Annotated in this window: 49 protein-coding genes and 1 riboswitch; of the genes, 8 read left to right on the plus strand and 41 right to left on the minus strand. The window is 51.7% G+C overall.

Annotated elements, in window-relative coordinates; translation table 11 throughout:
- Positions 1 to 300: 300 nt before the first annotated feature.
- From LQ229_RS19305 to LQ229_RS19355, 11 genes are all read right to left on the minus strand, one after another.
- Positions 301 to 810: a methylated-DNA--[protein]-cysteine S-methyltransferase gene (locus LQ229_RS19305; RefSeq protein WP_216538996.1), complete on the minus strand. Its 510-nt coding sequence runs from the start codon at positions 808 to 810 to the stop codon at positions 301 to 303.
- Positions 791 to 1,375, minus strand: a complete 585-nt coding sequence (locus LQ229_RS19310; protein ID WP_216538954.1) for a bifunctional transcriptional activator/DNA repair enzyme AdaA — start codon at positions 1,373 to 1,375, stop codon at positions 791 to 793. Before LQ229_RS19310 ends, LQ229_RS19305 begins: the two co-directional genes overlap by 20 nt.
- A 462-nt stretch (positions 1,376 to 1,837) precedes the next feature.
- Positions 1,838 to 2,356, minus strand: a complete 519-nt coding sequence (locus LQ229_RS19315) for an 8-oxo-dGTP diphosphatase (protein WP_216538953.1) — start codon at positions 2,354 to 2,356, stop codon at positions 1,838 to 1,840.
- Between the two features lie 102 nt (positions 2,357 to 2,458).
- Positions 2,459 to 2,812 carry a cupin domain-containing protein gene (locus LQ229_RS19320; protein ID WP_216538952.1) on the minus strand — a complete coding sequence of 118 codons (354 nt, stop codon included), beginning with the start codon at positions 2,810 to 2,812 and terminating at the stop codon, positions 2,459 to 2,461.
- A gap of 33 nt (positions 2,813 to 2,845) precedes the next feature.
- Positions 2,846 to 3,946 carry an endospore germination permease gene (locus tag LQ229_RS19325; RefSeq protein ID WP_216538951.1) on the minus strand — a complete coding sequence of 367 codons (1,101 nt, stop codon included), beginning with the start codon at positions 3,944 to 3,946 and terminating at the stop codon, positions 2,846 to 2,848.
- An 18-nt stretch (positions 3,947 to 3,964) separates the two neighbouring features.
- A complete protein-coding gene (locus LQ229_RS19330) occupies positions 3,965 to 4,195 on the minus strand; it encodes a hypothetical protein (RefSeq protein ID WP_216538950.1) in 231 nt (76 codons plus the stop codon).
- A 7-nt stretch (positions 4,196 to 4,202) separates the two neighbouring features.
- On the minus strand, positions 4,203 to 5,456 hold the full coding sequence (locus LQ229_RS19335) for a Ger(x)C family spore germination protein (RefSeq protein ID WP_216538949.1): 1,254 nt from the start codon (positions 5,454 to 5,456) through the stop codon (positions 4,203 to 4,205).
- Between the two features lie 3 nt (positions 5,457 to 5,459).
- Positions 5,460 to 6,959 carry a spore germination protein gene (locus LQ229_RS19340; RefSeq protein WP_216538948.1) on the minus strand — a complete coding sequence of 500 codons (1,500 nt, stop codon included), beginning with the start codon at positions 6,957 to 6,959 and terminating at the stop codon, positions 5,460 to 5,462.
- A gap of 80 nt (positions 6,960 to 7,039) precedes the next feature.
- Positions 7,040 to 7,942 (minus strand): tyrosine-type recombinase/integrase, encoded by a 903-nt coding sequence (locus LQ229_RS19345; RefSeq protein WP_216538995.1) that lies wholly within the window; start codon positions 7,940 to 7,942, stop codon positions 7,040 to 7,042.
- 211 nt (positions 7,943 to 8,153) lie between these two features.
- Positions 8,154 to 8,591: a VOC family protein gene (locus tag LQ229_RS19350; RefSeq protein WP_216538947.1), complete on the minus strand. Its 438-nt coding sequence runs from the start codon at positions 8,589 to 8,591 to the stop codon at positions 8,154 to 8,156.
- Positions 8,592 to 8,650: 59 nt separating this feature from the next.
- Entirely contained in the window at positions 8,651 to 9,448 is a 798-nt protein-coding gene (locus LQ229_RS19355) for an AraC family transcriptional regulator (RefSeq protein ID WP_216538946.1), read from the minus strand.
- Between the two features lie 380 nt (positions 9,449 to 9,828).
- Between LQ229_RS19355 and xerS the strand changes: the two genes are divergently transcribed.
- Positions 9,829 to 10,908 carry a tyrosine recombinase XerS gene (xerS, locus tag LQ229_RS19360; protein WP_216538945.1) on the plus strand — a complete coding sequence of 360 codons (1,080 nt, stop codon included), beginning with the start codon at positions 9,829 to 9,831 and terminating at the stop codon, positions 10,906 to 10,908.
- Between the two features lie 7 nt (positions 10,909 to 10,915).
- Here xerS and LQ229_RS19365 read toward each other — a convergent pair whose 3' ends face one another.
- From LQ229_RS19365 to LQ229_RS19400, 8 genes are all read right to left on the minus strand, one after another.
- Complete coding sequence (locus LQ229_RS19365; protein WP_230192616.1) at positions 10,916 to 11,590, minus strand: spermine/spermidine synthase; 675 nt, start codon at positions 11,588 to 11,590, stop codon at positions 10,916 to 10,918.
- A 30-nt stretch (positions 11,591 to 11,620) separates the two neighbouring features.
- Positions 11,621 to 12,220, minus strand: coding sequence for a metalloregulator ArsR/SmtB family transcription factor (locus LQ229_RS19370; protein ID WP_216538994.1), 600 nt, complete (start codon positions 12,218 to 12,220; stop codon positions 11,621 to 11,623).
- 163 nt (positions 12,221 to 12,383) lie between these two features.
- Positions 12,384 to 13,133 (minus strand): DUF4247 domain-containing protein, encoded by a 750-nt coding sequence (locus LQ229_RS19375; RefSeq protein WP_230192617.1) that lies wholly within the window; start codon positions 13,131 to 13,133, stop codon positions 12,384 to 12,386.
- Positions 13,134 to 13,223: 90 nt separating this feature from the next.
- Positions 13,224 to 13,730 (minus strand): DUF4178 domain-containing protein, encoded by a 507-nt coding sequence (locus tag LQ229_RS19380; RefSeq protein ID WP_216538942.1) that lies wholly within the window; start codon positions 13,728 to 13,730, stop codon positions 13,224 to 13,226.
- Between the two features lie 54 nt (positions 13,731 to 13,784).
- On the minus strand, positions 13,785 to 14,195 hold the full coding sequence (locus tag LQ229_RS19385; RefSeq protein ID WP_216538993.1) for a DUF350 domain-containing protein: 411 nt from the start codon (positions 14,193 to 14,195) through the stop codon (positions 13,785 to 13,787).
- Between the two features lie 124 nt (positions 14,196 to 14,319).
- Complete coding sequence (locus LQ229_RS19390) at positions 14,320 to 14,994, minus strand: PspA/IM30 family protein (protein WP_216538941.1); 675 nt, start codon at positions 14,992 to 14,994, stop codon at positions 14,320 to 14,322.
- A gap of 115 nt (positions 14,995 to 15,109) precedes the next feature.
- Positions 15,110 to 15,439: a hypothetical protein gene (locus tag LQ229_RS19395; RefSeq protein ID WP_216538940.1), complete on the minus strand. Its 330-nt coding sequence runs from the start codon at positions 15,437 to 15,439 to the stop codon at positions 15,110 to 15,112.
- The gene (locus LQ229_RS19400; protein ID WP_216538939.1) at positions 15,436 to 16,371 is read right to left on the minus strand and encodes a dihydroorotate dehydrogenase; all 936 of its coding nucleotides are present in this window, start codon (positions 16,369 to 16,371) and stop codon (positions 15,436 to 15,438) included. Before LQ229_RS19400 ends, LQ229_RS19395 begins: the two co-directional genes overlap by 4 nt.
- Positions 16,372 to 16,541: 170 nt before the next feature.
- On the opposite strand from LQ229_RS19400, the gene LQ229_RS19405 reads away from it, so the two are divergent.
- The 3 genes from LQ229_RS19405 (at position 16,542) to speE (ending at position 19,860) form a co-directional block, all read left to right on the plus strand.
- Positions 16,542 to 17,537: a polysaccharide deacetylase family protein gene (locus LQ229_RS19405; protein WP_230192618.1), complete on the plus strand. Its 996-nt coding sequence runs from the start codon at positions 16,542 to 16,544 to the stop codon at positions 17,535 to 17,537.
- 175 nt (positions 17,538 to 17,712) lie between these two features.
- Positions 17,713 to 18,978 (plus strand): saccharopine dehydrogenase NADP-binding domain-containing protein, encoded by a 1,266-nt coding sequence (locus tag LQ229_RS19410; protein WP_216538938.1) that lies wholly within the window; start codon positions 17,713 to 17,715, stop codon positions 18,976 to 18,978.
- 3 nt (positions 18,979 to 18,981) lie between these two features.
- Positions 18,982 to 19,860 carry a polyamine aminopropyltransferase gene (gene speE / locus LQ229_RS19415; RefSeq protein WP_216538937.1) on the plus strand — a complete coding sequence of 293 codons (879 nt, stop codon included), beginning with the start codon at positions 18,982 to 18,984 and terminating at the stop codon, positions 19,858 to 19,860.
- A gap of 50 nt (positions 19,861 to 19,910) precedes the next feature.
- Here speE and LQ229_RS19420 read toward each other — a convergent pair whose 3' ends face one another.
- The 11 genes from LQ229_RS19420 to LQ229_RS19470 all read right to left on the minus strand — a co-directional run bounded on the left by LQ229_RS19420 (position 19,911) and on the right by LQ229_RS19470 (position 37,715).
- Positions 19,911 to 28,187, minus strand: coding sequence for a glucoamylase family protein (locus tag LQ229_RS19420; RefSeq protein ID WP_230192619.1), 8,277 nt, complete (start codon positions 28,185 to 28,187; stop codon positions 19,911 to 19,913).
- Between the two features lie 130 nt (positions 28,188 to 28,317).
- A complete protein-coding gene (locus LQ229_RS19425) occupies positions 28,318 to 29,019 on the minus strand; it encodes a 3D domain-containing protein (protein WP_216538935.1) in 702 nt (233 codons plus the stop codon).
- Positions 29,016 to 29,193, minus strand: a riboswitch (cyclic di-AMP (ydaO/yuaA leader). It overlaps the preceding gene by 4 nt.
- Before the next feature lie 164 nt (positions 29,194 to 29,357).
- Positions 29,358 to 30,080: an amino acid ABC transporter ATP-binding protein gene (locus tag LQ229_RS19430; RefSeq protein ID WP_216538934.1), complete on the minus strand. Its 723-nt coding sequence runs from the start codon at positions 30,078 to 30,080 to the stop codon at positions 29,358 to 29,360.
- Entirely contained in the window at positions 30,073 to 30,726 is a 654-nt protein-coding gene (locus LQ229_RS19435) for an amino acid ABC transporter permease (protein WP_230192620.1), read from the minus strand. Before LQ229_RS19435 ends, LQ229_RS19430 begins: the two co-directional genes overlap by 8 nt.
- A 23-nt stretch (positions 30,727 to 30,749) precedes the next feature.
- Complete coding sequence (locus tag LQ229_RS19440) at positions 30,750 to 31,544, minus strand: transporter substrate-binding domain-containing protein (RefSeq protein ID WP_216538932.1); 795 nt, start codon at positions 31,542 to 31,544, stop codon at positions 30,750 to 30,752.
- Positions 31,545 to 32,036: 492 nt separating this feature from the next.
- A complete protein-coding gene (locus LQ229_RS19445) occupies positions 32,037 to 32,231 on the minus strand; it encodes a hypothetical protein (protein WP_230192621.1) in 195 nt (64 codons plus the stop codon).
- A gap of 80 nt (positions 32,232 to 32,311) precedes the next feature.
- On the minus strand, positions 32,312 to 33,802 hold the full coding sequence (locus LQ229_RS19450; protein WP_356711372.1) for a HAMP domain-containing sensor histidine kinase: 1,491 nt from the start codon (positions 33,800 to 33,802) through the stop codon (positions 32,312 to 32,314).
- The gene (locus tag LQ229_RS19455; RefSeq protein WP_216538930.1) at positions 33,760 to 34,461 is read right to left on the minus strand and encodes a response regulator transcription factor; all 702 of its coding nucleotides are present in this window, start codon (positions 34,459 to 34,461) and stop codon (positions 33,760 to 33,762) included. Before LQ229_RS19455 ends, LQ229_RS19450 begins: the two co-directional genes overlap by 43 nt.
- Complete coding sequence (locus LQ229_RS19460) at positions 34,458 to 35,747, minus strand: hypothetical protein (RefSeq protein WP_216538929.1); 1,290 nt, start codon at positions 35,745 to 35,747, stop codon at positions 34,458 to 34,460. Before LQ229_RS19460 ends, LQ229_RS19455 begins: the two co-directional genes overlap by 4 nt.
- Before the next feature lie 69 nt (positions 35,748 to 35,816).
- Positions 35,817 to 36,839, minus strand: coding sequence for a polysaccharide deacetylase family protein (locus tag LQ229_RS19465; RefSeq protein ID WP_216538928.1), 1,023 nt, complete (start codon positions 36,837 to 36,839; stop codon positions 35,817 to 35,819).
- A 147-nt stretch (positions 36,840 to 36,986) separates the two neighbouring features.
- On the minus strand, positions 36,987 to 37,715 hold the full coding sequence (locus LQ229_RS19470; protein ID WP_216538927.1) for an ATP-binding cassette domain-containing protein: 729 nt from the start codon (positions 37,713 to 37,715) through the stop codon (positions 36,987 to 36,989).
- A 112-nt stretch (positions 37,716 to 37,827) separates the two neighbouring features.
- Between LQ229_RS19470 and LQ229_RS19475 the strand changes: the two genes are divergently transcribed.
- Positions 37,828 to 38,742 (plus strand): winged helix-turn-helix domain-containing protein, encoded by a 915-nt coding sequence (locus LQ229_RS19475; protein WP_216538926.1) that lies wholly within the window; start codon positions 37,828 to 37,830, stop codon positions 38,740 to 38,742.
- 20 nt (positions 38,743 to 38,762) lie between these two features.
- Positions 38,763 to 39,521 carry an HAD family hydrolase gene (locus LQ229_RS19480; protein WP_216538925.1) on the plus strand — a complete coding sequence of 253 codons (759 nt, stop codon included), beginning with the start codon at positions 38,763 to 38,765 and terminating at the stop codon, positions 39,519 to 39,521.
- A 100-nt stretch (positions 39,522 to 39,621) separates the two neighbouring features.
- Here LQ229_RS19480 and LQ229_RS19485 read toward each other — a convergent pair whose 3' ends face one another.
- From LQ229_RS19485 to pdhA, 8 genes are all read right to left on the minus strand, one after another.
- Complete coding sequence (locus tag LQ229_RS19485) at positions 39,622 to 41,898, minus strand: type IA DNA topoisomerase (RefSeq protein WP_216538924.1); 2,277 nt, start codon at positions 41,896 to 41,898, stop codon at positions 39,622 to 39,624.
- The gene (locus LQ229_RS19490; protein ID WP_216538923.1) at positions 41,895 to 42,407 is read right to left on the minus strand and encodes a dihydrofolate reductase; all 513 of its coding nucleotides are present in this window, start codon (positions 42,405 to 42,407) and stop codon (positions 41,895 to 41,897) included. Before LQ229_RS19490 ends, LQ229_RS19485 begins: the two co-directional genes overlap by 4 nt.
- Before the next feature lie 33 nt (positions 42,408 to 42,440).
- Entirely contained in the window at positions 42,441 to 43,397 is a 957-nt protein-coding gene (locus LQ229_RS19495) for a thymidylate synthase (RefSeq protein ID WP_216538922.1), read from the minus strand.
- 80 nt (positions 43,398 to 43,477) lie between these two features.
- Positions 43,478 to 43,957 (minus strand): acyl-CoA thioesterase, encoded by a 480-nt coding sequence (locus LQ229_RS19500; protein WP_216538921.1) that lies wholly within the window; start codon positions 43,955 to 43,957, stop codon positions 43,478 to 43,480.
- Positions 43,958 to 44,152: 195 nt separating this feature from the next.
- The gene (gene lpdA / locus LQ229_RS19505) at positions 44,153 to 45,568 is read right to left on the minus strand and encodes a dihydrolipoyl dehydrogenase (RefSeq protein WP_216538920.1); all 1,416 of its coding nucleotides are present in this window, start codon (positions 45,566 to 45,568) and stop codon (positions 44,153 to 44,155) included.
- Between the two features lie 2 nt (positions 45,569 to 45,570).
- The gene (locus LQ229_RS19510) at positions 45,571 to 46,845 is read right to left on the minus strand and encodes a dihydrolipoamide acetyltransferase family protein (protein WP_216538919.1); all 1,275 of its coding nucleotides are present in this window, start codon (positions 46,843 to 46,845) and stop codon (positions 45,571 to 45,573) included.
- Positions 46,846 to 46,913: 68 nt separating this feature from the next.
- On the minus strand, positions 46,914 to 47,894 hold the full coding sequence (locus LQ229_RS19515) for an alpha-ketoacid dehydrogenase subunit beta (protein ID WP_216538918.1): 981 nt from the start codon (positions 47,892 to 47,894) through the stop codon (positions 46,914 to 46,916).
- Between the two features lie 24 nt (positions 47,895 to 47,918).
- Positions 47,919 to 48,986 carry a pyruvate dehydrogenase (acetyl-transferring) E1 component subunit alpha gene (pdhA, locus tag LQ229_RS19520; protein WP_216538917.1) on the minus strand — a complete coding sequence of 356 codons (1,068 nt, stop codon included), beginning with the start codon at positions 48,984 to 48,986 and terminating at the stop codon, positions 47,919 to 47,921.
- Positions 48,987 to 49,230: 244 nt separating this feature from the next.
- On the opposite strand from pdhA, the gene LQ229_RS19525 reads away from it, so the two are divergent.
- Positions 49,231 to 49,959, plus strand: coding sequence for an alpha/beta hydrolase-fold protein (locus LQ229_RS19525; RefSeq protein ID WP_216538990.1), 729 nt, complete (start codon positions 49,231 to 49,233; stop codon positions 49,957 to 49,959).
- A gap of 85 nt (positions 49,960 to 50,044) precedes the next feature.
- Here the strand turns inward: LQ229_RS19525 and LQ229_RS19530 are convergent, their stop codons facing one another.
- Positions 50,045 to 50,773, minus strand: coding sequence for a sulfite exporter TauE/SafE family protein (locus LQ229_RS19530; RefSeq protein WP_216538916.1), 729 nt, complete (start codon positions 50,771 to 50,773; stop codon positions 50,045 to 50,047).
- Between the two features lie 42 nt (positions 50,774 to 50,815).
- Entirely contained in the window at positions 50,816 to 51,715 is a 900-nt protein-coding gene (locus LQ229_RS19535; RefSeq protein ID WP_216538989.1) for a LysR family transcriptional regulator, read from the minus strand.
- A 141-nt stretch (positions 51,716 to 51,856) separates the two neighbouring features.
- On the opposite strand from LQ229_RS19535, the gene LQ229_RS19540 reads away from it, so the two are divergent.
- Positions 51,857 to 52,876, plus strand: coding sequence for an alpha/beta fold hydrolase (locus tag LQ229_RS19540; protein ID WP_216538915.1), 1,020 nt, complete (start codon positions 51,857 to 51,859; stop codon positions 52,874 to 52,876).
- A 510-nt stretch (positions 52,877 to 53,386) separates the two neighbouring features.
- On the opposite strand, the gene LQ229_RS19545 is transcribed toward LQ229_RS19540, so the two are convergent.
- Positions 53,387 to 53,869 carry a low molecular weight protein-tyrosine-phosphatase gene (locus tag LQ229_RS19545; protein WP_230192622.1) on the minus strand — a complete coding sequence of 161 codons (483 nt, stop codon included), beginning with the start codon at positions 53,867 to 53,869 and terminating at the stop codon, positions 53,387 to 53,389.
- Between the last annotated feature and the right edge of the window lie 134 nt (positions 53,870 to 54,003).

The raw sequence follows: 54,003 nt of genomic DNA on the forward strand, positions 1-54,003 counted from the left end.
GCTTGCGCGAACAGGCTCACGCTATATGGAGGCATCCTTTTCCTTTTCTGTGATACGGACATTATATTCGTCAATCCCTGGACAGGCAATACCGTCAGCTTTCGGGCATTATGCTTCAGCGTAAACAAAATTGGTTTTATGAGCTATTAAAGGAGATTGAATCAGAAGTATAGTTGGAAAACAAAATTAGGATTTATTGCTCTTGTTCATTACGGAAAACCAGCTAATATCTTGACGAGGGATTAGCTGGTTTTATCACTTTTCAACTTATTCATCCGGTTGTTTCGACTTCAGGCTTTGTTATCCCCCTACTTCCAATTCAAGCAAATACCGTTTCATATCCAAGCCGCCGCGGTATCCTGTGATCGCTCCGTTCTTACCGACGACGCGATGACAGGGCACCGCGATCAGCACCGGATTGGCGGCGATGGCCGAGCCGACGGCACGAACCGCTTTCGGACTTTGAACGATCCGTGCGATATCGGAATACGAGCAAGTATGTCCATACGGAATCCGCTTCAGCGCTTCCCACACCTTCTCTTGAAAACTTGTGCCTCTCATATCGATCGGGATGGTGAAGCTTTGACGCTTCCCTTCAAAATATTCCAGCAGTTCATTCATATAAGGCCTCAGCGCCTCATCATTTCTCCTAAATGCCGCTGATGGAAACCGGTGTCGCAGTGCGATTCGCATTTCCTCATCGGTTTGCCCGGGCGATCCTACATAGCAAAGTCCCATCTCCGTTACGGCTGCGTGCAAATTCCAGCAATCGTATTCCAGTACCGCCCATTCAATCATTTGCGTTTCCATCATGATTCCTCCGATCCTCTCGATAACTAGACGGGGTTACGCCAAGCTTTTTTTTAAACAATGTAATAAAATACGGCGTGCTCGAAAAACCGACCTGCATTCCGATCTCGGCAACCGATTGATTGGTTGTTTGCAGCAAGTCGGCGGCTTTATTCAACCGAACTTGCCGGATATATTCGGCAGGCGAAAAGCCTTTCACCTTTTTGAACATTCGTTGCAAGTGAAACGGGCTGCCATGCGAAATATCCGCTAACATATTCAAAGTAAGAGGCTCGTCATAATGCAGGTCGATCCATTCGACAACTTGTTCGATCCACTCTTCTGTCGGCAATTGCAATCCGTCGGGCTTGCAACGCTTGCACGGTCTGAAATGTTCCTTCAAAGCGACATAAGCATTGGGAAAGATCCGAACATTATCCGGATTTGGAACTTTCGATTTGCAGGATGGGCGGCAAAAAATTCCGGTCGTTCGCACACCGTACAAAAATGCGTCGTCATAAGCCGGATCGCATTCCACAATGGCCTTCCAATACTCATCGGGTATGTTCGTTTTTTTCGAATCCACCGCATCACCTCCTCTGTTAGGATACACCCAAACCGTTGATATTCCAACATTTCAACAATATAATAGCAAGATATCGTAATTCATAACTCGAAGAATGCGCGTTGCTTGAATATCGAATCCGTCCGCCTTGCTTTATTTCTTTGCGTATTTCCCTTAAAAAAAGTGACGTAATAAATATTATGTTAATAATTTTATATTACAAACCGACAAATATGGACATCGATAACAAATAGCAGTAAAAACTGACGCTACATTGCTCACATCCAATTTTATGACTAATGTACCTCCGTTTTCTACCGATAATTCTGTACTCTTTCCCCATGGGCGCATTTTTCGAAGACATTTACTGTAGAAAATACCGATAATTCGAAACTTATCCAAATATCATTGAAATTAGAAGTAGATTTTGGCGTTAACCTCACGTTACTGTAATAGCATTAGAAACAGTATACATAATATTGATTATGTATACTGTTTCAACTCTACTGCATACGGACTCTCATCTTCCATCGGAACCGAAACGAATCCGGTCATCATCCCGTTGTCAAAGATGCAGCGATGATCGTAATAATGGCGATCCTGCAGCATCACCGGCAAGAACGCCGGCACATTGTCCGCGATCCCTTTATTGTCGGGATGCATAATCCAGGACAGCTCCTTCCAGTCGAGAATGCCTTCCTCCGTATTGAGCGGCGTCTCGACACGGACGGTAGACGGCAACTCTGCCGTATAAGCGTACATCCCCCCGCTAGGTTGTCCGTCGACGGTCCAACTGACAATCCCTTTATAGCTTACGTCTTGCCTCTGCAATCGGATGCCCGTTTCCTCGAGCACTTCGCGAATGACGCTTTCTGTCGGCGATTCTCCCGGCTCCAATTTGCCGCCAACGCCGTTCCATTTGCCCATCCATGCCGGCGCATTGCGGTTGAGGAGCAGAATGCGATCGTCTTGCTTAATGAAACAAATCGTGTATTTGAGCAATGTCTCCCTCTCCCTCTTCCTCTTGCTTGTTGACGTAAATTCAGCGATTAACCGACTTTTTCCTATGTAACGTCTATCTTCGCTCCCAAATATTGATCCATTCTATTCTACCATAATCTCCGCTTCGATACGGTCGCCATGGCTGCGCGGCTGCGAAACAACGAGAAATTCGATCGTCTCCTCTGAGCGGTTCATCATTTGATGCGGCACGTTCGGAGCGACTTCAATCCCTTCCCGCGCGCGGATTTCATAGATTTTCCCGTCTACCTCCATCGTCGCGACACCGTCCAGCACGAAAAAAAATTGCCGCGACTTCGTATGATAGTGCCGCACTTCCTCCGTTTGCGGCGGCATGTTTTCATAGATCACGCTTAAATTGGCGTCCTTCACCAAATGCCAACCGTCACACATGTTTCCCCACCGGTAATGTTCAGCGTTGTTTTTATGTACGATCATTCTACAACTCTCCTTTGAAAGATATAATATTCATCAATTTATTTGTTGCTTAAGCCATTTTCTACGAACGAACCCGATTACGATTAATAGAAGAGGCAATAAGATTAATATCGAAAGCGAATAAATGAAACCGTTAACCGAAAAAAAGCGAATCAAATGCTGCAGACTCGGGCTGACCCAGACGGCAACGGCGGTGAGCAACAATCCGAACGGCAACACGACGGGACGATAATCGGAAAGGCGCAAACATTGCGCTGTGCCGAGCGCGAGAGCGTAAAACCATAACGTGATTTGCAAAAAGCCTCCCAACATCCAAAGCACCATAACCATGGCCTCCACATGCTCGAAAAATTCCGCAAAGCTGATAAACCGGGAGGCGATGAAGACCGGGAAGGTCATATTGCCCGTCATATCGCCGAACAGCAATAAACAAGTAATATTCGTAATGATCATCGTAACGGTCATCGCAGCGACAGGGATGATCGCATAGCGTATTTTGCGTTCCTTCTTCTTGACATATGGAACGAAAAACGTAAGAATCAGAAATTCCATAAACCATGCATGCGGCGTAATCGAGCCTTTTATGGACGGCATGAGGCCGCGTTCGAATGCCGGAAGCATATTGTCGATATTCATACTCGGAATCAAGAAAATCGAAATCGCTAGCACAAAAAAAACGAAGACGGGAGCTACAATCGTTGCGAATCTTCCCAGCACTTCCACGCCGCCGCGCACGGCAATCGCGCTGACTAACACAATACAGCCCATCACGACGGAAATAGGCGTCAACACAAGCGATGTACCGACGATAAACTCACCATATTCCCTAAGAATTAAACTGCACGTGTGCAGTATAAACAAGAGCAACACGATATTGACCGCACTGCCAAGGAAACGGCCTAAAATGAGTTGGCTCTGTTCGACGATGGTACGGTTCGGATACAGTAGATTAAGCGTCCAGACAAGACAAACGGCGGCAAATCCGCTGATCGAGCCCCAAACCGGCGACAACCATACATCTTGATGGGCGTCGCGTGCGGACAGGGCCGGTACGATTAGGATCGCCGTCGCCCCGATCATAAGATACATAATCAAAATCAGTTGCAGGCCGGATATTTTCCCTTTTTCGATCATGATTGGAACAGGGCCCCTTTAGCTAATATTGAAAAAATTCAGGAACGGCTTGTAAATGAATTCGATGATGTCGTTGAGCGACAGAATGTCCGGGAAAAAAATGATTGAAATCGACAAACACCATCCCAGCGCCGACAAGGCAACAAAGACAATCTTCTCTTTTTTCATTTTCGGCGACATGTTCGGCCATTCGTACACCGTCGCGATGAACACGATGATGGAGACTCCTGCGGCTAATAGCCATTTCATGCGAATATCACTCCACTTGGTCCGTTTCCTTCATATTCTCCATATTTTTCCCCACCATTCCGATACGCAGCACTTTCACCTTCGGCTCCACGTTCACTCGGATTTGAGGGAAAATTTCTTTCCAACGCCGTTCGTTTTTTTCCCATTCCATCGGATATTTGCGGCGAAATTCCTTGGCAAAACCGAAAATATCCGCATCCAGCTCGTCTTGGGCGATTCGAAGGGCCAACTCAATCCGTTTGCGGACATCGTCGCCAATCGCTCGTTCGGCCAGCTTGACCTGTTCGACCTTCGTAATATCTTGTTCGGACGTATTTTGAACAATATCGCCTTCCATCTCAATTTTCGCCGTTATGCTCCACTCATTTCCTCGAACAAGCGGTACCAGATCGGTTTTGTTATGAGCTAAACGAAAGGAGATCAAGCCTTTCTCTTGTTCGGAATCTACCGTTATAATGGATGTTTTGATTTCGTCTCGCAGCCACATGACGCCTCGGGTCGCCGTTCGATCGATCCAGCCTGCGTACTTTCCTTCTTCCAGCACGTCCGTACCGCGAATCGTGGGCACTTTCCCTTTGCCGTCGCGATCGCGAAGTTCGATTCTCGGCAGAAACGCAGCTTCGGACTTTTCGTTCAATAGCTGCATGATTTCGTTTAACGTGACCGTTAAGCCCGTCCTGTTCTTGGTCATTTCTCGCAATACTTCGGAACTGTCCCGTTCCAAGACGGTATTCATATCCAATATTTTCATCGCGTCTCCTTTGCTTGCGAAAACGTACGAGTGTTCGCGCGTTCCCGGATGCCGAAGCAGGAAATCGATATGATCTTTTATTCCGGCTTTCACTGTTTTTTCGCCGAAAATGAATACTTTATTATGTCCCCAGAATACTTTGCGCGGGAGCTGTTCTTGCAAATTGGCGGCCGCATCGGCGAGCGAAATGCCTTTGGCGGCGATCACGACCGTATTCTGGGGGCCGCCGCTGCTGCTTTGCTGCTCCAATTGCGTCTGGCTGCCTCCCGACGCTTGACCTTGCTTGGACACATAGATTTGAACGGCTAATTTGACCTGGTTGTTATCCGTTATATCGATTGCCGTTGCCGTAATGATGGCCAGATCGTTGAGCTCCGTTCTGTCCCAGCAGCCGGTTAGGAACAATGAGGTGACGATGCATAATAGCGCGGCGCGAAATGGAGCCTTTCTCGGCATGTTGGAGAACGACGGCAAGACGTATTTTTGAGCGGTCCCCCTTTCGTACTGCATACGTCAATCGCCCCCTCTGCCCGGACCAGGCCGTTGTCCGGGACTTTGCCTGAATTTATTCCATTTGCCGGTAAAGTGCGGACGCGTATTTCGCATCCAAAACGGCGAGCGAACAAGTACGTCTTTGAGGCCGGCAAATTTGAGCGGCGCAACGGGCTCCAAATACGGGACTCCGAATGAACGAAGCGTCAATAAATGAGTGAGCATGAGTATGAAACCGAGCAATAAACCGAACAAGCCGAGACTGCCGGAAAGAAACATAATCGGGAACCGCAACAATCGCATCGCAGTTCCTAATGCGTATTGGGGAATCATAAAGGAAGCGATGCCTGTAATCGCCACCACCATGACCATGGGGGTCGACACAAGACCCGCAGATATCGCCGCTTGTCCGATAACCAAGGCGCCGACGATGCTGACCGCCGCTCCAACCTGCTTCGGAAGCCGGATGCCCGCTTCGCGCAGCGCCTCGAACGTAATTTCCATCAATAGCGCCTCGATCAAAGCCGGAAACGGAACCTGTTCCCTCGATTCGGCCATCGTAAGCAATAGCTTGGTCGGTATCATCTCTTGGTGGAACGAGACGACGGCAACGTAAAACGAGGGCCCGAACAACGCAATAGCGAGAAATAAATAACGAAGCCATCGAATGGCCGTGCTGATCAAATAACGTTGATAATACTCCTCGGCGGATTGGAGCAAAGAAAAAAACGTGATCGGCGCAATGATCGAGATCGGAGTTCCGTCCACGAGAATGACGATCCGTCCTTCCAATAAATTCGCGCATGCAACGTCTGGCCGTTCCGTCGTTAACACTTGCGGGAAAGGAGAACCAGGATGATCCTCAATCAATTCCTCAATATATCCGCTTTCCAGAATGCCGTCCACGTTGATCCGTTCGAGCCTGTTGACCACTTCGGTAACGAGCGCAGGATCGACAATATCCTCGATATACGCCACGACGACTTTCGTATTGGAATATAACCCGATATTCATCGACTTCAGCTTTAATTGCGACGTTTTTAATTTACGGCGCAGCATGGAAGTATTGACCCGCAGCGTTTCCACAAATCCTTCTCTCGGCCCGCGAACGACCGCTTCGGCGGTCGGTTCTTCAATGTTCCGCTTCTCCCACTTCGATATTCCGATCGACAAGGCTTGTTGTTCCCCGTCGACGATCAATAACGCATTGCCGCCGTTTACTTCTTCGCTCGCTTTGGCGACCGTGCCGACCGCAGCGATCGCAGAATGTGAAATGTGAAGGCGAATGTTCGCCAAGCTAAGATCGGATCCGTCTTCCCGTATTAATGGCAATATGACTTGTTTATCGATCGCATCGTTATCCGTAATTCCGTCAATATAGACGAGAATCGCCCGTTTTCTGCCGGCAATCAGAAATTGGTAATAAATGACGTCCGAACAATCTTGATAAATGCTTTGCAACAAGCGCAAGTTTTCATTGCAATCGGCCGAAAGCGGTACTTGCTGTTGAAGAAATCCCATATGAAATCACCTGTGCCTTGTTAATAAATCTCATTATTAACAAAATACGGGCTTCTATACGGCGGATCACGTTCATTCGATCATTCCGGCACCAGCACTTCGAGATTTCGAATCGCTTCTTCTTTTTGCCGATCCGAGACATGCGTATAAATCGTCGTCGTTTGAATGGAGGCATGACCAAGCAATTCCTGCACCGTGCGCAAGTCCGTCCCGTTTTTGAGCAATAAGGTGGCGAAGGAGTGCCTTAACTTATGGCTGGATAACGAGCGGCGGCCTGTCCGGTATTTTTGCTCAAACGCCGCGAACGTTTGCGATGCGATCAATTGAATATTGCGGACGGACAACCTCCTTCCCTTTTGGGAAATGAAAAAGGCATCCTCCCTTTTGCTTCCCGGTTGCCTGCGTTCTTCCATCGCAAGCCGCAGCATTTCATCGACCCGATCCGGCACAGGCAGCGTCCTCCACTTCCGCCCTTTGCCGAATACATTCAAAGTCTTCCGCTGCGGATGATAATCGGACAAGTTCAGGCGATGAACTTCGCCGACGCGCAACCCCATATAGGCCATGAGCAAGAAGACCGCCAGATTGCGGGTCCGGTACTTCCCTTCGATCGATTGCAAAAAAGCGAAAATTTCCCGTTCATCCAAATAGACGAGCGACCGGTTCTTTTCCGTTTTCGACTTTTTGACCGCGGCCGCGGGATTGGCATCCAACATCTCCAATTCCATCAACGCTTTGAAAAAACATTGGATCGAACTATGTTTACGGTTTCGCGTCGTATCGGAAACGCCGCTTTCCCGTACGGACGATAAATAGGACATGACATTGAGTTTGCTTACTTGCGAGAGCTGCTTCCCGTCGATAAAGCGCAAAAAATGTCGGATATCTCCTAAATAACAAGTTTGCGTAAATTTCGTATACCCGGCATCTTTCATCCAAATGACGAAAGCTTCCAATTCGCTCTCGTACCGTTCAAGCTGCATATTCATGTTGTATTCGCCTCTTCGTTCTTTTCGTTTCTCCGTTCATGAAGCGGGACATTCCCTTCGCCGATCGTAAAAATCGATTACAATCGAAACTGCATATAATTTATATTATACGCAGTTTTTTTGTCAAAGGGAAGGTTTACGACTTTGCCGGCAAGAAAAACGCAAAAACATCCTCTTGACGAGGATGTTTCACGTTCATTCCTGTTTATTGCTTGGCGGCGTCTGCCGAAACATGCCACGTTACGCCGAATCGATCCGTCACCTGTCCGTAGGACGGGCTCCAGAACGTTTCTTGCAGCTCCATGACGACCTTGCCGCCGTCTCGCAACGATTCATATACATTCCTTGCCGTTTCTGCGTCGCTCACCGCAATCGAGACGGTCACCTGAGATCCGATCTGGTACGATGTTTCATGCGGTCCCGGGAACGTATCGGATATCATGAGATCGGTATCCCCGACCTTTAACAGCGCATGCATAACGCGAGACTTCACCTCTTCCGGAATCTCGAAACCCGGGTTATCCGGCATGTCTCCGAATGACTGCATCGCTACGACTTGCGCGCCCAACGCTTTTTCGTAAAACGACACCGCTTCGCGTCCGTTCCCGTTGAAAACCAAATAAGGGTTTAATCCTTTAATCATTACATCCACCTCAATTCTTCTTTTTTATTATTATGACACGAAATAAACCGGATCATTTCTTATCGATTGCTATGTTCGAACATCCGATTGAGGAAGCGGTCCATCAGCAGCGGCAAAGAAATGAGAATCGGCGGATCGTCCAGCCTTGGACCGTATAGCGTCAATTGTTGGTGCGGAACGGCCGTGAACGGCTCCACGACAATCGGCTTCTTCAATCGGGCCCGCAATGTCGTCTGCGGCAGCAAAATGTCTTTGGCCTGCGTCCCCCATGAAACCGAGGTCGCCATCAAGTAATAGATGCCGGGCTTGACGTTCGCAAAAGAAAAATCGCCGACGGAAGCAAGAAGCGTTCCGTATAAGGGCAATCCTTCGGGGATCGGTTTGGCGAACAAACCGATCAGAATGACGCCCTCGAAGGGAATTTCCGCATCGATGGTGCCGTGTACCGTTGCATACGGATTGAATGCGGAATGCGGCGAAGTCCAATCGTTCCAATGCTGCAAAGTGCGAATATGCTGATCCGCTTGCAACGCTTGGTTCCGGAAGTCGGACGGCGTGACGCCAACCCGTTCGGTAAAACGGGTCGTAAAGGTGCCCAAACTTTGCTGTCCGATTTCGAGCCCGATATCGCGGATGCTCAATTTGGTATGCAGCAATAAATCTTTCGCTTTCTGCAACCGGAGAGCGGATACGAAATATAAAGGCGACAGCCCGATTTTTTCTTTGAAAATGCGCGTGAAATGATAAGGGCTATAGCCCGCGTAGCTGGCCAATTCGTTAAGCGAAAGCGGCTCGTAGATATGTCGATGTATATATGCGATCACTTCGTCGATTTCCGGATATCGCCCAGTCGTCATCCTGTCCCTTCCCTTCGCATATCTACTAATTTTCAACTTTTTCTATTAGTATTATTTTATTCAATTTGTGACAACTTTTCAAATTTATACGACCTGATGTTTGCATTCCCTTTCCTTTTGTCGATATCCCCTTTGTTCAGAAAACTGTTATTTATATGAATCTCCTCGTTCCAGTTCTTCTTAAGCCGCATTTCTCTATCCTGAGTAAAAGGGATTTCCACAAAAGGCGGAAAAAAAGAAATGCCGGAAAAGGAAAGGTAGCCAACTGCCCGCGAGGATATGTTATAATTTTACTCGCAACAACAAAGCCGCTCGGACAGTCGAATGCAGTAAGACGGCATTTTATATTTAATGAAGTTAATTATTAGGGGTGTTAATTCATGAATGTGCAGAAGGTAAAGGACCGGCATGAGCTAGAGAAGCGAACCCCGTTGTTTCCATGGTTCGTCCAAATGTTTATCGATTATAAATTGCCCGATCTATCTCCCTCCACCCTTTTGGAATATACGAGAGATTACGAAATCTTTTTCACGTGGCTCATGGCCGAAGGATTGACGAGCGCGGCGGAGATGAAAGACATTGCGCTGCAAGACTTGGAAGTGCTGACGATGGACAACATCGTCAATTTCCGGATCTTTCTCGGAACGTACAAGGAAAACGCCAATTCGAGAATTACGATTTCGCGCAAGCTGTCGTCGCTTCGTTCTTTATTTCATTATTTGAGCCAAATTGCCGAGGATGAAAACTTTTATCCGCTGCTGAAACGGAACATCATGGCCAAAGTTGAAATCAAACGAATCCATAAGCCGAAAGATACGGCGGCCCGCTTGAAAGGCAAGCTGTTGGAAGAAGAGGAAATCGGCGAATTCATCGCTTATATTCATAGCGGATATATGAACGATATCGCCAACAACAAGCAAGCGCTCTATGCATATGAACTGAACAAGCAGCGCGACGCAAGCATAGCGAATTTAATCTTGAATTCGGGGTTGCGGGTGTCGGAGGTCGTCAATCTGAACGTGGACGATGTGGATTTGGCCAACAAACTGGTGCATGTGTACCGGAAAGGGAATAACGACGAGACGTTCAAGACGCCCGTTTATTTCCGTGAGGATGCAAAGGCCGATCTGATCGCCTATATGCAGCTGCGCACGACGCGCTATTGCGCGCCGAAAAAGGAAAAAGCTCTCTTCCTGGCCGTCCCGAACGGACACAAAGAAGGCAAGCGCATGACGAAACGGGCGATTCAAGAAATGATCGTCAAATACGCAAAGCGATTCGGCAAGCCTTATTTGACGGTACATAAGCTTCGACATTCCTTTGCAACAGACTATTATTTGCAGAACGACATTTATAAAACGAAGGAACAGCTTGGACACGCCTCGACGGAGACGACCGAAGTGTACGCCCATTTGACCGACAAGACGATGTCCGAGGCGATCGAGCGCCGCTCCCGATAGCGGCGGATTAACGTTTCGCGATATAAACGACGTCGGGATGTACGTTGTCGCTTCGCTCGACGGTTTGCATATCGACGGTAATGAAATGCCGCTCGAGCCGTTCCGCAAATACCGGAGACGATGAAGCGCTCCAGAAGGAAACGGCTCCCTGCGGATTCAAGAGGCGGCCTAGGGAGGCCAATCCTTCGTCGCCGTACAAATGATCGTTCTCCTGAAATACCGTCCAATCCGGCCCGTTGTCGATATCCAGGCAGATCGCGTCGAACGTATCTTCCGTGCGCGACATCCAGCGGATCAAATCGGCGTGAACGATGCGCGCCTTGCGGTGCCCGGCGGCGTTGCCGGAGAATGGGGCCAGATGCGAACGGTTCCACTCGATGATTTTGTCTTCGATTTCGACGACGGTCGCGCGTCGTACCCGCGGATCGTTCACGGCCGCTTCCAGCGAATAACCGACGCCGAGCCCGCCGATCAATACCGAGCAATCCGTTTTGCCAACCGCATCGAGCGCCGATTTGACCAATCGTTTTTCGGATTCTCCGTTATACGTTGCCATCAGAAAGGTACCGTTGCTAACAATCTCGTATTCGCCCGTTCCTCTGCGCTGCAGTTGAAGTTCCCCGCGCGGCGTCGCGCAGCGTTCGATCGTTACAATGCGATCCCCATTCGTGTATGCGTACATCGACCGACACCCCCTTTTCGTATCTATCGTTTACAAGTCTTCCCACTTGGCCCACATTTCCCGCGGGTTCAATTCGTACATATCGTTTTCCCGGTACATATAATGATGCATAACAAATTCCCTGCGGATGGTGGCGAAATCCGGATGAACCTTTTTGATCCATTCGTTGATTTCCCGCTCTTTATACTTTTGTCCCATCTCCAAGCCGGAAACCAAATACTCCAGCACAATCAGCTTTTTCTTCAGTTGCGCCGGAATTTGCTTCAACGTGCCGTCGCTTGCAAGAAAACTGCGCAATACCGACTGGCGCAACTTCACGTTCTTTTCCGAACGTTCTTCGGGCGCAAACCCCGTTCGTTGCTGCTCGAGCAAATGCAATAAAGCGCGGTCCGTTTGTTTCAGCAAATAATGATTCACCCCGTAATAGGACGTGTTTTTTTCTCTGCGTTCCATGATTAGTCCCGCCTCCCTCAACTTCGCGATATGATGTGTGACCGTTGCCGGCGTAATGGCTAATTTCTCGGCCAAAGCGAGTCCGTTCAACTCGCCTTGAGCGAGTAAAATCAACATTCGAATCCGGTTGCGGTCGGCTAAAGCCTTGTAATATTTGACGAGTTTTTCAAGTTGAATAAGAATCACCCTTATAAATTAGATGTCTATCTAATTAGATATTCGTTAAATTAGATACTAATCTAATTAGATGCGATTGTCAAACGAAAACAACGTATAAATAACAAAAAGGCATCGCAGCGGGAATTCCTTCGCTCCCCCGCGCAATACCTTTCCTTGTTGGTCATCGCCTTCCCCGTTTGAATATTTTCCCGGTTCCGACCCTTGTTTTCGGTTTTTTCGATTTGGAAGGAGAGAATATGGAATCAAACCCCGATTTGCCATCCTTCTCCTTTACAATTTTCCCCGACGAAGATTTGCCGAATACGTTGCCGTTGTCCCCTACCTTCTTTGAAGAACCGGAATTGTCTTGGCCTCGCTTGAAAATCGAGCCGCTTCGCTCGACCGTTAGCGGCGGAATCGCTTTTTTATCCTTGGCCGTGGGCGCTTCGTATTGTTTCGCAGGCTGGTAAACGTCCCGACTCGAATATCCCCGATAATCTCCATGCCGTCCGAGCGAATCGAACATATTGCCGATCAGGCTGGCGACGAGATACCCTTCCAAAAAGCTTGGACTGTAGTTTTGCCTCACATATTCCTCGGAATCGACTTCAATCAGCGTATCGTCGGGATTTCGCTCGTCCTTCTGCACATGAATCCATTCATTGGAATAAACGAGAAACATATGCTCCGCATCTTCTTTGGAGATCTGCCGCGGTTTCTTCTGCTCCGCCAGTTCCCGCGCCACCTCGGGAACGGTCTTGTTCGCGGCGCGATAAATATAGGAAGTTTGCGAACCGTCTTTATTGACCGATTCGAGCGGGTACGTTTCTTTCATCGTCACTTCGCCGAATTCGCCGCAGCCGCTTAACAGCGATACGAGAAAACTGAGGACGAGCACGATTTTCAATAGAAATAGAGGCCGCCGTGGCATGACATACACCTCCTCAACGTTTAATAAGCATGCTTCCTGGGCATTTGACGTGCTAGGGTTGCGTCGGATGCGTTCGATCCGCTCGGCGGATTAGCTTCCCCGCGTTACTTGAACGTCGGCAGGCAAGACCGACTCGCCTTCATACAGCATAAATCGTCCGTCCTGCCATTCGATGCGCAGCAATTTGTAATCGTCCGATTGGTATTGCCATACGTATTGTTCTCCGCCATGCATGAACGGCGTCTTGCCCGCCGCGGTTACCATGCCCGAATACCGTTCCTCCATATAATACGTATGATCTTCCATCTCGATCGTCGTCGGCACCTCGTCCGGCGTATCCAATCGTCCGTCGATCGGCTCGTATAACGCGTATACCGTACGTTCCCTTTCCTCGATATGCAAATAGCGAATCGTGTTGCCGTCCGCAAGCGTAAGCACAACGGCGTTCCGCTGGCGGTTATGCGTCCGTCCGACCACTTGATACGTGACAAGAGAGACGTCGACAATATCGCCGGGGCCCAATTGCAAGACGGTTTTCTCCGGTTTCGGCGGCTCCGGTTTCGATATGATATTTTTGATCCGTTTCAATAGGCTCATCGCTTGCGCTCCTTTACGGAAAAATCTCGATTGGTCGTTATCCATCCATTGCCTTTACAAACATGCGGAAATGATCAGCGCGCCGACGATGTGAAGCGAACCTGCGAATAGCGCGTAAGCGACTTTGCCCTGTTTCGTTCCCTCGTCCAGCTTCAATCCGACACTCGCTTTCAAAACAAACCGTACGATCCATTCCAAAATAAATAAAATGACGAAAGAAATGGCGGAAATGGCCAGCGCATCCCATAGCCATAAATTATCCGAACTGGAGATCGAAGAAGCAAGAATATAGCCTTGCGCAAACAGTTTCATGACGAAGCGGGTCGTGACCGCCATATTCCCTTTTTTAATTTCTTCAAAGTCTTTGTAGTTCGTAAACAGCGAGTCCACATACATCAAAAGAAACAATAGAACCGCTCCTGCTCCGGTCCAGATCAGAATGCCCAATACGTTCGACAACGTCAACGCCATCGCGATCCTCCTTACCTATTTGGTGCGCTCCGTCGGCCTAGCTGGAACGACGCAGCGCGAAATGGCCCGATGAAGAAAGAAAAAACGTCGCGAGACGTTTTCTTTCTTGAGCGATTGTTTATTCCGCAGGTTTCTCGTACTTTTTCATCAATGCGGCCAGTTCGTCTTCCACCGCTTTATCTTTGCCGAGGCTTGCGAATTCATCGTCCAACGATTTTTCTTTCGTTGCCATCTCGTTGCTCGCTTCCGCCTGGGCTTCCATTTGCAGCATTTTTTCTTCCATGCGCTTCAGCCCTGCGGACGCCGTATCGGAACTGAAACCGGTAAGCGCCTTGTTGATTTCCGTTTGCGCTTTGGCGGCGTTGTAACGGGCGATCAACGTTTCCCGCTTATTTTTCATCTCGGTCAATTGTTTGCGCATTTCGTCAAGTTTCGCGCGCAAATTGTCGGCCGACGCTTTATTCTGGTCGTAGCTCGCCTTGTACTCGTTCATCTTCGCTTCGGCCGCCTTCTTCTCTTCCAAGGCGCGGCGGGCGAGATCGATGTTTTGCGCTTGCGCGGCGATATGCGCTTGTTCTTCGCGTTTGCGCACCAACGCCTCTTGTTCTTCATACAGCTGCTTGAACTTTTTCTCGATCGCGATTTGCGCCGCCACCGCTTTCTCCGCATCTTCCAAGTCTTCCTGCATGTCGCGGATGTACTGGTCGGTCATTTTTACCGGATCTTCCGCTTTGTCGATCAAAGCGTTAATGTTGGACATCGTTAAATCGCGCAATCTTTTGAAAATAGACATGTTCTGGCTCCTCCTTATGGAACGGTAAATTTTATCTTTATGTCTATGTTTACGAAGCATTTTACGTTTCGTTTCAAAATGAGCAAAAAAAAAGTGCCGGCCAAAACAATGCCGGCTAACGCAATAACCCGTCGATCTTCGCCGCCGTCTTGCTCCGAATGAGCGCGACGATCCGTTCGATTTCCGTCTTCGTCACCCCGTCGAAATGAACGCCCATGACAATCGTGCACGTTCGCTGCAATGTGCGGGCGGCATACAAAGCAAGCGGTCCGATAATATCTTGCTCGCGATGTCCGGGCACGGCGGCGGTTTGAACGATCCATTCTCCGTCCCGCAGGCAAGCTGTCGCGCTGGCCCCGATATGGGCCGTCCCGCCGGTAATCACGAACAAATAATCGGCGCCGATCCGTTCGGCTGCGATTTGAATCGCCGGCTCGAAATTCATGGTATAATCCCCCGTATTTCGTCCAGCGATCCGATATTTTCTTCCTCCATAAATTTCTCGACGCCTGCAACCAACTTTTCGCCCGCCCGCATATCCATAAAGTGATACGTCCCGATCTGAACGACCGCAGCGCCTGCCATAATGAATTCGATGACGTCGTTCGCCGAAGCGATCCCGCCCATGCCCATCACCGGAACCGTTACTTGCCGAGCGACCTGATGCACCATTCGCAGCGCGATCGGCTTGATCGCCGGCCCGGACAAGCCGGCATAAACGTTATGAAATACGCTTCGCCGCTGTTTCGTGTCGATTTTCATTCCGGGAATCGTATTGATCAGCGAAATGCCGTCCGCCCCTTCTTGTTCGCACATGACCGCCATTTCCACAATATTTTTCGCGTTCGGGGACAATTTGACGACAAGCGGCAGCGACGTCGCCTGACGCGCTTCCCTGACGACCTCCCGCGCCATCGCCGTCTTCACGCCGTAGCCGCCCCCGGCTGCCCGCACATCCGGATACGATAGGTTCAATTCAATCATATCGATCGCCTTTCGTCCTTGGCGTCTGCGAATTTCTTCGTCTTCCGTCACAAGCCTGGCGCCGATCACGTAATCTTCGACGCATTCGCCGCCGAGATTGACGATCTTCGCCGGTTCGATCGTTTCCCAGAACGGCAGCTCTTCCTGCAGAAACGCGTGGATTCCCGGATTGTCAAATCCGCCGCTGTTAAGCATCCCCCCTGACGTTTCCCACACGCGAACGCCGGCATCTCCCGCCGTCGGACGAAGAGTCACCCCATTGCCCGAGATGCCCCCCAGCTTATTAATGTCGTACCATTTCGCGCACTCTTGCCCGAAGCCGAACGTTCCCGCAGCCATAACGATCGGATTGCGGAACGAAACGCCTGCAATGTTGCATGCCGTATTTCTCACCGAAATTCACCTCCCGCATCTTCGTTAACTACTCTTCTTCCTTTAATGTACTTCCTGCGCGGCAGCGAATGCTGTGATCCGGTTCACAACGCATAATTTTTTCCAAATTAGGGGATAACAACAATGAGAGCGTACGCGCTTGAATTTTGATTAGAAAAGAGGTCAGCTCGATGCGAAAACTGTATCTCGTTGCGCTCATCCTGCTTATGGCGACGGGTTGCTCCCGTGGACAGCCGCCGCCGCAACCGCCGTCTCCGACATCCAGTTTGCAAGAGCGACAATCGGCATCGTCCGGCGATGACGCTCTTCGTCCGCTGCCGGAGCAACCTCTGCCCCATCGCGAACAGCATTCCGAGGCAACGCCGAATGCCAAGCCGGTTCCTGACAAGGAACGAAAATCCGCCCAAGCGGCGCAAACGAAGTCCCGGAAGCGGACGAATGATTCGACAACCGCTGCCTCCGCGCGCAAAGGCGCCGGAACCGCCGTCCGGAGAAGTTCGAGCGCGCAATTGAGCATCGCCGAGCTTCGCCATAAATACCCTACCATTTTCCGTATTAAAGGATCCGCCCAAACGCGCAAAGTCGCGCTGACGTTCGACGATGTGCCCGACGGCCATTTTACGCCGAAAGTGCTGGACGTATTAAAGAAGTACGGAGTTAAGGCGACGTTCTTCCTGGTAGGATCGCGCGCGGAAAAACATCCGGACGTTGTGCGGCGAATCGTGCGCGAAGGGCATGTTATCGGCAATCATACGTATAATCACCCGCTGCTAACGAAAATTTCCAAGGAAAAGTTTATTAAGCAAGTGGTCAGTACGGAGAAAATCATTAACGATATTGCCGGTTACAAACCGAAATTTTTGCGCCCTCCTTACGGCGAAATTAACGAGCAGCAGCTTCGCTGGGCCGGAGCGCACGGCTACGTCGTCGTCAATTGGAACGTCGATTCGCTGGATTGGAAAGGTCTCGATGCGGAGGAAGTGTATAAAAACATATTGTCGACCGTTCGATCCGGCGCGATCGTCTTGCAGCATGCCGGCGGCAATGTGGACGGAAATTTGAACGGGACGCTCGAAGCGCTTCCCGACATTATCGAAACGTTGCAGAAACGAAACTATCGGATCGTAACGCTGCCCGAATTGCTGCATACATCCAAAAACAGATAAACGCCAGGCTTGCACGCCAGCCTTCCCCCTTCCGAGTAAGGAACGGGGATTTTTTTGTTCGAAGGACCATTTTCCGGCAACCAAGATAGCTGGCAACGTCAAACTATGAAATTCGAACATATGATATGACTAAATACTAGTTTTTGAGAATAGGGCAAAAAAGGAGTTGATAGATTTGACCAATCAGGCTGAAATAACGATCAGCATATTCGGAAGCGGCGGGGGCGTAGCGAAATCTTTGCTTTCCATTTTAAACCGCTCGTTTCTGGACGCAAACGATCCGATCCATTCGCTGATCGGAAGGTGCACGCTTCATTTCGTCGACCGCAAGCAACGAAAATTGGAATATTACAAAACATATATCCCCGATCTCATTCATGCGGTAAAACTGCATCAATTCGATTTGAACGATCCGGTCCGTGTCCGCCGACATTTGACCGATACGAATACGGCCATTGTCATAGACGTTTCTTGGGCCGATACGGTGCAAATGATGGAATGCTGTCACGAAACGGGCGCGCATTACATCAACTCGGCTTTGGAAAATACGATGGTCGACGAAACGGAGGAACTCGAAGGATTTACGCTGCTCGAACGGTATCTGATCTTCGAGCGCCATCGCAAACGGTTTACGCGGATGAAGGCGATCGTCGGGTCCGGCATGAATCCGGGAGTCGTACAGTGGATGGCCGTCGAATTGATGCGCAGGCATCCCGAAGAAACGCCGCTCGGCTGCTATATCGTCGAGCATGACAGTTCATTCTATGCGGACAAATCCGCGGTCCGGCCCAAAACCGTGTATTCCACTTGGTCCACCGAATGTTTCCTGGACGAAGCGATCCTGAATTATCCAATGTTCATGCAGCGTCATACGCCTCTCATTATGTACAGTGCCGCTTATGAGCTCGAATTTAAAGTCACGCTTGGGGGCAAACAGTTCTACGGATGTTTGATGCCCCATGAAGAAGTCATTACGTTGGGAAAGGCTTACGATATGGAGACAGGCTTCATTTATCGCGTCAACGACTATACGACCGATTTGCTCCGCGCCCATATCGATCAAGCGAACGATCTTTGGGATTGGAACCATAAAGTGCTCGACCCGGCGGAAGCGGAGCTGGAGGGCGAGGACATGGTCGGCGTTCTTCTTGTCTACCCGGATCGGGAACGCTATATGTACAACGTCATGAGCAACAAAGCCGTTTATGCCAAATACAAGACGAATGCGACTTACTTCCAGGTTGCATGCGGCCTTTACGGAGCCTTATCCTCGCTGCTTCTCGACGACATTCCGGACGGCGTTTACTTTGTCGACGAACTGCTGCTGCAAACGGATTCCGGATACGGCAATTATCTCTCTTATTATATGCAAGACTTTACGACCGGCGAGAACGGCGCAAGCGACGGGCTGCTGCTGGATCGCATGAAGCGGGAGGGGTGAACCATGCCTGCTGCGAAGAAAGCGTTAACCGGTTATGAAAAAGACGATAGCGAGGCATTATGGTTATGGGACGATATGCCGGAACTTGAAATGGAAATCGGCTACAAAGTCGAATCGCTGCTCCACTTCGCAAGCTCGCCGTACCAGGAAATCAGCATCGTGGAAACGAAAGCGTTCGGACGAATGCTCGTCCTGGACGGAACGCCGCAAATTACGGAAAAAGACGGATTTATTTATAATGAAATGATTACGCATATCGCCCTGGCTACCCACCAACAGCCGGAACGCATCGCCATCATCGGCGGCGGCGATTGCGGACCCGCGCGCGAAGCGTTGAAATATTGCGATGTACGGCAAATCGATGTCGTGGAAATCGATCCGCAAGTGATTGAAGCATGCCGCACTTGGTTGACCGGAACGAAACCCGACGATCGAATAAGCATCGTTTATAACGACGGGTACCCTTGGATGCGTAAACGGAAGAAAAGATCGTACGACGTCATTCTCGTAGACCGCTCCGATCCGTACGGGCCTGCAACCAGTTTGTACAAGCAGCGCTTTTATGAATACGTATACGAAGCGCTGGACGATGACGGCATTGCCGTGTTCCAATCGGGCTCCCCGTTCTACGATCCGAATACGGTACGATCGACGTTTCGCCATTTGAACAAGCTGTTCCCTGTCGTTAGGCCCTATCTATGCGTAATCCCAATGTTTCCCGGAGGGGTATGGTGCTTCATGCTCGCCTCCAAGCAATGGGATCCGCTGCAAGCGAATCTCGAACGGCTGCAATGGCGCGAAACAAAATACGTCAATCCCGACGTATTTCGTTCATCCTTCGTATTGCCGAATTATGTGCAACGCATTGTGTCAATGAAATAACATGGAAAAAACCGTATAGCGCTGCAATCGTCTACACGGTTTTTCCATGATTACAATGTCAGAACGATCCGATGCGTCTGGCCGTCGTCTTTCAATTCCACATAGGGACCGTCCTCGCCGAAATTCCCTTCCAACCGGACCTCTTGGCCGTCCATCCGCATTGTCGTATGCTCGGATACGGAACATTTGCGCTCCGGGTTTTTGACCGCAATTTCATAACGGGCCGTTCCATAACGATAGCTGGCGGCAAATTCCGGCCATTCGGCTGGAATGCACGGATCGATATGCAGCCGGTTTCTGCGCCGGCGCAGGCCGACGATCCATTCCACCCCGGCTTGATACATCCAGCCCGCCGCTCCGGTATACCACGTCCAACCGGCCCGCCCTTCATGCGGACTGGCCGTATATACGTCGGCCGCCATGCTGTACGGCTCGCCGTAATATTTGCGAATTTCGCCCTGCGTTTGCGTATGCGTAATCGGATTTAACATATGGAACAGCTCGAACGCCTTGTCTCCGCATCCCAGCTTGCACCAAGCGATTATGCTCCATAACACGCCGTGCGTATACTGGGCGCCGTTCTCGCGGATCCCCGGCGGGTAGCCTTGAATATATCCCGGGCTCGGCTCCGTCCGATGAAACGGCGGCGTCAGCAGCCGGACAACGTTTAACGAACGGTCCACCAGTTCGCGGTCGAACGATTGCATCGCCTGTACCGCCTTGTCCCGGGGTGCGGCGCCGGACAATACGGACCATGATTGGGCGATGGCGTCGATGCGGCATTCCTCGTTGCGCACCGATCCGAGCCACTCGCCGCCGTCGGTGAAGGCGCGCCGGAACCATTGCCCGTCCCAGGCGGAAGCGTCGACCGCTTCGGCGATTTGCCCGCGGATATCGCGGTAGCGCTTCGCCCGCTCTCCGTCTCCGGTTCGTTCGCATAATTCCGCGAAGCGCTGCAAAATATCGCATTGGAACCATGCCAGCCATACGCTCTCTCCGCGCCCTTCGTCCCCTACCCGATTCAAGCCGTCGTTCCAGTCGCCGATTCCGATCAGCGGCAGCCCATGCTCCCCAAAGCGCAAGCTTCGTTCGATCGCCATGACGCAATGTTCGTAGATCGAGCCGCTGCGCTCGGAGCGGGCCGTTTCTTCGTATCGTTCATGCTCCTCCTCGCCAAGCGGTCCGCTGCGCAAATACGGAACGGTCTCTTCCAGAACGCTCTCGTCGCCCGTCTGCTCCACGTATCGCGATACTGCATACGGCAGCCACAGCAAATCGTCGGAGAACCGGGTGCGGATGCCTCGTTCCGTCTCTTCATGCCACCAATGCTGAACGTCGCCCTCCTCGTACTGATGAGCGGCATGCAGCATGATTTGCGCCCTCGTCAAATCCGGACGGCAATGTAGCAAGGCGAGCGAATCCTGCAGCTGATCGCGGAATCCGTACGCGCCGCCCGCTTGGTAGAATGCGGAACGCGCCCACATGCGGCACGAGAGCGTTTGATATAGCAGCCAATTGTTCAGCAGAACGTCCGCTTCCGGACTCGGCGTCTTCACCGTAATTTGGTCCAGCACATCCGCCCAGAATGTTTGCGCGCGTTCGAATTGGCGCTCGAATTCACGATCTTGGTCGTATTTGCGAAGCAAAGCGACGGCCGCTTCGCGGGATTGCTCGCATCCGAGCAAAATATAGACGCTGCGCTTGCCGCCGGGTTCGATCGTCAGCCCCTTGCGGATGGCGCCGCAGGAATCGCTCTGCACTCCCGTTCTGCCGGACAATAGAAGCCGGTTCATCGCATCCGGCCGTTCCGCGGTGCCGAGCCGTCCGATAAATTCCCGCCGGTCCGTCGTCCACGAAAGCTCCGGCGACGGCTCGGAAACGGCCTTCCCATTCGGCGCTTGCCCGTTCGCGGATAAGTTCGGCCGAGCCGGACCGGTACGAATCGACAAGAACGCGCGCGCGTCCCGGAACGTCTCTTGATATGCGTTGCGCGCGATGATCGCCGCAGCCGATTCGTCCCACTCGGTTACAATAAAAGGAGCGTTGTCTTCGCGTTGGACCCCGAGAACCCATTCGGCGTAATAAGTGACGGAGAGGTTCCGCGGCGTGTCGGACCGGTTCTCGAGATGGAGCCGGATCGCCTTGACGGGATCGTCGATCGGAACGAAAACGGTCAGTTCCTGCGCCAGCCCGTGGCTTTCCCGCCGGAAGCGCGAATATCCGCGGCCATGCGCGACGGTGAACGGAACGTCCGACTGGCCGCGCTCCGCGATCGTCCAGCTTTCCCCGGTTTCCTCATCGCGCAAATAGCATGCTTCGCCGGGACGGTCCAGCACAGGATCGTTAGACCATGGCGTAATTTTGCATTCCCGGCTGTTGCGCCACCATGTGTAGCCTGTAAGCAGTTCGGAAACGAGACTGCCGAAACGCGGGTTCGCCATCACATTGATCCACGGCGCGGGCAAATGGTTGCCGTTTCTCATCAAGATGCGGTATTCCTTGCCGTCTTCCGTAAAACCGCCCATCCCGTTGAAAAACAATAAAGATTGCGCCGGCTCCGCCGCAACCGGTTCGTACGCCCGCTGCGGCGCGCCGGCCGCAAGCGGAGCCGGCAGCGGGCGCTCGCGCCGAACGCGAAGCTGCGCGCGCAAGCTCGGACCGTCGGCGCGGAGAACGATGCGCGATACGGCGAACAACAGCGACTTGTCTTCGTCCGCAAGCTGATTGGCGGCGATGACGTATACTCCGCCTTCGCCGGAGCGGGACATGTTCTGTTCCGCGGCGCGCCTGATCGCTTCCTGCACATTTTGCTGGTATCCCCCCGCCGATTCGTTCAGAATGACAAGATCGGCTTGGATTCCGATGCGGCGCATATAGTCGTGGCCGCGAATCATTCGGACGACGAAAGGCATATCCGCCAAATCGGCCGCGCGCAGCATGATGACGGGACGGTCGCCCGACACGCCGTGCGGCCATAATCCCGATTGCCCCTTCAAGTTCGCTGCGATGCCGGCGGCTCGCTTCTGTTGCAGCGGCGCCGCGTATAACGCCCTGCCCGCAAGCGTCTGGAAGAGTCCCGCGTCGGCAGCCGTCATATGCAAATGCCGCAATTCGATTTGCGTATACGTCCAGGCGAGTTGGAACGAGCGATCCGCTTGATGCTCGTCGGATAACCGCTTGACCAAGCCGATTGCGTCTTCCTTCGTATCGGCGATGCCGGTTACCGCGATTAACCGGACGCGTTCTCCGGCTTCCAGCGTAATGCGCCGCCGCATCGCGAATACGGGATCTGCGACGGAACCGGACGTTCCCTTCAGCGAGGTGCGAATCGCTTGCGGCTCGGCCAGCGAATAACCTCTGCCGACAAACTTCGACCGGTCGGTTTCAAATTCGGGCGACCCTTCGTAGGAACCGGCCACATGCAAGGCATGAAACGCCCAAACCGGACGCTCGTCATCGCTGCGGGGGCGGCGGCGGGCCAGCAAACATTGGGCTTCCGCCGCATATTCCGTCTCCACGAACAACTTGTTGAATGCTTGATGAGCATGATCCGCTCCGGGCGGGGCAAGCACGATTTCGAGATAAGTGGTTACCTCGAGCGTCCGCGCTTCGCTCCCGGAATTGGCGATCGTCAACCGGCGGATTTCCGCGTCCGACTCCGGCGATACGCATATTTCCAGGCTCGTTTCCATCTCGCCGTCCTTGCGGGCGAAGGTTGCTTTATCCAGCGAAAATACGATGCTTTGCTCGTCCGCGGGCGCGCGGCAAGGCCGGTAAGCCGGAGACCATATCGTATCGCGCGTAACATCGCGTATGTACATATATTGGCCCCAGTCGTCCTCTGTCGGATCGGAGCGCCAGCGCGACACGGCCATCCCGCGGCTGCTGCTGTAGCCGCTGCCGCTGTTCGTGACGACGCTCGTATACGTTCCGTTCGAGAGGATGCACACTTCCGGCATCGCCGTCGCAGGGGTAGCAAACTCGCGCGCGGCGCTCGACTGCGCGTCGTTCGTTTCGAATTTGCGCCGAAACGATTCCGCGGTCCGGCGTATAATCGCCGGTTTGTCCGGCATCCGTTCTTTCAGCAGCAATTCCGCCGCTTGCACCCGTTTGTCGCGGTGAAACCGGTCGTACATTTTGTACGGCAACAGCAAATTGGCCAGCGTCAGCATGCTCATACCTTGATGATGGGCCATGAAATTGCGGATGACCATATATTTGCGGCCTTCCGGCATGCGATTCGCCGTATAATCGATCGCCTCGTACAACCCGTATTTCCCGCGGGCGTCGAGTTCGCCTATTTTACGCAAGTCGTCCATGCCCTGCCGCCCGGCAAACGGCAAAGCCATGATCGCAGCGTAAGGCGCAACGACCAAATCTTCTTCCAGTCCGCGTTTCAAACCGAGTCCCGGAACGCCAAACGCCCGGTATTGATAGTTCATCTGATGGTCGAACGCATAATACCCCGATTCGGATATGCCGAACGGAACGCCCCGTTCGCGGGCATATTCGATTTGCCGGTTCACGACGGCCTGGTACGTATGATCCCATATCGTGTCCCGATAGTTGCGCATAAGGAGCCACGGCATTAAATATTCGAACATCGTTCCCGACCAGGAGACGAGCGCCGGCTTGCCGCCGACCTTCGTCATCGAGCGGCCCAGCGCGGACCAATGGGACACCGATACTTGCCCGAGCGCGATGGCCACGAAGCTCGCCTGTCTCGCTTCCGATGCAAGCAAATCGTATAAGATCGTCTCGCGCTCGCCGGTTCCGGCATGATACCCGAGGGAGAACAATTTCGCTTTATGGTCGTAGAGCGGACGAAAATCGGTGCCGGTCGCAAGCGATTCGATCCGGGCCAGCAAGCGCCGTCCGCGCTCCGCCCAATCCGCTTCCGCCTTCCCGTCCCGATCGAGCCATTCCGCAATCCCTTCTTTGACAGCGAGAAGGCATGCGACCAAATTGCCGGAATCGACGGTCGATACATACAGCGGCGGCAGCGGAACAAGCGTCGTCGTATCGTACCAATTGTACAAATGCCCGTTCCATTTCTCCATGCGTTCAATCGTCTCTACGGTTCGCTCCAACCGCTTGATCATACCGGGCGTGTCGATAAAACCGAAATCTCTCGCGGCAACGATGCATGCGAGCAGAAAACCGATATTCGTCGGCGAAGTGCGGTGGGCGACGCCGTTCGGCGGCTCAAACTGCACGTTGTCCGGCGGCAAGTAATGATCTTCCGCACCTGCCAAATCTTCGAAATAAGCCCAAATTTGTTTGGCCAGCGTTCGGAGTTCCGCCTGTTCCGCAGGAGAAAGCTGCCACTCGAATTCGGCCTTCGGTTCGTCCAGCCAGCGTATGCTGAACGGCGCCGCGGCCCAGACGACGCCGAATAGTATTCCTATCGCCGTTAGCGCGCCGGAACTGCCGAACAAAACGGCCAACGCAAAGGCGACGACGAACGCATAGCCGCCTCTCATGCCAAGCAGCAGCGGCTGGCCTCCCCGTCCGCGGCTGCGTTCAATCTCGGCCGAACTGACCCATTCGAGCAAATGCCGTTTCGAAATGCAAATGCGATATAAAGTGACGCAAATCGCATGCAGCATGAGCGCGCTTTGGTACGGAAGCATCAACATCGTCAGCAGCACTTGCCCGAAGGCGGCGGAAATTCCTTTCGGATTCCAGACGGAGCGTCGACGAACAGCGATACATTGGCGAATGACGGGAAGGAAGAACGTAATAAGCAATACCGCCAACATCCGGAAGGGGTATCCGGGGAGAACCGTCAAGCTGAGCGCAATCAACAACAGCTGTACCGGCGGCAATAAGCTGCGGCGCAAATTATCGATCATTTGCCAACGGGTGACCGGCGACAAATCGACGGGCTGAAGATTGCCGCTGCGGTCCCTGGCGGTCCGCTTCAACCAGATCAGCAATTGCCAATCGCCGCGCACCCAGCGGTGCATTCTTTTCTGATAGGCGCTGAATGTAGCGGGATGTTCGTCGACCAATTCGATATCCGACAGCAAACCCGCGCGCAAAAAGCCGCCTTCGAGCAGGTCGTGGCTGAGTACGCGGTTTTCCGGAATTCGTTCGCATAACAGCTCCCCAAACAAATCGATATCGAAGATCCCTTTGCCCGTAAAGATGCCATGACCGACACCGTCCTGATACGGATCGGATACGGCAAACGCGTAAGGATCGACTCCGGGCACGCCGGACCATAATTGCGCCAATCTCGACCGCATCGCCGATTCGTGGCTGATTCCGATCCGGGGCTGCAGTACGCCGTATCCTTCGACAACCCTTGTCCGGGAGCGGTTCAAGCGCGGACGGTTGTACGGCAAATGCATCGTGCCGATCATCCGCTGGGCGCTGCCGAGCGGAAGCTGCGTATCGGCATCGAGCGTAATAATATAACGGAGCCGGCCGTAGACCGAGGCATCGCTAACGACGAAATCGTAGGTTGTATCGCCGCGCCCGCGCAGCAGTTCGACGAACTCTACCAGTTTCCCCCGTTTGCGTTCGCGGCCCATCCAGACTTCCTCCGCCTCATTCCATTCTCTGCGGCGTTGAAACAGATGAAAAGTCGAACCGTTCGGGCCGGAATAGGCGGCATTCAACGCCTCGATGCGGGCGCGCGCTTCGCGCAGCACCTCCGCATCCTCCGGAAGTTTCTGTACCGAAGCGTCGGTGAAGTCGCCGAGCAAGGCAAAATGCAAATTCGGATCGCGGCTGGCCAGATAGTGCAGTTCCAAACGGTCCGCCATATCTTTCACTTCTTCGGGCGTTGACCATATCACCGGTATGACTACCATCGTGCTCGCTTCCTCAGGAATGCCGGCGGAAAAGTCGTAGCGCAGCAGCGGACGGGGACGGACGAAGCTTTCGATCAACCAATGCGTCGCCGTGACGGCCCACTCGCCGGCCGGAAACAGCAGCGCGAGCAAGATGGCGGCCCATCCGGCCGCGCCGTAATCGCCCCCGCCGCCGATCCATGCCGATAGCGCGAGCCATATGACGACAAACGAGCCGCCAAGCAAGGCGAAATAGGAACCGCTATTTCGCCGGAACAATCCTCTTCCCGGCGTCGACCGGGGATTGCTGCACGTTTTCAAGGCGCGCTTCAGCTTCTTGATTCCGTCCTCTTCGAGCAAATAATAGGCGAGAAACGTTGCGCGAGGCGGGGAAGGTTGCTCAAAGGAATGGCAGTCGCCGTCTTCCTGCGGCCTGCCCTCCGAATCTTCCTCGCCCGCATGCCGATCGCCCTTCCGGCCGGCTGGCTCCGCCCCGGCTACTTGCGGCATCGAATGCGTCCGCTCCGCTTCCGCCGCGGCAAGCTCGACCGCCTGTTTCGCGACCAAATTTTCCGGAACGCGCATCAGCGCAGCCAGTTCTTCGACTCGCTTGCGCAGCAAATTTTTGCTTGAATCGTCAAGCCGCGGATATGTATCCGCGCTGTCCTCGCGCAATGTGCGCTCCGCCAAACAGATGCGCTGGAATATGTCGCGCCATTCGTAGCGAATCAATTTGCGCAAGCTGCCGATCATATTGCCTGCCGTCACCTGATAGGAAGTTTGAAGCCGATGCTCGTACGAAACGATTCGATCCAAACTTTCCGGTCCGTTCTCCAGTTTGCACAACAGCCAATCATGCACCATGGCGGAATCGTCCGCCCACTCCCGCAGATGCCCGACCATATGAACGATCATCGGGCCGGACAGCGGGAAGCGCTCCCCTGCTTCCTCCAACGCGGCGTTCAGCGTCTCGGCATTGAATTTGGAGGGCTCCACATGCGCCAGAAATCGTTCGACCTGAACGCATATTTCCCGGCGTTCCCGAACCGATTCCATCACATCGGCCAGACGCCGGATCAGCGTCATCCGCATCAGAAGCGGCAGCGACCATGCTTCCCCGATGGAGAGTACGGACACTTCCTGGTACGCATTGATATATGTAACGAGCGATTCGGCATCCGCCGAGCCGTCCGTTTGTTCGAGATAATCCGCGCAAACGGATTCCACCCGCAATTGATCCGACTTGCGCAGCCCGAACAATCGGCGGAGCAAGGGATCGGACAGTTGGTCCCGTATATCCAGCGCTTGCTCCTCGATAAATTCCGCATTGTCGAGCAGCCATTCTTCCGCAGGCTGGGAGCAACTCGCATGACAATCTTGCAAAGAGCGCACGAACGACCGCAAACGTTCTACGTCGGCGTCGAAATCGCGCCAAACCCGTTTCGGCGAGAATCGAACCGTGCGGAGCTGATGCTGCAGCGCTAGTTCGCGCGCTTGTTGGCGAAGCTTTTCATTATCAACGATCATGAGTCCTCCTGGCGAAAATCGTAGTTGAACACTAACAATATTCCCCATTTTGGCCCGTTTTTATGAATATACTTTTTTTATAACAAAAAAAGAGAGCCCCGCTAGAGCACTCTTCCTGAGTCTGATTCATCTATTCCAAAATATAAATCGTCACGTTTTGAATTCCGAACGTTTTCGCTTTCGATGGCCCTGTCGGGACGAAAATATCGATGCGGTTGCCGTCAATCGCTCCGCCTACATCCGTCGCCTTGCCGACAAAGCCGCCCACAGGCAACCCGTCAAAATCATAGCCGGTTACATACACTTTCGCTCCAAGCGGAATCATGTCCGGATCAACTGCGACCGTTCCGACTTTGAGCGGATTTCCGAAGTAATCGACCGCGCCCCATTCGCCGTTCTCGCTTGCCGCAGAAGTGTAGGCGGTCGCCTTTACGTCCAATTTTTTCTTATACGTCAATTGTTGTCCATTCGTTTGGATCACGTTGGCTGCTTTCAAGGTTGAAGCGATAGCGGCCTTCGCCTCCATCTTGGGAGCCGACTCCTCGCCTGTCTTCTTTTCGTCTGCCTGGTCTGCAACAGGAGCCGATTGAATCCGGACTTCCTTATCGTTCGTCGGAATTTCAATCTTCAATCCTTTGTAAATGTTCAAAGGATCGATATTCGGATTGGCGTTCATTAACAGTTGCAAATCCACGTTATACCTTTGCGAAATCACATAAAACGTATCATTGTCCCCGACCGTGTACGATTCGGCCATCGCGGGTACCGCTTGCATCGATAGCGCTAATGCAATCGCTGCGGCAGCTAGTTTTTTCTTGCCAAACAAATGCATTTCCTCCTTTTGCCTACGAGGTTAGTTGTCGGGTTAGGGTTGAGGAACAACCCTTCGCGCTGAAACGCTGCGATTCACCCCTAGGAAACGCCGCTCGACGATCGATTTCGTCCAGAGCCGTTGTCCTGCAAATCATCCCCCGCACTGTTGTTGTAGTTTCGGCTAAAATGAATATATCACAATTTTGTAACCATGTATGTATGAAAATGTTGGTAAGTCTTGATACGTCTTGTTTTTACGCGATCTTTCGGATTCGTTCGATTACAATTCTGTAAATGTTGACAAAAAAAATCATACGACCGGTCACAGAGACTCGGCGTATGATCGTCATCTTCATGTTACAACACTTTGCTTAAAAATTGCCGAGTTCGCGCCTGCTGCGGATTGCCGAACAAATCGGCCGGCTTTCCTTGCTCGATGATCGCGCCGCCGTCCATAAAGACGATGCGGTCTCCTGCCTCCTGCGCAAATCCCATCTCATGGGTGACAATGATCATCGTCATGCCGGAAGCGGCCAATTGCTTCATCACTTCCAACACTTCGCCCACCATCTCCGGATCCAATGCGGAAGTCGGCTCGTCGAACAGCATGACATGAGGTTCCATCGCAAGCGCCCGTACGATGGCGATCCGCTGCTTCTGCCCGCCCGACAGCTGCGAGGGGAACGCGCCGGACTTGTCTTCAAGCCCGACCGTTCGGAGCAGCTTCCTTGCCTCCTCTTCGGCTTGCAGCTTGTCCTTACGTTTCACCTTGCGCGGCGCCAGTGTAATATTATCCAACACGTTCATATGCGGAAATAGATGAAACTGCTGAAAAACCATGCCCATCTTCTCGCGCGCCGCATCGATATCGTAATTCGGCGCCGTGATCGCCTGGCCTTCGAATTCGATCAGTCCTTGCGTCGGTTGCTCCAATAAATTGATGCATCGGAGCAACGTGCTTTTGCCCGAGCCGCTCGGCCCAATGATGACGACGACTTCGCCTTTACGGACGGAAAGATCGATGTTGTTCAAAATCGCCAGCTTGCCGAACGATTTATGCAATCCCGAAATGTTAAGCATTGGCTTGATGCCTCCGTTCCGCTACGCCGAACAGTTTGGACAGCGTAAACGTTAATATGAAGTAGAGGATGGCAGCCAGCACGAGCGGTTTCATCCCCTCGAACGTGCTTCCGCGAACAATTTCCGCGTTATACATAATATCCGAGACGCCGATCAAAGACACGATGGACGATTCCTTAATGACGACGATAAATTCGTTGCCGATCGCCGGCAAGACGTTGCGCAGCGCTTGGGGGAAGACAATGTAACGCATCGTCATCGCATGGCTCATTCCGAGCGAGCGAGCCGCTTCCGTCTGTCCTTTATCGACGCCTTGAATGCCTGCGCGCAATATTTCCGCCAAATAAGCGGCGCTGTTCATCGACAACGCGATGACGCCGGACGTGAATTTCGGCAGTTCGATGCTGAACGAGGTCAGCCCGAAGTAAATGATGAACAATTGGACCATCAGCGGCGTTCCGCGCAGAAATTCGACATAAGCGACCGCGATCCAGCGCAAAGGCTTCACGCCTGACAGCCTCATCAATACGAGAACGGTACCGAGCAGGAAGCCGAAGATGACCGTAAGCAGCGACAGCCACAACGTCATGGCGGCGCCGGTAATGAAATATTGCTTGTATTCCGCGAAAAATGAGATAATATTCATACTCTGTCTCCTTTATCCGCCGCTTAATCCGTTTCCGCCAGTTTCGTCGCCTCCGTTACGAATTGTTCGATTCGTTGTTCTTTCGTTAGTCTGTCCAACGTTTGGTTTATTTGCTCAGCCAGTTTGGCGCTGCCTTTCTTCACGGCAATCGCGAACCCTTCGTCTCCGGAATCAGGCTCCGCTCCTGCTACGGCCAAGTTCGAACGGGACTTCGAATAAGCAGCCGCCACAGGCATTTCCAGTACGATCGCATCGATCCGCTTCGCTTCCAGGCTCAATACCAAATCGGAAACTTTGCTAAGCGCTTCTACTTTGGCATCCGGCACCGAGCGGGCAATGTCCTCGTAGATCGTCGTTTTTTGGGCCCCGATTTTGGCGCCGGCCAAATCGTCCATCGTTTGGTAACGATCCCGATCCTCGCTGCGCACTAATACCGCCTGCTCGGACGTATAGTAAATGTTGGAGAAGTCTACATTTTTTTTGCGTTTTTCCGTCGGGTTCATCCCGGAGATGACCATATCGACTTTTCCCGTATTCAAGGCGATCAGCAAGCTGTCGAAATTCATGTCCTCGACGACTAGCTCAACGCCGAGATCGTCGGCAATCGCTTTGGCGATTTCAATATCGAATCCGACGATTTGATCTTTGCCGTCGATCGTTTTATGAAATTCGTAAGGCGGATAGTCCGCGCTGGTGCCGAGAACGATCCGTTTATTTTGCTGCACGGTATCCAATCGGTCGGCGGCGCCCGCGCCGCATCCCGCCAACATGCCAATTATGAACAAGCTTGCAATGATTGCCACCGCTATTTTTTTCATTACTACAATCCCCTTTTATGTCTAGTCTTGCTGCAAACAAGAACTAATTATAAATGAAAATGCATGAATATGCATACAAGTAATTTGTGGTATTATTTCCATTCCGCAAAATGGAAAAAACCGCCTCGCGGTCGCATTGCTTCGAGACGGTTCGATTCGTGAGTCCGTTTTCACGGCTAACGGATCTATGGGACTCTATTTGAGCAAAATCGAGACTTTTCAAAATGTAACGGAACCCACGAACCTTATTTGTCTCTATTCATTCATTTTTCGCTAGAAAAACAACAAATAAGGGCGCTGAGATCCGTTAGAATCCGAAATAACTTCTTTTATCCGCTTTAAGGTCACCCACATCCGTTAGAATTGTGAACGTCGCGCACATCTCTACCCCAACCGGCCTTACATCGCCTCAACGCTTCCCAAATGCACGCCTCCGCCGCTCCCGTCAAGTCACGTTTGTCCTTGTTTCCTGCAACTAGGGTTGGTACATCATTAAAGCGTTGTTCTCCGTAATCCACTCGTCCGCCACCGCTTCGCCTTCCGCACAATGCGGCATATTTCATTATGGCGCACGAAACCGCCCCAATATTGCTGGATAATTCGATGTTCTTTCTCGTATATTTCATAGGACTTGTAGAACATTCGCCCGCATAACAGTCTAAACCGGGAACGCTTCGTCGGCTTCATAGTTGCGATTTGCATCGGGTTTCAACCCTTCCGGCCTCTTCTTCTTCGCGCAAATGTAAAAAGGCTTAGCCCGAATCGGACTAAACCTCCTGCTGCTGTTTCTGCGTTTCGTTCTCCGGCTGCGGCTCTGTCCGAGGCGCTTTCGGCAACATAACGCTTACCGTCGTTCCTAATCCCGGCTGGCTCTCGATTTCCAAATGGCCGTGATGCTGTTCGACCAATTCGTTCGTAATCGCAAGTCCCAAGCCGGTTCCTCCGCCTAGCGGATTCACTTGATAGAACTTCTCCGTCACTTTCTTCACATGTTCCTCGCTGATCCCGATCCCGGTATCGCGGACGGACACTGTGCACGTCTCATCGGTATGATCGATATGAATGAAAATATTCGATTCCGGATGAGAAAATTTGATCGCATTATCGATAAGATTCAAAAATACCTGCTTCAACCGGTTCTGATCGCCGACAACAGGCGACGGAACGCCGCTTACGTTCATCGTTAGCTGAATCTGCTTCTGTTCCGCCTTGGAGCGCACCTGCAATATCGTTTCGGAAATGAGCGTTTCCAACTCGACGTAATTCATATTCAATTTCACTTCTTTTTGCTGCAAGCGCGAGAAATCGAGCAGTTCTTCCACCAGGCCGATCAGCCGTTCCGTTTCCTTGGAAATGATATGCATCCCGAGCTTCGTTTCCTCCGGATCCGTGAAATTGCCCGATTCCAACGTCTCGCTCCAACCTTTAATTCCGGTAAGCGGAGTACGCAGCTCATGGGATATCGACGATATAAAATCGTTCTTCACTTTGTCGCTTCTTACGATTTCCTCCGCCATATAGTTCAATGTCGAAGCGAGTTCGCCGAGCTCGTAACGATAATTGCCTTCCACGCGCACATCAAATCGCCCGCGCGCCATTTGCGCGGATACCGCGGTAATATTGTTAAGCGGCTTCACGATGGAGTTGGCGAGCCCGATGCTAATAATGAGCACTAGTGCCAAAATGACGATTCCGACGGCAACGGCGAGCAGAACGATCGACATGATTTTGCCGTTGACCGCTTCGAGCGACGTGACGTAGCGCAGCAAATAGCTCGTTTCCCCGTTAATTTTCAGCGGAGCCGTAATGGCCATCACCGATTCGTTCGTTCCCGCCTGCTTGCCGAACCAGCGGCCTGTGCTTCCGTTTAAAGCTTGCGATACGTCCGAGGTTTGAACGCTTTTCTCCACCTGAAATCCGCTGGAGCTGATCAGCACTTCCCCTTTTGTATTCAAAATTTGCAGCTCCGTATTATCGAGCGAGAACATTTTGAGCAAGCTTGGCAAAAAACTCGGATCTTTCTCGGCAAATGCATTTGCGTAAAATTTATCGTAATAGGATGTCGTTACCGCCGCGTGATTCATCATATATTGACGAATGCTGTTGTAGTAATACGTTTGAATGGCAATCAAAAAAACGATTTCCACAATCATCAGTGTTAAAAACACGACGATAAAGTAATGCAATACGATTTGGCGGCGAATCCCTTTTTTGATCATCTCGCTGCGGGTCCTTTCCACTTGTAGCCGAATCCCCACACCGTTTCCAAAAATTCCGGCGAAGAAGCGTCTTCCTCAATCTTCTGCCGCAGGCGCCGAATATTCACATCGACGATTTTCGGATCGCCCATATATTCTTTGCCCCATACATGATCGAGGAGCACATCGCGGCTGAGCGGAACGTCTTCTTTCTCCAGAAACAATTGGATTAAAGAAAATTCGGTCGGCGTCAAGTCGATCAATTGATCGTGTTTTTTGAATTGCTTGGAGATTAAATCGAGCGTGAACGGCCCCGATTTGAACGTGACCTTCGCTCCCGCCTCGCGGTGGACGTTCACCCTGCGCAGCAAGGATTGAATTCTCGCAATCAATTCGGTCGGGCTGAACGGCTTGCTTACATGATCGTCGGCCCCGACGGACAAAGCGTACACTTTATCTTGTTCCTGCACTTTCGCCGTCAGAAAGATAATGCCGATCCGCTCGTTTGTCTCCCGAATTTTGCGGCAAACTTCGAAACCGTCGATGCCCGGCACCATGACGTCCAGCAAGGCGATATCGATATCCGGATCCGATTCGTATTTTTGCAGCGCTTCGTTGCCGTCGGCCGCTTCGATAACGTCGAAACCGTTCCGTTTCAAGTTAATGACGATAAAACTTCGAATCGATTCTTCATCTTCCAAAATCAATACTTTACTCAAGGACGATCACCGCTTTCTTTGTTACTTTTCGGGAGTTCCATCTCCAACTTCGACTTTTTCGCCGTTAACTCATATTTGCTGCGAAACGCAACGACTCTATCTTCGGAACGGGACAATTCCGTCCATCCCTTCTTATTCGCTTCCCACTTGCCGGTTGGGAAAAACTCGATTTCGGCGAGCGTCTCGTTCGTATCGACGTCGACGAAATGCAAATATTCCCCTTGCTTCGACCGGATATCGAGCGTAACCCTGTTTCGCCAATCCGAAGGGAAATTGAAATAAAAGCGTTCGTACGGATCCCGGTATTGCAGGGCGATAAACTTCAGCCCGTCGGCTCCGTCCCATTGATAAAACGAATGGAACCACAGCATATCGGGCAAGTTTACATGTTCCCATCCTTTCGGCGTTTCCATCATGCCGATCTCGATAATTCCGTCGCCGTTAATGTCCTGGCTAGGGACCGGCTGCGGTTTGTACGTCTGTTGATCCGACACGACTTTGCGCAACTGATCGTTCTCCAGTACGACAACGTCCGTGTAAGCGGAATGCGCGCCGACCATCGCATCGATGAAGACCGCCTTGCGCCCTGGCGCCGCCTCGCCGGCAACGACGTTATAATACGTATTCACGAACGGATCCAGCGTTAAGGAGCCGATATCTTTAAACTTGCCTTCGGCATAGCGCATCGACGTAATCGTCGAGGTTTGATTCGGCTTCAGCATGACGATCGTCAATTCGTTCGAGCCGTCGCCATCCAAGTCGTTAACAACATATGAAGTATAGGGCTTCTCCAATAACTTCTCCAGCTGATTATTTTGATAGGAGTAGACGACAAGTCCTTTCTGCACCTCTTGATCCGCATTCGCGTATCCGACGATCAACTCGATATTGCCGTCGTTCGTCAGGTCGAGCAGTTCAAACGAATCCAAATCCGTTCCTTCGCCGTCGAATTCCATCTTTTTCGTCCAGGTCTCTTTGCTGTATTCCCAGATCATTCCGTGAATGCGAACATCCTGTTCGGGAGTCGAATAGAATACGATCGCTTCCTTGACTCCGTCCTGATTCAGGTCTCGCATTCGAATGGCGCTCGTATCTTTGGCGTTGCGGGGACGAATAATTGAAGCGCCTTCCGGAAGCGCCGACATAATCAACCCTTTTAAGTTTTCTTTTTCCGCCGGCAAATGAGGAACGCTCATCAGCGACTTGGGGTCTTTAGTCAGTTCGCAGCCGCTTGCGAGCAGCATGGCCAAACCGAGGCAAACGACCCCTAACCATTTTGTTTTCAAGCAGTTCACATTCCTTTCGTATGCTCTCATTTTATCCGAAGAGGAGTGCATTATGCTGTGCGGCCGGAATTAATGGCGCGATTTGAACGTGAACGGTTCCATCGTTTCGTCAAGCGGTTCAAACGTGTAACCCCGGTCCTGCAAATAGGTTAATATTTCTTCTAAATATTGAGCCGTCTGCTTGCGGTCATGCAGAAGGATGATGGGAGCCTGGCCGCGCTTTTCGAGCGACGGCACCGCTTTTTTCACTTCGTCGACCATGCGTTTATCCTTATATTTCCAATCGAGGCTGTCGATATTCCAATCCCATAGCAGATAACCCGCATCTTGCACGGCTGTCAAATATTCGGATTTCATATTCGGCTTGCTGCCGTAAGGGGTGCGAATCAGCTTCGACTCGACGCCGGCGATCTCTTTCACCGTATCTCTTCCCTGGTCCATCTCCTTCAGGACGGATTCTTTCGATTCGTAAAACTTTTTGACGGAATGAGTGACGCCATGCATCGCGAGCGCGTGCCCGTCCTTGCTCATCCGCTTCAACGCGTCGGGATGTTTGCGCATATTCGGCTCCAGCATGAAAAAGGTTGCCTTGGCCTCGAATTGATCCAATATATCCATAATTTTATCCGCATTCGGGCTGGGTCCGTCGTCAAACGTCAAATATGCGACTTTTTTATGAGTTTGGTCTTTGCCGGCGTGGGTTTCCGATGCATCGTTTCCTTGATCGTTGCGATTCGGTTTGTCGGGTTGTTCCGTCCCTTTCGAATCTTTGCCGGTCTGCTTGCCGGGCTGTACGGGCGGCTTGGCAGGTTGTTCCGGTTTGGTCTCCGGCTTCGTGTCCCGTTCCGGTTGCGAGGATGAACTTGGAGCCGGCGGGCCGATAATCGTCGCCGATGCGTTCTCGCTGTTAATCGAATGATTCCGCTTGTCGTTCTGATTGCCAATCGCTTGAATTTGTATAATCATGCCAATGATTGCGATAAACATTACTGTCCATGCAAGACGGAAAAACGTCCTTCTTCTCCGGTACTTCCTGCGCTGCCGTTCATCCGGAGGCCGTTCCTGTCGTTTGTAGCCGAAATCTTGTTGCATAACCGCTTTCCATCCTGCCTTTCTGTCGAATTGCCGACTCTATCAATTATAGAAAAGAAGCGGCGAAAAAGAGTGACAAACAGTTTACAATCCATGAATATGGCAGGTTTGGATGAAATCTGTTTCTATAGTATGAAATGGGTTTGATCAATAAAACAATTCTTTCTCCCGATGCGTTAAACGGCGGCCGCCGACGTCAACGACCAATTTGCCCGATGCGAGCCCCCATATGCGGGTGGCGTACCGTTCGGCAAGCTCCAGTTGGTGAAACACGACGATCGCTGTCGCTCTTTGCCGCCGGCAAAGCTCGCGCAAATGTTCAAACACGCTTTCCGCCGCTTTCGGGTCAAGTCCGGACGTCGGCTCGTCCGCCAAGATGACGTTCGCGCCATGAACGAGCGCGCGGGCGATCGCTACTCGCTGCCGTTCTCCCCCGCTTAATTGCTCCGCCTTCTGATGCGCTTTGTCGAGCAGGCCGAGCTGTTCGAGCACGTCCATCGCGCCCATATAGTCGTCCGACCGAACCATTCCCGTTGCCATGCGCCAAATCGGAGTTTGATGAAAGCGGCCGATCAGCACGTTTTTCAATGCCGTTCTCGACATGGACAACACCGGATTTTGCTCCAGATAAGCCCATTCTCTGCGAATTTTGCGTTTACCGGACAAGCCGGCGCCGAAAATGTCGATGCCGTCGACATGGAATTTGCCGCCGCTCCATCTGTCCTTTAAAGCGAGACAGCGCAGAAGCGACGTTTTGCCGCTGCCGCTTGCGCCGACGATTCCGATCAATTCGCCGGGCTCGATCGTAAAACTGATATCGTCTAAAACGGTCGTCTGCGGAGGGATTCGTCTTGATAAATGTTCGACTCTAATCATATGACCATTCTCCTTGTTCGGACTTATCTATATATTGAACATAATAGTGGACAATTGACCTTAAAACAAGCCATAATAGTTGAAGAGGTTGTTTTTTAGGAGGGCATACCCGATGGGATACCAGGTTAAAGTGGATTATTCACCGACTTACGAACTATTGAGCAGTTTTTTTGTGTACGCGACGCAAAGGTGGACCCGTAATTTGGATTGGGGCCATCAATGGCTGCAAACTGTGAACGACCGCCTCGACCCTGAATTCGCTCAAGAAATCGCCGATTCGAAACAATGGCCTTTTGCCGATTACGACGTGTTGTATTTGTGGGTTTGCCGAAGGAACCATGCCGACAATATCGAAGAGCATCTGCAGTACTTGGAGCAAAGCGACGAGAAGAGTCTGCATGAGCTAGTGATCCCATACATAGATAATTTGTCCCGGCAGGACATATTGCGAATCCGGAACTCTTACGTTCCTCTGCTTCGCAAATGGTATGAGCAATATTTCCGCGAATTGGAATCGCTGTATAGCCCGCTGCTCGAAGAAGATGCGGCCGAGAAACGGATGCTGCTTGACAAAATGGAACCGGAAGCTTTGGTTGAGTATGCGACGAACGGCGTCGTGCTCGAACTGGCCGACAAGGTGAGCACCGTAATGCTCATTCCGATGCTCCATACGCGGCCGATCAATGCATATTGTTATTACAACGATTTATTGCTCATCCTCTACCCGGTCGATATGCCCGAGTTCGACGAAGATCAGCCGCCGACGAATCTGATCCGGTTTACGAACGCGCTGGCGGACGAAATTCGGTTGCGTATTTTGCGTTTTTTGGCGCAAGATATACGAACGCAAGAAGAAATCGCCGCCGAGACGCAATTAACGAGAGAAACGACCCTTCACCATATTATGATGCTGCGCGCCGCGGGCTTGGTGCGCGTGCATATGGACGGCGAAAAGGAACGGTACAGCATACGCGCGGACGGCATTGCCGAAATGCAGCTGTTTCTGGAATCCTATATCAGGGTCTAACGAGCAAGGAGTGTTTTTATTTGAGGCAACCGGGCCAAACGCAACAAATTTTATTCGATTTGGACGATACGCTAATTTATTGCAATAAGTATTTTATGATCGTTATCGATCAGTTTCTCGATTTGACAGGCACATGGTTTCAAGGCTATGACGTAACGGTCAAGCAAATTCGCGACAAACAAGTCGAGCTTGACGTCGCCGGATTGAACGATACCGGCTTTGTCAGCGATCATTTCCCCCAATCGTTCGTCATGACGTACCGCCATTTTTGCGATTTGACGGGAAGAAGCGCCAATCGCGCAGAGGAAGCGGAATTGTGGAAATTGGGCAGAAGCGTGTACGAACAGCCTGTGGAGGCCTATCCGGGCATGACGGAAACGCTAGGCAGGCTGCTCGAGGCGGGGCATGAGCTGCATTTGTATACGGGCGGCGAGGCGGACATACAGCAACGGAAAATCGACCGCTTGGGGCTCGCCGAATATTTCGGCGAACGGATGTATATCCGGCAGCATAAAAATGCGGATGCGTTGGAGCGGATTTTATCCGAAGGCGGCTTCGACCGGTCCCGTACGTGGATGATCGGCAACTCCCTTCGCACGGACATCGCTCCCGCCTTGCAGGCGGGCATTCACGCCATTCATTTCAAACAGCCGAAAGAATGGAAATATAATGTGATCGAATTCGAATCGACGCCGGAGGACAGTCTTTTTACGGTTACGGCGCTCGAAGAAGTGCCCGGCGTGATCGCATCTTATTTGAAACGGCATGACCGAGCCTGAGGATCGATCCACGGCTCAAATAAGGGCCGAATATTTAAAAAAATGGCATTCCAACGAAGCGTTGGATGCCATTTTTTTAGATTCGATGCATGACCTGCCATTACTCCTGCCGTTCCAACGCCAGCTCGCCCGTATTCGGATCGGCGATCCGCAGTTTCGCCTTATACGAGCTTCCGTCGCCCTCCTTGAACGTCAGAGCCTGCGTAACGCCTTTCTGCAGCAAGGATTTGATCATCGTCTCCGTTAACGGTTTGCCGAAGCTCTCTTTCCAAATGACAAATTTGCAGCCTTCCCGATACCGGTTGCAGCCATAGCCTTTCCGCCCCATAATGATGCGCCCGCCACAGCCGGGACGCGGGCAATCGCCGAAATGCGCCGGCTCCTCGCTCCGCTTGTCCGTCGCCGTATCGCCCTGCGCCCCGGAAACAGCGGCCGCGTGCCGCTCCCCATCGTCCTTGCTTCGCCGCTGCGTTCGGGTTCCCTTGGCGGAACCGCTCTTCTTGCGCGAAACATCCGTCTCGCCTTCCGCGAAAGCTTCCTTCGCCGCCGGACGTTGATATTTAACCTTATCAATAATTAATGTCGTGAACTTTATTACATTTTCCATAAAGCGTTCGTTCGACGCCTCGCCTTTCGAAATTTGATGCAGCCGCCTTTCCCATTGTCCTGTCATTTCGGGAGACGTCAACAGATCGATGCCAGCATGGCGGATCAATTCGACGGCGGTGCGGCCTTTTTGCGTGACCGTAATCCGCTTGCCTTGCATCGTAATATAGCCGACCTGCTTCAATCGCTCGATCGTCGCGGCACGCGTCGCCGGCGTGCCCAGTCCGGCATCCTTCATCGCTTCGCGCAATTCTTCGTTCTCCATCTGCTTTCCGGCGCTTTCCATCGCTTTCAGCAGCGTTCCTTCGGTGTAGGCTTTAGGAGGCTGGGTCGATTTCTCTTTGGCGACGGCTTCCGTACAAACAGTCGGCGCGTTGGCATCGATCTGAAAGGGAACGAGCAGCAGTTGTTCCGCTTCCTCTTCCTCGGCTTCTTTTTTGGCCGCCGGCTTTTTCGGCTTGTCCGGTTTCTGCTCTTCGATGACCGCTTTCCAGCCGAGCAGCAGCAATTCCTTCACATTCGTTTTGAACGTTTCCTGCTCGACTTCGGTCCATAACGCATGCTGTTTATACTCCGCAGGCGGATAGAATTGCGCCAAAAACCGGCGTACGATCAAATCGTATACCTTTTGCTCGTCTGCGCTTAACGCGCCCGCTTTTTTCAGCGTCGGCAAAATCGCGTGATGATCTTCAACCTTGGCGGGATTGCAGACCGCCTTATTGTTCTTATGCACGCGCGAGCGCTCCGCCCCCTCGGCAAGCGGCCCGTACGCCGTCGATTTCAGCATATGCAGCGTTTTGTGCATCGGGTCGATGTTTTGCTCGGTAACATAGTTGGAGTTCGTACGCGGGTATGTAATGACTTTATGCTTTTCATACAACGCCTGCGCCACATCCAACGTTTTTTTGGCGGAGAAGCCGTATTTGGCGTTCGCATCCCGTTGCAAAAGCGTCAAATCGTACAATTTATACGGATATTCCTTCGTTTCCTTCACTTCGTAATTGACAATGCGCGCCGGCTTGCCGGCGACCTTGGCCGCGAGCTGCTGCGCCTGTTCCTGCGACGTAATTCGTTCCCCCTGCCATGTGCCTTGATAGGTCGTGTTCTCCTGCTGGAATTGGGCGATACAATCGTAGAAAGTTAACGACTCGAACGCTTCAATCTCTTTCTGGCGATCATAGATCAACGTTAATACGGGCGTTTGCACTCTTCCGACCGACAACAGCGTACGATGCTTGGTCGTGAAAGCGCGCGACGCGTTCATGCCGATGAGCCAATCCGCTTCGCTTCTGGCGCGCGCCGCCCGGGTCAAATTGTCGAATTCCGCGCCGTCGCGCAATTCGGCGAATCCGCGGCGGATCGTCTCGGCGGTCAAATCGGAAATCCATAGCCGCTTTACCGGCTGGCGGAGCTTCAAATGCTGTTGAATCAGGGCGAATATATATTGCCCTTCCCGCCCGGCATCGCAAGCGTTGACGATCAGGTCGCAGCGCTTGGCCAACTGGCCGATCGTCTTCAATTGGTCTTTCGTTTTCGGATTCGGAACGATGAGGAACCGTTCGGGAATAATCGGAAGATCGTTAAAATTCCATTTTTTATATTTATCGTCGTATAAATCCGGTTCCGCCAGCCCGACCAGATGGCCGATCGCCCACGTAACGATATAGCGCTCCCCTTCCAAGTACGTCCGGTTATTCTTCGCCTTCGGCTCGATCACGGCGGCAATATTCCGCCCCATATCAGGCTTCTCGGCGATCACTAACGTCTTCATTGCCGCGGCAGCTCCTTGCGGCCGCGCACCCGTTCGTAAGTGACGAACGTATGCGGGTATATATTCTTCTCGTCTATCGTCCCGGGAACGGACTCAACGATCCGCCACTCATCCTCGTCCCATTCCGGGAAAAAGGCGTCCCCTCCCGCAAAGGAATGATCGATCTCGGTCACAAGCAGGCGATCCGCGTAAGGCAGCAGCAAACGGTAAATTTCCGCGCCTCCGATCACCATGAGCGGCTCGCGCTCGGCCAGCGCCAGCGCTTCCTCCAACGATCTTACGATCGTGCAGCCTTCATGCCTGAAATCGCGGCTTCGCGTCAATACGACATTCGTCCGGTTCGGCAAAGGCTTGCCGATCGATTCGAACGTTTTGCGCCCCATCAGCACCGTTTTGCCGGAAGTTTGCCGTTTGAAATAGGCCATGTCGGCCGGCAAACGCCATGGAAGCTTGTTATCGACCCCGATCGTTCTGTTCCGGTCCATCGCCCATATTAAAGAAATGCTCATCGTATCGTCCCCTTCTGCTATGTCCGTATTCGCTTATACCGCTACAGGCGCTTTAATGGCGGGATGCGGGTTATAGCCTTCCATTTCGATATCCGGAACGTCAAAATCGAACACCGACTTGATCGAACCGTTCAACCGCAGTTTCGGAAGCTCCCGCGGCTCGCGGCTAAGCTGGGTATGAATCTGATCCAGATGATTGACGTATATATGCGCGTCGCCGAGCGTATGCACGAACTCCCCTACATCCAATCCGCATTCATGCGCAATCATATGCGTCAAGAGCGAATAGCTGGCGATGTTGAACGGGATGCCAAGGAAAATGTCTCCGCTTCTTTGGTACAATTGGCAAGACAGCTTGCCGTTTGCGACATAAAACTGAAACAGCGTATGGCAAGGCGGAAGCGCCATCGAAGGAACGTCCTCCGGGGACCAGGCGGTAACGATTAATCTTCGCGAATCGGGATTGCGCTTGATCGCATCGATCACACCTTGCAACTGATCGATCGTGTCGCCTTGCGACGTTTTCCAGTTTCTCCATTGTTTGCCGTATATGTCGCCCAATTCGCCGAACTGCGCGGCGAACGCGTCGTCTTCCAATATGCGCCGCTTGAAGCTTTCCATCTGTTCTTCGTATAACAGGTTGAATTCCGGGTCCTCCTGCGAGCGCAATCCGAAGTTCGTCATGTCCGGTCCTTCGTATTGCGGACTTTCGACCCATCTTTTGAAAGCCCATTCGTTCCATATATTGTTGTTATGCCGAAGCAAATAGCGAATATTCGTATCCCCTTTAATGAACCAGAGCAATTCGCTCGATATGAGCCTGAACGGCACTCTCTTGGTCGTGAGCAACGGAAACCCTTCGTTCAAGTCGAATCTCATCTGGTAGCCGAAGACGGATACCGTCCCCGTACCGGTACGATCGTCTTTCCTCGTCCCATGCTCCAACACATGCTTTAACAAATCGATATATTGTTGCTCGCTTCTGCTCATCTTTCGCGCACCCTCCATTGCCGTTTCTCAATATCACCAATACAGATAGTGTACCATGCCGGTCCCGAACTGTTAACCGGCTAATCCGCCGACCTCCGCTTTTTGCGCATCGCATAACGCTCCATGGCGGACCGATGCAATTGAATCTCTTCCTCCGTCTCCGGAATAACGGCGGGAACCGGGGACGGCTTGCCGTTTTCGTCCAAAGCTACAAAAGTAAGCAAAGCGGTCACGGTCAGTGTGCGTTCGCCGGTCAGTAAATCTTCCGCATATACTTTCGCGTACGCTTCCATCGAGCTTCGATGCGTCCAGGTCACGCACGCTTCGATCTCGATCGCTTGCCCGACGCGAATCGGAGCGATAAAATCCAGATGATCGCTCGAAGCGGTCACGACCGGCCGGCGCGCATGGCGCATACAAGCGATCGCAGCCAATTTGTCGATATACTCCATCACTTTGCCGCCGAACATCGTGCCATGCATATTCGTATCCGACGGGAAGACCAGCTGCGTCAGAATCGAACGCGAGCTGCCCACCGTTTTCGGTTGCAGCGCTTCCATGCGAAAACCCCCTTTTATAGCGTAGACAAAGAAAAAGGTCTTCGCATGCCGCGTCAAGACCTCTTCTCTATTGTAACGGAACGATGCGGAATTTTCCACACTTTCGCATCGGCATCCGGTATGCAAAAAAAAGGGGTTGCCCCTTCTTCGTTCGGCACGAGAAAGGGCAGCCCTCTGTGTTGAAATTCGCGTTTATTACCTTACGATCGTATGAATCGGATGGCCCAATGCCGTTTCCGAAGCTTCCATAACGAGCTCGCCGAGCGTCGGATGCGCATGAATGGTAAGAGCGATATCTTCGAGCGTCGCTCCCATCTCGATGGCAAGGGCGATTTCGGAGATCAGGTTGGAAGCCTCGATGCCGACGATTTGTCCGCCAAGGATAAGTCCGGTATCCGCATCGGCAACGATTTTGACGAAACCGTCTGCGCCGTTCAGCGATACGGCTCGGCCGTTCCCCGCATAAGGGAATTTGCCGACTTTCGTTTTATATCCTTTCTCCTTCGCTTCCGCTTCGTTATAACCTACGCTGGAGCATTCGGGATCGGTGAAGCATACCGCCGGAATACATTTGTAATCTACGACGCTAGGCATGCCGGCAATCGCTTCGGCCGCCACTTTGCCTTCATAAGACGCCTTATGCGCAAGCGCGAGGCCTGGAACGATATCGCCAATCGCGAAAATATGCGGAATGTTCGTGCGTCCTTGGTTGTCGACTTCGATTAAGCCGCGATCCGTCATTTTAATGCCGATCAGATCGAGTCCGAGCTCGCCGTCCGTATTCGGGCGGCGTCCGACCGTCACGAGCAAGTATTCGGCGGTTACTTCCTTCTCTTCCCCGCCTACCGTAAATTTCACGGTTACGTCTTTCTCGGTTTGCGTAGCGCTTTGCGCTTGGGCGCTTGTATGAATTTCGAACCCGCTTTTCTCCATTTTCTTCTGAACGAGTCTTGTCAATTCTTTGTCGAAGCCCGGCAGCACCGTTTCGGCGCCTTCGATGATCGTAATTTTCGTTCCGAACTTCGCGAACATTTGGCTTAATTCCGCCCCGATATAGCCGCCGCCGATCACGATCATGCTTTTCGGCAACTCTTGCAATTCGAGCGCCTCGGTCGAGGACAGAATGCGGCCGCCGTACGGGAATGCTTTCAATTCGATCGGACGCGAACCTGTAGCGATGATGCAATTTTTGAAACGGTAGCGCGGCGACTCCTGTTCGTTGAACACGCGCGCTTCGTTTTCATTGATAAACATCGCTTCGCCTTGGAACATCTGCACCTTGTTCCCTTTGAGCAAAGCGGACACGCCGCCGGACATCTTGTTCACGACGCCCTGTTTAAATTCCTGCACTTTGGCAAAATCCACTCTCACATTATCCATTGTAATTCCGTAATGCGAGGCGTGATTGGCCGATTCATATTGATGCGCCGCGGAAATGAGCGCCTTCGACGGAATACAGCCGCGGTTCAAGCAAACGCCGCCCCAATCCGACTTGTCGACGATCAATACGCTTTGTCCCAATTGCGCGGCGCGGATCGCGGCGACATAACCGCCGGGACCTGCACCGATAACCAATGTGTCAATATCTAAAGAAGCATCTCCTACTACCATGATTACACCTCCATAACGAGCAATTCCGGATTAGCAAGCAACGATTTGATGTAGTTCAGGAAGTTTTGCGCTGTCGCCCCGTCGATGATGCGGTGGTCGTAGCTTAAGGAAAGTGCCATGACCGGCGCCACCACGATTTCTCCGTTTTTCACGACAGGTTTTTCCGAGATGCGACCGGTACCGAGAATGGCCACTTCCGGGAAGTTGATGATCGGCGTGAAGAACATGCCGCCGGCGGAACCGATATTCGTAATCGTAATTGTGCCGCCTTTCATTTCGTTCGGGCCGAGCTTGCCTTCGCGGCCGCGAGTCGCCAAATCTTTAATATCGTTTGCGATCATCCAGATGCTGCGGCGGTCGGCGTCCTTAATGACCGGTACGATCAAGCCGTTGTCCGTATCGGTCGCAATGCCGATATTGTAATATTTTTTGTACACGATCTCGTTGTTTTCCTCGTCGATCATCGCGTTCATGGCCGGGAACTGGCGGCATGCCGCAACGAGCGCTTTGACGATAAACGGCAAATACGTTACTTTGATGCCTTTCTTCTCGGCGATCGGCTTCATGCGGGTGCGGAATTCCACCAATTCCGTGACGTCCACCTCGTCCATATGCGTAACATGCGGCGCCGTATAAGCGGATTTCACCATCGCATTGGAGATGGCTTTGCGGATGCCTTTGAACGGTACCCGTTCTTCTTCGGCGCGCGCATCGACAACGGCCGCTTGAGCAGGGGCCTTCGCTTCCGCAGCTTGTTCCGCCGGAGCTGCCGCAGGCGCTGCTGCGCCTCCTTGCGCGAATCGCTCCACGTCTTCGCGCGTAATTTTGCCGTTCTTGCCCGTTCCGGTCACTTCGGCGATATTGACGCCTTGCTCGCGCGCGAATTTGCGGACGCTTGGCGTTGCCAGCACTTCCTTCGCGCTGACTGCCGCAGGCGCAGCCGCTGCCGTCGCTTCAGCCGGTGCTGCCGGAGCCGGTTCGGCCGCCGCAGGCGCGGGAGCCTCCTCCGCCGGAGCGGCTTGTTCCGGAATATCCCCTTCCGCATCGATGATGGCGACGACTTCGCCCATATGGCATACTTGTCCGTCTTTCGCCAACACTTCAAGCACTTTGCCGTTTACCGGGCAAGGCACTTCGACGATCGCCTTATCGTTTTGCACTTCCATGATGATGTCTTCGTCAGTGACCGTATCGCCCGGTTTAATGTGCATTTTAATAATTTCGCCTTCATGCAGGCCTTCGCCCAATTCCGGGAAACGATATTCAAATTTCGCCACGATCAAAACCCTCCTTAACGTTTTCCGAAGGAATACTTCGTCAGCATATGCTTATTCGTTCTAGTTTATTAGAAATCCAATACTTTATTGAGAGCCGCAACGATCCGTGCCGGCGTAGGAAGCCATTGGTCTTCGATTTGCGCGAACGGATATACCGTATCCGGTCCGGCAACGCGAAGCACCGGCGCTTCCAGGTGCAGAATCGCGTGTTCGTTGATTTGCGCAATAATTTCCGCAGCGGCGCCGGACGTTTTTTGCGCTTCTTGCACGACGATGCAGCGGTTCGTTTTCTTGATCGATTTGACGATCGTTTCGATATCGAGCGGCATTAATGTGCGCAGGTCGATGACTTCCGCTTTGATGCCGCGCGTTTTCTCGATTTCGTCAGCCGCTTTTTGCGCCGTATGCACCATCAGGCCGTAGGCGAGAATCGTAACGTCCGCACCTTCGCGCACGACGTTCGCTTTGCCGATTTCTACCGTATACGCGTCTTCCGGCACTTCCGCCCGGAACGCATGATATAAGTTCAAATGCTCCATGAAGAAGACCGGGTCGTTGTCGCGAATCGCGGAAATAAGCAGCCCTTTCGCATCGTAAGGATTGGAAGGGATCACGACTTTAATTCCCGGCGTTTGCAGCGCCAATCCTTCAAGCGAATCGGTATGCAGTTCCGCCGCTTTGACCCCGCCGCCGAACGGCGTACGGAATACAATCGGGCTATGGTAACGGCCGCCGGAACGATAACGCATCCGTGCCGCTTGTACGAACATTTGATCCAGCGCTTCATAGATAAAGCCGACAAACTGAATTTCCGCTACCGGGCGGAAACCTTGAATTCCCAGACCGACGGCCATCCCCGCAATCGCGGATTCCGCCAGCGGCGTATCGAATACGCGATTTTCGCCGAACTCTTTCTGCAAGCCTTCGGTAGCGCGGAATACGCCGCCGACATGACCTACGTCTTCCCCGAATACGACGACGTTCGGATCGTTCTTCAATTCAACGCGCATCGCGTCGCGAATCGCTTCTTTCATATTCATTTGTGCCATTGTAGTTTGTCCTCCTTTTTCCCCTTATTGAAAATCCGCTTTTTGCTCTTCCAAATGAGGAGGCGTATGCTCGAACATGCTGTCGATCAAACCGGCTACCGTCATTTTTTCCGTAGCTTCCGCTTTTTTGATTTGCTCGTTCACTTTCGCTTTCGCTTCTTCTTTTACGCGGGCCGTTTCTTCTTCCGACCAAAGCCCTTTTTTCTCCAAATATTTGCCGAAACGAACGAGCGGATCGCGAACGCTCCATTCCGCCTCTTCTTCTTTCGTACGGTATTTCGTCGTATCGTCCGCCATCGAGTGCGGCCGGAAACGGTACGTAATCCCTTCGATCAGCGTCGCTCCTTCGCCGCCCCGGGCGCGTTCCGCCGCTTCTTGCACCGCCGCAATCACGGCAAGCACGTCCATTCCGTCGACCTGCACGCCTTTAATGCCCGCCGCAACCGCTTTATGCGCGATCGATTGAGCAGCCGTTTGCTTGGCGAACGGCGTCGTAATCGCATAACCGTTATTTTGCACGAAGAAAATAACAGGCAGATTAAATGCGCCGGCAAAGTTCAACCCTTCATAGAAGTCGCCCTCGGAGGAACCGCCGTCGCCTGTATACGTAATGGCTACATTTTTTTGATTTTTCAGCTTGAAGCCCATTGCAATGCCCATCGCGTGCAAAATTTGCGCGCCGATAATAATTTGCGGCATCAATACGTTGACGCCTTCCGGAATTTGCCCGCCGTGCTGATGGCCGCGGGAGTACAGGAACGCTTGATACAGCGGCAAACCGTGCCATACGATTTGCGGCATGTCGCGGTAACCCGGACAAATGAAATCTTCTTTATTTAAAGCATATTCACTGCCGACCATGGTCGCTTCTTGTCCCGATACAGGCGCGTAAAAGCCGAGACGACCTTGGCGGCCTAAATTAACGGCACGCTCATCCCATGTTCTTGTAAAGACCATGCGATACATAATTTCTTTTAACTGATCGTCGGAGAGTTTCGGCATTTTCGCTTTGTTAATGATTTCTCCGTCGGGAGACAATACGGACAAAGCTTCAACCGGATCCGCATGCACTTCATAAGAAAGCTTGCTCATGTTCTTCACCTCTAATGAATTTGAATTTCATGTTACGCTGTTATAGAATTATTATATACCTGTTATAAGAGTTTGGTCAAAATATATCGTGGAAAAACTATAATTTTTCTTTTTTGTATGTATAACAGTATACAAAAATCGACTAGAACAGCTTAATACAAACTTGAATAAATTGTGAAATGAACAGGATATCATCCCTATAGTTTCCTAAATGACTAAAAATAAAACGAAAAAGGTGGAAATGATGACGGAAGAACGATATTTAAAACGTACGATTATAAAAGAAGAGTTGACGAGCGGATTTCTTCAAGAAGAACGAACGGCCAGAGTATACTTGCCGCCGGGATATCAGGAACTGCTCAGTTATCCTGTCGTGTACTGCCAGGACGGAGAGGATTTTTTCAATTTCGGCCGGATCGCCACGATTGCGAATCAATTAATTTTGGATGAAGATATCGAACCGTTCATCATCGTCGGCGCCGATGTCGACAAGCGGAAGCGCACCTCGGAATATTCGCCGGACGGAGAGCGTTTTGCCGATTATGTACGCTTTTTTGCCGAAGAACTGGTCCCTTATATGGAGGCAAAATATCCGATCCGCTCCTCCGGCGCAGAACGCATTCTCGCGGGAGATTCGCTGGGCGGGACAGTCTCGGTTCATATCGCGCTTCATTATCCCGATCTGTTCCGGCGCGTCATCTCCCTGTCCGGCGCATTCTATCCGGCTTCGCAGGAGCGGATCGCCGCCGCGGCCGATTTATCCTGGCTGCGCATGTATATGCTCGTCGGGTTGCAAGAGACGGCTTTCGAAACCGACCGCGGGGTTTTCGATTTCGTCGACTTGAACCGGAAGACGCGGGATTTGTTGGCCGGAAGGAACGCCGATCTGCATTACTTGGAAAAAGACGGCCGGCATCTATGGGGTTTCTGGCAGCAGCAATTGCCCGATGCGCTGTCCTATTTCCTGCGGTAAATCCCAACCCCCAATAAAACAGCGGCAGCATTGGACGAGAAATGAAAGTCCTAGACTACCGCTGTTTTATTGAGCAATGGTTTTATTACACAGCGAATGCAGTCCACAGCATCGAAAGACCTGAACATAAGAGGAGACCATCCAATACATATCGGAATGAGGCAATACTCATACGCTTCACTATTCTCTTGGCGACGAACGTGCCAAGCATGAGAGAGGCACCTATCATAACACCCTGTAAAATCAATTCGATCGGAAGTGCTCCGAGCTCTTGGAAAGTCACAACTTTGCTGCTATAAAGTGCAAGTGAACTAGCAGCTTCCGTAGAAAGAAATGCTCCTTTCATCAATCCATAGGAAGTAAATGCCGGGACGCTTAGAGGGCCGGTTGAAAGGACGATTCCGGTCAAATAGCCGATAAATCCGCCGGCGATGGAAAGCTGCCATAAGGAAATATGTTTTTTGCGTGCATCAAGCCAATGCCTTAAAGGAATCATAGCCAGAAAAAAGATGCCCAGTCCAATATCGACAATATGCACTGGCAATACCCACAAAGTACTAGCTCCCATCGCTGCGGCAGGTACGCCTGTAACGGAGTATGCGGCAAAAGCCTTCCAATTGATTTCACGCCACCAGGCAATTACCCTTGAAATATTGGCCATGACAGCAGCGACTGCCATGATGGGTACAGCTTGCTTTGGGCCAAATGTAAATACCAGAACAGGCAATAACATGATGGATGAGCCTGTTCCTATAACGCCACTTACTGTCCCTGCCGCCAACCCTGCAAGTAATACAAATAAATATCCTCCCAATCGCAACACTCCCAAAAATCTTTACCATTCACATCAGCACGGCTAATTCTCCTCCGCCACAGCGATAACCTCCCTTGCTGCTTCTATGAAAGATAATATGATGGGTGAGAGCCACTTATCTTTATGCCATAACATCTGTGTATGCACGTGCAAATCCGGAATTTGCCATGGAAGAGCAACAAGCTCGCCCCGTTCAACTTCGGCTTTCGCTGTTATTTCAGGAAGAAAGGCAATACCGATTCCCGTAATTGCACATTGTTTAATGGCTTCGGCATTTTGAAACTCTAAATACGTAATACTATCAATGCCCTCTTTCTCAAATTGCCGGTCAAACATGGTTCGATAGGTACAACCTTTTTCATTCGTCAGGAACACTTCTTCGTGAAAATCTTCCAGCTTTAGTGTTGTTCGTTTCGCGAGCGGATGGTCCGGAGCGGCGAAAAAGCGGAAAGTTTCTTCCACCAACGGCTCCACCGCAAGTCCGCTTGAGCGAATGGGTTCGTCCAACATAAAGACGACATCCGCGGTTCCCTCAAAGAGCGTATGCTTGAGCTCTTGATTTGGAACGGAGCGGAAGATGAGACGAACTCCCGGATGGCGCGAACGAAATAGGCGAAAGACTACGGGAAGCCGATAGGCGCAAAGAACCTCGTTGGCACTTACCGTTAGGGTGCCGCTTAAATTCCCATCGTCATGAACGACGCTGCGGGCTTCGTCCAATTTATTTAGAACGCCTTGGATATGAGTTAAAAAGCGTTTACCCGCAGTTGTGATAACAAGCTGCTTGCCCAAGCGGTCGAAGAGGCGAACACCAAGCTCATCCTCCAATGCTTTTATTTGCATCGTGACGTTGGAGGGGACGTAGTTCAGCACTTCCGCGGCCCGACTGAAATTTAAAGTGGATGCAACCGTGCGGAACGTAATCAGTTGGCGCAATTCCATCATACAATCCCCCTTTAACTTTCAATAATATTGAATACTAATTTGAATATCATTCACTTTTATTGAGGATATCACAGGCCTATACTAAGTACAAGAAATACATTTCAAATGTGGTTTCATTTTGAAGGGAGCGACAACACGATGGATTATGAGATTTTTGATTTGGGTGACGTGACCCTGCAATCAGGAGTGACGTTGCCGAGCGCTTTTCTTGCTTATAAGACTTATGGAAGATTGAATGAAAAAAAAGATAATGTCATCGTCTATCCAACGGCTTTTGGCGATCAGCATGTTCAGAACGAATGGTTGATTGGAAACGGCATGGCGCTAGATCCGCGAAAATATTTCATTATCGTTCCAAATCTGCTGGGCAACGGATTATCTTCGTCTCCCAGTAACACGCCTCCCCCATTCGACCGGGCTAATTTTCCGCAGGTAACCATCTATGACAACGTTAAATTACAGCATCGACTGGTGGCCGAAAAATTCGGCATTCAAAAGATCGCTCTCGTCGTTGGATGGTCCATGGGAGGCATTCAAGCTTTCCAATGGGGGGCAAGTTATCCGGAAATGGTAGAACGAATTGCACCTTTCGCCGGAGTTGCCAAGACTTGGCCCCATACGTATGTGGTTCTGGAAGGAATGAAAGCTCCGCTCATGGCTGCAGCCCGCTTCGATTCAAGCAAACTAAGCCAGTTGACTTCTGCAGACATGCGCGCCGTTGGCCGTGTCTATGCGGGATGGGGCTTATCGCAGGCGTTTTACAGAGAGGAACTTTATCGTGAGCTGGGATATGACTCATTGGAAGATTTTGTCGCTGGCGTCTGGGAAGATACCTTTATGAAGCTAGATCCGCACAATGTATTGGCCATGTTGTGGACAGGCCAACATGCAGATATTAGCGCAAACCCCTCCTATAACGGAGATTTCGATAAAGCGCTGGGAAGCATTAAAGCACTTGCCTGCGTCATGCCAGGGAGCACGGATCTTTTCTGCTCGGCGGACGATAACGAATACGAGGCCAGCCTTATGCCTAATGCTGTTTTTCATCCTATCGATTCGATCTGGGGCCATATTGCCGGGCGGGGAATCAACACTGCCGATAATAATTTTATTGATGACAATCTAAAACGCTTGTTGTCGCTTAGTACAAACGGTTAGATCATCCCTGCCCGATCGTATTTTGAGGTCGCCGGAACTTACTGGTCGACCTCCTTTTTGTGTAGTCGTGCTTGCTGAGCAATTCTGCCCGTTAGTTTAATGCCATCGCCAATCTATTGACACCAGCGGACTCTATTTGGGCAAAATCGCACCGGCGTTGCATTAAATCTTCTAGCTGGGATGCGGTACCATGGAAATATAACGGATTTCCGAGGTCTTATTTTTGAATTCCAGTCAAATATTTGGAATTAACGGATTTTCGAACCGTTAACATGTCGCGATCGGCTGAGAATCCTTGGTTTTGTGAAGTTTCGACAAAAATATAGCCCTCAAAATCCGCTAACTCCGCCAAAATTGCGTTATTGGATCAAATAAGGCCTCCAAAATCCGTTAACCTTGTTTTCCGTTACAAATTTTGAGCAAAAAAACTCTATAAGAAGCCTATCGCCGGCAAAAGGCGGCAGACAGATCGCCTCTGCCTGCCGCCTTTCTTCCCGAGACCGCTTCCTCTCAGTCTTCCCGCTGCAACGATTCGCGTTCGCAAATATGCTGCAGCAATCGCTCGCATCCTTCGTTGACCAATTCATACGTTTCCTCGAAATTACCGGTATAATACGGATCCGGCACTTCGCGCATCGGATGCTCAGGTACGTAGTCCATCATCCGCACGATTTGCGAATGCCGTTCGCCCCCCGGAATGCTGCGCACGTTGCTCACGTTCGAATCGTCCATGCAGACGATATAATCGAACTTCCCGAAATCCGCACTTTCCAATTTGCGCGCCTTCATTCCTTCATAAGAAATGCTATGCTTGCGCAAAATCCGGCGCGTCCCCTCATGCGGTTCCTTGCCGATATGCCAGCTTCCCGTTCCGGCGGAATCCGCCGCGATCGCGCCGCTCAGCCCTTTCGCTTCGACTTTGGCGCGGAAAATCGCTTCGGCCATCGGCGAACGGCATATATTTCCCAAACATACGAATAATACTTTAATCATTTTCATATCTCCTCGTATAGTATCTTTTGAAAGCTCTTATAGGTTAGTTTCCATCCCCTGAGGGGGATGGAAAACGGCCTCGAAATTTCCAGGCTCGTTCTTTGAAAATTTCATCTGGGACTGGACTTTCCGGC

This window comes from Paenibacillus sp. CECT 9249, from assembly GCF_918697855.1.
Lineage (GTDB): Bacteria > Bacillota > Bacilli > Paenibacillales > Paenibacillaceae > MSJ-34.

Coding starts and splice junctions, on each gene's coding strand:
- LQ229_RS19305 (WP_216538996.1), bottom strand. CDS start 810: ATGGAAACGCAAATGATTGAATGGGCGGTACTGGAATACGATTGCTGG.
- LQ229_RS19320 (WP_216538952.1), bottom strand. CDS start 2,812: ATGATCGTACATAAAAACAACGCTGAACATTACCGGTGGGGAAACATG.
- LQ229_RS19325 (WP_216538951.1), bottom strand. CDS start 3,946: ATGATCGAAAAAGGGAAAATATCCGGCCTGCAACTGATTTTGATTATG.
- LQ229_RS19330 (WP_216538950.1), bottom strand. CDS start 4,195: ATGAAATGGCTATTAGCCGCAGGAGTCTCCATCATCGTGTTCATCGCG.
- LQ229_RS19335 (WP_216538949.1), bottom strand. CDS start 5,456: ATGCAGTACGAAAGGGGGACCGCTCAAAAATACGTCTTGCCGTCGTTC.
- LQ229_RS19340 (WP_216538948.1), bottom strand. CDS start 6,959: ATGGGATTTCTTCAACAGCAAGTACCGCTTTCGGCCGATTGCAATGAA.
- LQ229_RS19345 (WP_216538995.1), bottom strand. CDS start 7,942: ATGCAGCTTGAACGGTACGAGAGCGAATTGGAAGCTTTCGTCATTTGG.
- LQ229_RS19350 (WP_216538947.1), bottom strand. CDS start 8,591: ATGATTAAAGGATTAAACCCTTATTTGGTTTTCAACGGGAACGGACGC.
- LQ229_RS19355 (WP_216538946.1), bottom strand. CDS start 9,448: ATGACGACTGGGCGATATCCGGAAATCGACGAAGTGATCGCATATATA.
- xerS (WP_216538945.1), top strand. CDS start 9,829: ATGAATGTGCAGAAGGTAAAGGACCGGCATGAGCTAGAGAAGCGAACC.
- LQ229_RS19365 (WP_230192616.1), bottom strand. CDS start 11,590: ATGTACGCATACACGAATGGGGATCGCATTGTAACGATCGAACGCTGC.
- LQ229_RS19375 (WP_230192617.1), bottom strand. CDS start 13,133: ATGCCACGGCGGCCTCTATTTCTATTGAAAATCGTGCTCGTCCTCAGT.
- LQ229_RS19380 (WP_216538942.1), bottom strand. CDS start 13,730: ATGAGCCTATTGAAACGGATCAAAAATATCATATCGAAACCGGAGCCG.
- LQ229_RS19390 (WP_216538941.1), bottom strand. CDS start 14,994: ATGTCTATTTTCAAAAGATTGCGCGATTTAACGATGTCCAACATTAAC.
- LQ229_RS19395 (WP_216538940.1), bottom strand. CDS start 15,439: ATGAATTTCGAGCCGGCGATTCAAATCGCAGCCGAACGGATCGGCGCC.
- LQ229_RS19405 (WP_230192618.1), top strand. CDS start 16,542: ATGCGAAAACTGTATCTCGTTGCGCTCATCCTGCTTATGGCGACGGGT.
- speE (WP_216538937.1), top strand. CDS start 18,982: ATGCCTGCTGCGAAGAAAGCGTTAACCGGTTATGAAAAAGACGATAGC.
- LQ229_RS19420 (WP_230192619.1), bottom strand. CDS start 28,187: ATGATCGTTGATAATGAAAAGCTTCGCCAACAAGCGCGCGAACTAGCG.
- LQ229_RS19425 (WP_216538935.1), bottom strand. CDS start 29,019: ATGCATTTGTTTGGCAAGAAAAAACTAGCTGCCGCAGCGATTGCATTA.
- LQ229_RS19430 (WP_216538934.1), bottom strand. CDS start 30,080: ATGCTTAACATTTCGGGATTGCATAAATCGTTCGGCAAGCTGGCGATT.
- LQ229_RS19435 (WP_230192620.1), bottom strand. CDS start 30,726: ATGAATATTATCTCATTTTTCGCGGAATACAAGCAATATTTCATTACC.
- LQ229_RS19440 (WP_216538932.1), bottom strand. CDS start 31,544: ATGAAAAAAATAGCGGTGGCAATCATTGCAAGCTTGTTCATAATTGGC.
- LQ229_RS19445 (WP_230192621.1), bottom strand. CDS start 32,231: ATGAAGCCGACGAAGCGTTCCCGGTTTAGACTGTTATGCGGGCGAATG.
- LQ229_RS19465 (WP_216538928.1), bottom strand. CDS start 36,839: ATGCAACAAGATTTCGGCTACAAACGACAGGAACGGCCTCCGGATGAA.
- LQ229_RS19470 (WP_216538927.1), bottom strand. CDS start 37,715: ATGATTAGAGTCGAACATTTATCAAGACGAATCCCTCCGCAGACGACC.
- LQ229_RS19475 (WP_216538926.1), top strand. CDS start 37,828: ATGGGATACCAGGTTAAAGTGGATTATTCACCGACTTACGAACTATTG.
- LQ229_RS19485 (WP_216538924.1), bottom strand. CDS start 41,898: ATGAAGACGTTAGTGATCGCCGAGAAGCCTGATATGGGGCGGAATATT.
- LQ229_RS19490 (WP_216538923.1), bottom strand. CDS start 42,407: ATGAGCATTTCTTTAATATGGGCGATGGACCGGAACAGAACGATCGGG.
- LQ229_RS19495 (WP_216538922.1), bottom strand. CDS start 43,397: ATGAGCAGAAGCGAGCAACAATATATCGATTTGTTAAAGCATGTGTTG.
- LQ229_RS19500 (WP_216538921.1), bottom strand. CDS start 43,957: ATGGAAGCGCTGCAACCGAAAACGGTGGGCAGCTCGCGTTCGATTCTG.
- lpdA (WP_216538920.1), bottom strand. CDS start 45,568: ATGGTAGTAGGAGATGCTTCTTTAGATATTGACACATTGGTTATCGGT.
- LQ229_RS19515 (WP_216538918.1), bottom strand. CDS start 47,894: ATGGCACAAATGAATATGAAAGAAGCGATTCGCGACGCGATGCGCGTT.
- pdhA (WP_216538917.1), bottom strand. CDS start 48,986: ATGAGCAAGCTTTCTTATGAAGTGCATGCGGATCCGGTTGAAGCTTTG.
- LQ229_RS19525 (WP_216538990.1), top strand. CDS start 49,231: ATGACGGAAGAACGATATTTAAAACGTACGATTATAAAAGAAGAGTTG.
- LQ229_RS19535 (WP_216538989.1), bottom strand. CDS start 51,715: ATGGAATTGCGCCAACTGATTACGTTCCGCACGGTTGCATCCACTTTA.
- LQ229_RS19540 (WP_216538915.1), top strand. CDS start 51,857: ATGGATTATGAGATTTTTGATTTGGGTGACGTGACCCTGCAATCAGGA.
- LQ229_RS19545 (WP_230192622.1), bottom strand. CDS start 53,869: ATGATTAAAGTATTATTCGTATGTTTGGGAAATATATGCCGTTCGCCG.